Origin of the sequence: Flavobacterium sp. 90, from assembly GCF_004339525.1 — a bacterium.
GTDB lineage: Bacteria > Bacteroidota > Bacteroidia > Flavobacteriales > Flavobacteriaceae > Flavobacterium.
Genome location: NZ_SMGE01000001.1, coordinates 4,324,972 through 4,382,642 on the forward strand (window position 1 = coordinate 4,324,972; position 57,671 = coordinate 4,382,642).

The window sequence follows — 57,671 nt, forward strand, 5'->3', positions numbered from 1 at the left end:
CCGGGATGACTATTACCATCGTGTTTCTCCTGAGTTTTCTCTTAAAAATATTACTACTCCGGTTTTAATTATCAATTCGCTTGATGATCCTTTTTTAGGAGAAAGATGTTATCCAAGAGCGATTGCTCAAGACAGTTCTTATGTTTATCTGGAAACCCCAAAATACGGAGGACATTGTGCTTTTCCATTGCGGGACTCGACATATTCTTATGTAGAAAAAAGAGCTTACGAGTTTTTTGAATCTTGCAAAGAACCGGTATAACATTGTATCTTTTTTAAGGAAAATAAAAAGATAAAAAAAACAGCCCCATTCAGAGCTGTTCTTAGTCAACTCAAAAATGAGTTGTTCTTAATTGTGGGGGCAAAAAATTAGCGCTGTAAAGAAGGGCACTGTTTTATAGTTTTGTTTTTGACTTTTTTAGCTTCAACATTGATTCGGTGTATTGTAGCTTTGTCATTTTCTATTATCTCCAAAAAATAAATTCCAGAGGAATAGCCTTCTAAACTAATTGTTGATGATATTTCTAAATTGGTTATTTCAGATTCCCTTGCGTAAACTAAATCGTAATTTTGATCAAAAATATTGAAAGATGAATTTTCGGCACTAGCCAGATTAAAGTCTGTTACTTTCCCGTTTCCGGTTGCTATAGTCAAAATATAATCCCGTGGGCCTTCATCAGCATAAGTATAAATTGATGATAATAGTAAGTCACCAATTAAGACTGTTTTGCTAAATTTTGTCATTCTTTAAATGTTTGATTGTCAGTTATAAACGAGGGTGCAAAATTAGAAAAGTATTTCAATTTTTCGCAAAAAATAATGTTTTTTATGGGTGTAAATTGTTGAATTGTAAATATTTAGGTATTTGTATTAAAATATGTGCAGATAGTTCAGGTATATTTGTTTTTTTGTATTGTTTATGTAAAAAAAACCTGCTAAAAATAGAAACAAAAAAAATACTAAATTCATTGCTTTTCAGTTGTATTGCAATAAGATTTGTTTTTAGTGTAAAATATCGATCAAAAACTGTCTGGAACTATAGACAAGAGAAGTTTGTCGCTCGAGTATTTAATTGAAGAAGTTTCTCTATATTTAATAATGAATAACAATAATAGGAAATAATTTTAGAATGAATAACGAAAAAAATCTTAAGGCGGTGGCTTATGGAGAAGTACTTTGGGATGTTTTTGATGGCGAAAAAAAAATTGGCGGAGCACCTTTAAATGTTGCGTTGAGAATGAAAACATTTGGCTGCGATACAACCATGATTAGCTGCGTAGGAAATGATGAAGATGGTAAAGCAATTAAGGAACAAGTGAAAAGTTTGGGACTTGAAACAAATACAATTGGAACTTCAGAGGATTTTCCGACAGGTTTGGTGAATGTTACTTTAAATAATAGTGGATCGGCAAGTTATGAAATCAAATATCCATCGGCCTGGGATAAAATTGTATGGAACGATTTGGCTAAAAAATCAGTACAAGAAGCAGATCTGTTAATTTATGGCAGTTTGGTTTGTCGTGATAAAGTTTCGAGAGACACTTTAAAAGAGTTGCTGAAGACAAAAGCGTATAAAGTTTTTGATGTCAATTTAAGAAAGCCTCATTATACATATGAAATTCTGGAGGAATTAATGAGTTCAGCTAATTTTATTAAGTTTAATGACGAGGAATTGTTAGAAATTGCAAAGGCAATGCAATCACCATTTGATAGTCTGGAAGAAAATATGCACTTCATTGCAGAGAAAACCAAAATAAATGACATATGTGTCACCAAAGGAAAACATGGAGCATTGTTAATGTGGAAAGGAAAACTTTATAATAATGGTGGTTATCCCGTTAAAGTAGCTGATAGCGTAGGAGCAGGTGATTCATTTTTGGCAGCATTAATCACATCTTTGCTTACTAATAAACCACCACAAAAGTCAATTGATTTTGCATGCGCGATCGGAGCGTTAGTTGCTGAAGCACCAGGAGCAAATCCGGAAATTTCGCCTTCTAGAATCGAGAGCTTGATGGGGAATTAAAATAAAAGCGGATTTCAAGTCAGATTTTATATTTCTTAAAGAGTATTATTTAAAGAACAGTTATATAAACTGCTCTTTGTTTTTATTCATTTCCATATTTTGGAGATGTACTCTGTTGGAAAGATCAACAGGTGAGAATTTTAATTTTTTTAAAAACTCCCTTATAGAGTTTCTGGAATCTTTATGATCTGCTATAAAAAATATCTCTTCTCTATCTTTTTGTTGTACACATGTATTGTTCGTCTTAAAATTAACCGGATTAAATAGCTTTACAACATGAGCCTCAGGAAACAAAGAAGCAGTTGTTTTATAAGTCATAGCATTAGTAATGCTTGATAAAAGCAACTGAGGATCAAATATCAAACCACTGGTATGAACGATTAATTTCCCTGTCATATCTGGTAGGTTCTCTTTTAGCTTCTCCAGATCATCTTTAGGAATAAACAATACTATTATTTCTGTAGTAACGGCTTCCTGAAGAGAACCAAGTTGAATATGTGGTCCCATTTTTTCAACAATATCCCTCACAAGACTATTTCCTTTAGGATTATATATTATAACATCATATCCCTCGTTCGCCGATCTGACAGCTAATTCCATCGTAAGACTGCTGATTCCTATAATTCCAATTTTCATAATCTTTGGGGTTTAATTACTATCTCTTTACTTGCACTAAAGAACGCTTCTTATATACTGGAATGCCATTTAGTTTCTTTTTTTGAAATACAGTTAAATTTAGTATAATTACTTGGTTTGATATCAGGTGTTTATACTTGTTTTTGAATCTTTTTTTGTGTTTTAATTGGTTTCAGAAGCTTTATAAATCATCATTAATAATTAGTTTAACAATAATTAAGATTTTATAGAGGGATACATATATATAAGTATAAAACCACACTCCTAATATATAAGGAAGAATCTCGATCCACAACCCGACGGGTTTCAAAAACCTGTCGGGGTTATTATTTGTACATATATATAAGAGTAGTCTTTGTCCAGCTGAGCGAAGTCGAAGCTTTTACGATAAGTATAAGGAGCTATTTCCCGCTATCCACTTCAATCTTTTGTGCCGAACCCCGGCACAAAAGGATTTCCGCTATTATCGGGGCTAGTGCAGAGGTTTTCAAAAGAAAGATCAGTCATGAAAATAAAAACTTAGCGCCTTTGCGTCTTTGCGAGATTAAAAAAGCCAAAGAAATCAAGTATAACGTCTTTGTGAGATTAAGAAAACGCCAATAAACCCCGGCTTAGCGATCTTCTTAAAACGCATCCAAACAAAAAGAATCTTTGCATCTTTGCGTTAAAAACGCCCCAAAAGCATAAAATCCCAAAAACAGAGAAAAAACTTTGAGTTGTAAAAAACTCCAAACCAGCTACTTATAAAATATATTAAAAATAGTTTAAAAAAAGGCTTGTAAATGTAAATAAACTACCTACTTTTGCACCCGCAACAGCGATAGACGTTCACAGAAATACTGACAAGCAAACGAATTAAAACGAAAAATTTATTTTCAAAAAAAGATTCCAAAAAGCTTGTGAGATTCGAAAAGGGATATTACATTTGCACCCCGAAAAACAGGGAAAGTTCATTGAAAGATTGGTAAGTTGAGAAGTTAAAAAGAAACGAAAATTTTCTTTAAAAAAACTTCAAAAAACATTTGCCAGTTAGAAATAAGTTTTCTACTTTTGCACCCGCTTTGAGAAACAAGCGAAACAAAAAAGAAACACGTTCGTAGACATATTGAATTGACAGCCGTTTTAACAGAGATGTTAAAACAAAAGAATAAGAGTAATAGAATCGAGAGATTCGAAAAGAACCGATAGAGAAAACATCGCAATATAATATTAAAATATACGATGAAGAGTTTGATCCTGGCTCAGGATGAACGCTAGCGGCAGGCTTAACACATGCAAGTCGAGGGGTATAGTTCTTCGGAGCTAGAGACCGGCGCACGGGTGCGTAACGCGTATGCAATCTACCTTTTACAGAGGGATAGCCCAGAGAAATTTGGATTAATACCTCATAGTATAGCTGAATCGCATGATTCTACTATTAAAGTCACAACGGTAAAAGATGAGCATGCGTCCCATTAGCTAGTTGGTAAGGTAACGGCTTACCAAGGCTACGATGGGTAGGGGTCCTGAGAGGGAGATCCCCCACACTGGTACTGAGACACGGACCAGACTCCTACGGGAGGCAGCAGTGAGGAATATTGGACAATGGGCGCAAGCCTGATCCAGCCATGCCGCGTGCAGGATGACGGTCCTATGGATTGTAAACTGCTTTTATACGAGAAGAAACACTCCAACGTGTTGGAGCTTGACGGTATCGTAAGAATAAGGATCGGCTAACTCCGTGCCAGCAGCCGCGGTAATACGGAGGATCCAAGCGTTATCCGGAATCATTGGGTTTAAAGGGTCCGTAGGCGGTTTAATAAGTCAGTGGTGAAAGCCCATCGCTCAACGGTGGAACGGCCATTGATACTGTTAAACTTGAATTATTAGGAAGTAACTAGAATATGTAGTGTAGCGGTGAAATGCTTAGAGATTACATGGAATACCAATTGCGAAGGCAGGTTACTACTAATGGATTGACGCTCATGGACGAAAGCGTGGGTAGCGAACAGGATTAGATACCCTGGTAGTCCACGCCGTAAACGATGGATACTAGCTGTTGGAAGCAATTTCAGTGGCTAAGCGAAAGTGATAAGTATCCCACCTGGGGAGTACGTTCGCAAGAATGAAACTCAAAGGAATTGACGGGGGCCCGCACAAGCGGTGGAGCATGTGGTTTAATTCGATGATACGCGAGGAACCTTACCAAGGCTTAAATGTAGTTTGACCGATTTGGAAACAGATTTTTCGCAAGACAAATTACAAGGTGCTGCATGGTTGTCGTCAGCTCGTGCCGTGAGGTGTCAGGTTAAGTCCTATAACGAGCGCAACCCCTGTTGTTAGTTGCCAGCGAGTCATGTCGGGAACTCTAACAAGACTGCCAGTGCAAACTGTGAGGAAGGTGGGGATGACGTCAAATCATCACGGCCCTTACGCCTTGGGCTACACACGTGCTACAATGGCCGGTACAGAGAGCAGCCACTGGGCGACCAGGAGCGAATCTATAAAACCGGTCACAGTTCGGATCGGAGTCTGCAACTCGACTCCGTGAAGCTGGAATCGCTAGTAATCGGATATCAGCCATGATCCGGTGAATACGTTCCCGGGCCTTGTACACACCGCCCGTCAAGCCATGGAAGCTGGGGGTGCCTGAAGTCGGTGACCGCAAGGAGCTGCCTAGGGTAAAACTGGTAACTAGGGCTAAGTCGTAACAAGGTAGCCGTACCGGAAGGTGCGGCTGGAACACCTCCTTTCTAGAGCCTCGAATGTTAGTTGACTTGTCAACACGTTGAGGAAAAAAGATGTCTATTTATAGGTTCTGAATATTAAGATTCAATTACTCTTGCTGTTAATTTAAAAAAATAATGAAAAACTTAAGAAAAACAGAGTCTCGTAGCTCAGCTGGTTAGAGTACTACACTGATAATGTAGGGGTCGGCAGTTCGAGTCTGCCCGGGACTACTATTTAACTTGAGAAAAAAAGGAAATTTTAGAAGTTGAGCGTTTATGAGTGAATTCATAACTCATAATTCATAACTCATCATTTAAAAATGGGGGATTAGCTCAGCTGGCTAGAGCGCCTGCCTTGCACGCAGGAGGTCAACGGTTCGACTCCGTTATTCTCCACTGATTTAGTTGTCAGTTGATAGTTTAAAGTTGATAGGTTTACCTAATAACTAAAAACAAACAACCAAATAAAAGTTCATTGACATATTGAGATAAGAAAATAATAAAAAGTAGAAAGCGTTTTTTACAATTTATTGTAAAAGACAAAAAAAAACGGTCTTGTTTTAAATAACAAGATTGGTACAATAAGCAAAATAAGGGCGTATGGGGGATGCCTAGGCTCTCAGAGGCGATGAAAGGCGTGATAAGCTGCGAAAAGCTACGGGGACGGGCACACACCGATTGATCCGTAGATACCTGAATGGGGCAACCCACTATGTTGAAGACATAGTACACCGATAGGTGGGCAAACCCGCTGAACTGAAACATCTAAGTAGGCGGAGGAGAAGAAAACAAAAGTGATTCCGTAAGTAGTGGCGAGCGAACGCGGATTAGCCCAAACCAATGATGTTACGGCATTGTTGGGGTTGTAGGACCACGACATTTTATGTACAAGGAACCGGAAGTTACTGGAAAGTGACGCCATAGAGGGTGATAGCCCCGTATGGGTAACAAGTATAATAGATAGTGGTATCCTGAGTAGGGCGGGGCACGTGAAACCCTGTCTGAATTTGGCGGGACCATCCGCTAAGGCTAAATACTCCTGAGAGACCGATAGTGAACCAGTACCGTGAGGGAAAGGTGAAAAGAACCGTGAATAACGGAGTGAAATAGATCCTGAAACCATACGCTTACAAGCGGTCGGAGCCCTTTCGTGGGGTGACGGCGTGCCTTTTGCATAATGAGCCTACGAGTTAACGTTGCTGGCAAGGTTAAGTGGTTAAGCCACGGATCCGTAGCGAAAGCGAGTCTGAATAGGGCGCTTTAGTCAGTAGTGTTAGACGCGAAACCGTGTGATCTACCCATGGGCAGGATGAAGCTGTGGTAACACACAGTGGAGGTCCGAACCGGTTGACGTTGAAAAGTCTTCGGATGACCTGTGGGTAGGGGTGAAAGGCCAATCAAACTCGGAAATAGCTCGTACTCCCCGAAATGCATTTAGGTGCAGCGTTATGTTTAAAGTTATATAGAGGTAGAGCTACTGATTGGATGCGGGGGCTTCACCGCCTACCAATTCCTGACAAACTCCGAATGCTATATAATGTTTCATAACAGTGAGGGCTTGGGTGCTAAGGTCCAAGTCCGAGAGGGAAAGAACCCAGACCATCAGCTAAGGTCCCCAAATATACGCTAAGTTGAAAGAACGAGGTTTGTCTGCCCAGACAGCTAGGATGTTGGCTTGGAAGCAGCCATTCATTTAAAGAGTGCGTAACAGCTCACTAGTCGAGCGGACGAGCATGGATAATAATCGGGCATAAGCGTATTACCGAAGCTATGGATTTACAAGCAATTGTAAGTGGTAGGGGAGCATTCTAACAGGGTTGAAGGTGTATCGTAAGGTATGCTGGACTGGTTAGAAAAGAAAATGTAGGCATAAGTAACGATAATGCGGGCGAGAAACCCGCACACCGAAAAACTAAGGTTTCCACAGCTATGCTAATCAGCTGTGGGTTAGTCTGGTCCTAAGGCGAACCCGAAAGGGACAGTCGATGGCTAACGGGTTAATATTCCCGTACTACTAATTACTGTGATGGGGTGACGGAGTGATGAAAGCGCCGCGAACTGACGGAATAGTTCGTTGAAGTACCTACCTATAAGATCTGCAGGCAAATCCACAGATCTTGGGGAAATACGATAGTACTCGGAGTCTTCGGACAAAGAGATAGTGCGCCTAAGGGCTTCCAAGAAAAACCTCTAAACTTCAGGTAATTAGTACCAGTACCGTAAACCGACACAGGTAGTTGAGGAGAGAATCCTAAGGTGCTCGAGAGATTCATGGCTAAGGAATTAGGCAAAATAGACCTGTAACTTCGGGAGAAAGGTCGCCAGCGCAAGCTGGCCGCAGTGAAGAGGTCCAGGCGACTGTTTATCAAAAACACAGGGCTCTGCAAAATCGTAAGATGAAGTATAGGGCCTGACACCTGCCCGGTGCTGGAAGGTTAAGAGGAGATGTTATCTTCGGAGAAGCATTGAATTGAAGCCCCAGTAAACGGCGGCCGTAACTATAACGGTCCTAAGGTAGCGAAATTCCTTGTCGGGTAAGTTCCGACCTGCACGAATGGTGTAACGATCTGGACACTGTCTCAGCCATGAGCTCGGTGAAATTGTAGTAACGGTGAAGATGCCGTTTACCCGCAGTGGGACGAAAAGACCCTGTGCACCTTTACTATAGCTTAGTATTGACCTTGGATAAATGATGTGTAGGATAGGTTGGAGACTGTGAAGTGGCGTCGCCAGGCGTTGTGGAGTCATTGTTGAAATACAACCCTTTGTTTATCTGAGGCCTAACCCCATATTGTGGGGGACATTGCTTGGTGGGTAGTTTGACTGGGGTGGTCGCCTCCAAAAGAGTAACGGAGGCTTCTAAAGGTTCCCTCAGTACGCTTGGTAACCGTGCGTAGAGTGCAATGGCATAAGGGAGCTTGACTGAGAGACATACAGGTCGATCAGGTACGAAAGTAGAGCATAGTGATCCGGTGGTTCCGCATGGAAGGGCCATCGCTCAAAGGATAAAAGGTACGCCGGGGATAACAGGCTGATCTCCCCCAAGAGCTCATATCGACGGGGGGGTTTGGCACCTCGATGTCGGCTCGTCACATCCTGGGGCTGGAGAAGGTCCCAAGGGTTGGGCTGTTCGCCCATTAAAGTGGCACGCGAGCTGGGTTCAGAACGTCGTGAGACAGTTCGGTCTCTATCTACTGTGGGCGTTAGAAATTTGAGTGGATCTGATTCTAGTACGAGAGGACCGAATTGGACAAACCTCTAGTGTATCTGTTGTCCCGCCAGGGGCACCGCAGAGTAGCTACGTTTGGAAGGGATAAGCGCTGAAAGCATATAAGCGCGAAACCCACCACAAGATGAGATTTCTTTTAAGGATCGTGGAAGATGACCACGTTGATAGGCTATAGATGTAAAGGCAGTAATGTCATAGTCGAGTAGTACTAATAATCCGTAAGCTTATGTACACCTTTTCCCGCACCGCAAGGTGCGGGGAGAAACTTTCTAAAATAGTAAATAAAAGTACTTTTCTTTATCTCAGTATGTTAAAATATTTGCTCGACGCAAGAGCAGTTGATGGTTAATAGTTGATAGTTGTTGGAGAAATCCATCAACCGACAACCAGAAACCAACAACTAACAACCTTAAGGTGGTTATTGCGGCGGGGCTCACCTCTTCCCATCCCGAACAGAGTAGTTAAGCCCGCCTGCGCAGATGGTACTGCAGTTATGTGGGAGAGTATGTCGTCGCCTTTCTTTAAAGAATCCTCATCATTTATTTGATGAGGATTTTTTGTTTTATATAAATTTCTTAAGTAAAATAGCTGGTTTACCGCAAAGGACGCAAAGTTTTTTTGTTATAGATTATGCTCATTAAACGCAAAGTTCGCAAAGCTTTATCAATATAGCTTGGCGAACTTTGCGTTTATATAAAACCTTACTAATAAAAAAAAATTACGCCCTTTGGGGTTAAAATAATTAGTAAATACAAAATATTTTATGTTTCTGCGCAGGTTTTTGTGTTGATCCAAAATACGCTAAGAGGTATTTTCTGTATTTAAATGGGTCTGGATATTTAAAGTTCGGTTTAGTAGCGCATACAACAAAAAAAGGAATGAAAAGTCTTTTTAAGGGTTGAAATTTGGAATTTTATCTTGAAGTTTTAGAATTGGAATTTCTGATAAAAAAGTAAATCTCTTTTTTAAACCAGAGCGCGTTAGGGATGGAAGCGGTATCCTTTTGTGATAAACTACACTTCTTCTGTTTTTCTAAAGCCCTATCACAAAAGATTTAGCGGACAGCCCGACCCGCCGGGAAACGCCATAAAGAAAATTTGTAATCAAAGCTGTGATAAAATACTAATATTATTCTAGATTTTATATTTTTGTGACGCTATCAATAGTCTAAAATAAGTGTATAAGTAGGAATGGTAAAATTAAAGAGAATCAAACGAAGTTAAACGAATCTAAGTAGGACATGTTTCAATTAGATATTGTTTTATGTGTGGTTTTAATAATCCTGTTACTTAATGCGAATTTTCTTTTTCGAATCTGTGAATTTTTCCATTTCCCTAAGAAATTCAGAATCAAATTCGGAATAAGGTCTTAAGAGATATTTTTCATCTCTTTGCTGCATTACAAAACGAATTTTTTGAACCATTAACCAAATTGGCTCGTAACGTTTATGACCTAAGAGGTATTGTAGTTGTAGTATAGAAAATCTTCTTTTGGATAGTGTCATTAATTCTATGCAGATCATCCAATATTTAAAAGGCAAGTTTGAATTCTCCATAACTGTGCCAGATCGAAGGCCAATTCTTTTTCCGCACTTAGTGCATTGAAATTTTAAGTCAACTCTTCTGAAAGAATGTATATTATTTGAACATTTCTTGCAAACTAAGCCATTTTTTAGACGCTTATTTTTGAAATCTTCGATGCAGGTTTCTTCATTGTGATATTTTTCGAAATATCCCTGTAATTCCATTATTGAAATATTTGTTTTATGGATTAAATATAAGAAACCTATATCTAAAAAAAAAACATCATAAATTAAAAAGAGAATATTTAAGTAAATATTCTCTTTTAATTTAACAACAACAATTATAGTTTACTTACTATTTCTTTTTTATATTTATTAAGTATAGACTTTGTCAAACCAAGATTTGCTTTAGTAGAATCAACAGCTAAATAAATAAAATATTCTCCATTATCAGAAACGTCAATAATATGAATTTGAGAAGTAAGAGTAATCATAATACTGTCAATTACCTGATTTTTTAGATCTAAAGCTTTTATTGCATTCATTTTTGCTTTAACGACTTCGAGATTATATGCAGAAGCTAATTCAGGGTCAAAATCACTCACAACAGATTGAGTATAATATGACATTCCGTTTTTGATTTCGGTTACGGCAACTGCGATAAAGCCGTCTACATTTTTTTTGAGATCTTCTCCGAATTGTTTTAAAAAATCAGACATATTCTTAGTTTAATTTAAAATTTTAAAATTCTTTTTTCCAAGGGTAAAATTATAGATCCAAATTTGTTTAATTATCCGCAATGCGTACCTAAATTTGATTTTTATCAAGGTTAATTGTAAATCCTTAATAATTTATAATTGAATGATTAATATAGCCTTTAATACTCATTAGTAGTTGAAGTAGCTTCTAATGAAGAAAAATGAAAAAAGGACTTTTCGCTTCTTTTATCTTTCGACAAATAGCATTAAATACTCGAACCGAAATTCGGTATAAAGGATCAAATAAGAGTTTTTAATTTTGTGTAGAAAAAACAAGTTTTTGATGGAATTTTGCGCAACCGAGAATTTTTTATTTTTTTTTGATAGGCAATTATTACAAATAATTTTGCTACTTGAATTTGATTTTATAAAACAAGGAAATAATTAATAATCTAAATTTGATGAAATTGCCGAAGAGTAAGTTTTTAATGGTAAATTTTGAATAAATAGATAAAATGCTATGTTATTTTTATCTTTTTGGTAATTTTTTTAAAAGATTAAAATATTTTTTAAAAATAAATTAGGAGTGTTTGAAATTATTTAGTTTTGTGAAAGTAACTCATAAAACGGGTTTATCTTGAATGGAGAATGTTAAGAAAGATATAGATCTGTGGAGTCAAATCAAAAAAGGAGATGTCGATGCATATCATAAATTATATGATCGGTACGTAGATCTCTTATATACTTTTGGGATAAATTATACCAATGACGAAGCTTTAGTACAAGATGCAATTCATGATATTTTTGTAGATCTTTATCGTTACCGTAAAAATCTTGCAGATGAAGTTATTGTTAAATCGTATTTGTTTAAATCGATTCAGCGTGATATTTTCAAAAAATTAAAATCTCAAACCAAAGTGGTACGTTTGGATTCTGTTGCCGAAGGTATTTATAAAACCGACTCAGCAGAAGATGAACTTATATCCAGTGAAACCACATTCACAAAACACGCAAATCTGGCATTGGCTTTAACTTCTTTAAGCAAAAAACAGCGTCAGGCTTTGCATCTTAGATTTACTGAAGATCAATCTTATGAAGAAATTTCTTCTACTTTAGAAATTACCTTAGAATCCTGCAGAACCTTAATTTACAGGGCTTTGAAGGAACTTAGAAAGAAACTTTAAAAAAACTTTAAAAAAAGATTAAATTTTTTGTCTATGTTTTTGCTTTTTGTTTCTCTTACTAATATAGAGAATCTAAAAAGAAAAATATTTTGTACCCAAATTTCAAAATTTTATCAAAAGAAACCAATGCTGATTTAAAATCAAAAATCGCAGAAAGTATTGCATTTGAAAAACAGCGCGCCAGAAGAAAAAGACTTCGAACAATTTCGTGGAGTGCGGCTGCCGTATTGTTAATTTTCTTTGGACTTTTTGCAGGTTTGATTACCAGCAAACAAGAACCACAATTTGTGTCAATTAGTTCAATCGAGCAATTTGCAAAAAGCACAGAAAAAGCTTCTTTTGAAAAAAGTAAAGATATAAAACTGGTTTTGGCAAATCAGGAAGCTATTACCGTTGGAGACAGTACGACAATTGCCTACGATGCGTCAGGAAATAAAGTAAATGTTAACAACAAACAAATCGATCAGAAGAATTCTGCAGAAGCGCAATTCAACACGGTTTTAGTTCCCTACGGAAAACGAGCTCATTTGAGTTTGGCAGACGGAACTTTAGTCTGGCTGAATTCAGGCTCAAAGTTAATTTATCCAACGGCATTTAATACCAAAAACAGAGAAGTGTTTTTGGAAGGCGAAGGAATTTTTGATGTAGCGCACAATGCCGAAAAACCATTTTTTGTGAGAGCAGCCAATAATTATAGTGTTCGAGTTTTAGGAACATTATTTAATGTGAGTTGTTATCCTACTGATGCAAAAGTTTCGACAGCATTATTACGTGGAAAAGTAAAAGTAGCTTACGCGAAAAAAGGATTTTTTAGCAGCGATACTTTGCAAACTATTCTTAAACCGGGAATGATTGCTTCTTTAGACAAAAGGAATCAAAGCATTAAAACGACAGTTCAAAATGTGGAACCATTATTTTCATGGAGAAAAGGATATTATGAGTTTTCGCAGGAAAAACTTCCATTGGTTTTAGACAAATTAACGCGCTATTACAATGTTTCTTTTGTAATGAAAGCAAAAGATCAAAACGAAACATATTCAGGTGCATTTAAACTGAATGACGATTTAGATAAAGTGGTTAAAACATTAGAAGCAACAACAGGTCTTGAGTTTGTTTATGATGAAACAACCCGAAAAATTACTATTAATTAAAAAATGCTAATGACTAAAATTATGAAGTGCCTATGATATAAAAAAGAAGAAAAAAAACATAGCTAATTTAACCAGACCAAAAAAAAACCAAAAGATGCTCGAACATCTCTTGGCTTATGTAAATTTTAATTGCGAATGCAATTATTGAAATAACTAAAACAAAATTATGAATAAAAATCATGATATAGGCTTTCTATTGCCTAAAAAAATCATCAACCTTACTTTTATTTTAATTATGAGAGTATTCATTTTAGTTCTGTATTTAGGATTAACCAGTATTTATGCTAATAGTGCCAAAGCACAAAATGAAATCTCAGTAAAGGTTCAGGGAGCTTCGCTGCAAACCCTCTTTTCTACTATTCAACAAAAAAGCGATTACGTATTTTTTTATAATGATGACTTAATTTCATCTACCAAAAAAGTTAATTTAAATCAATACGGAACAGTTGAGCAAATCTTAAAAACTGCTTTAGCCAATACAGGATTAACGTACAGTATTATAGATAAGCAGATTGTAATTAGAAAAGTCAAAAAAGTACAAGAAGAAGAATATGAACTTAGCGGTATTGTTACCGATAAAAACGGAAATCCGTTAATAGGCGTAAACGTAGTGTTATTGCGTAATAAAAACTGGGATATTACACGTGAAAAAGGAGAATTCAGAATGACAGTTGTTGCAAGTGATTCACTCCGATTTGATTATTTAGGATACAAATCACAAAAGATTGCCGTAAACAATAGAAAATTCGTAAAAGCAGTATTGTCTCAAGATGTAATGGAATTGACAGGAGTTGAAGTTGTAGCATCAAACGGATATACTGATATTCCTAAAGAACGAGTAACAGGATCTTTTGAAGTAATGGGAGCCAAAGAACTTGCGCAAGTACCAACTGTAGATCTTGCATCAAGACTGGAAGGAAAAATGGCAGGCGTAAATGTTGATCCAAGAACCGGTAATATTACCATTAGAGGAACCAATAGTTATAGTGTAACTTCTCCGTTGATCGTTATCGATGGTTTTCCACAACCTATAAATGATTTTAGTTTTAGCAGAAGAGGAGTTTCAGGTTCGTCAATCTTAAGTTACCTTAATCCTGATGATGTAGAAAGTGTTACCGTATTAAAAGATGCTGCGGCGGCTTCTATTTGGGGTTCTCGTGCGGCAAATGGAGTTGTTGTTGTTGTAACCAAAAAAGGTAAAAAAGGAGAGCCGGTAATCAATTTTAGCACCACTACAACAATGGGTGATAAAATGAATTTGGGCAAATTGCGTGTCATGGATACAAAGCAATACATTGATTACGAAAAAGACCTGGTTGCAGGCGGATTTGTATCAGATGATATCAGCAACTGGCAGGCTAAAAACCCAAGTGCAGCTCAGGAAATTATGTTTCAGCAACAAAGAGGAACCATTTCTATGGCACAAAGAGATCAATTGTTAGACAAATTAGCTCAAAATGATAATTTAGGTCAAATAAGTAAATATTTATTACGAAGCTCCATAACTACACAATATGATTTATCTCTTAACGGAGGAACAGAGAAAAGCTCGTATTACTTGTCTTTAGGATATAATAAAGATGAGGCTGCAATGAGAGGAAACGAATCTAAATCGTACAATATAACTTTAAACAACTCTTTTCAAATTAAAAGTTTTTTAAAATTAAATACCGGTTTCAATTATGTTTCGTCTAGTTTTCAGGCAAATAATACAGTTAATGAAGCCTTGTCAAATGTATCTTCTTCGGCATTGCGTCCTTATGATATGATTGCTGATGAAAACGGAAAAGGAATTGACCGCTACATTATTTTCAGACCAGAAGTAGCAAAAGGATTTGAAGCACAAGGATATTTGCCTTGGAGTTATAATTATCTTGATGAGTTAAATTATTCTAACGTAATTACAAAAGGAGCCAACATTAGATTAAATGCAAGTTTAACGGCTACAGTTACAAACTGGTTAAATTTTGAAGCAGCAGGAATGTTTACTTCTATTCAAAATAAAACCAGATCATTAAGTGAATTAGACAGTTATTATTCCAGAAATGCAATCAATGAAGCAACTTCTGTAGATACGTCTGGTAAATTGGTTTATGGAATTCCGGTTGGATCTTACTTATACAACACACTTTCTGACAATGAATCTCAAAGTATGCGTATTCAAATGAATATCAATAAGAATTTTAATGAAAACAATGGTTTACACTTTTTAGCTGGTTCAGAAATCAGAGAAGAACGCAGAGAAGGATCAAGCCAAAGATTTTACGGTTACAATACCGATACAAATTCCGGACAATCTGTAAATCCAACAGAATATTATACGACTATTTACGGATGGCAGACTATTATAGGAACTTCGGATAATAGTATTTCTAAATACAGAGACCGTTATTTATCTTATTATGGTTTAGGTTCTTATGATTTCATGAACAGATATCACGTTTCAGGAAGTGTACGTTTTGATGATTACAATTTATTAGGAGCTTCAAGAAAAAACAGAGCATTACCATTATGGTCCGTAGGAGGAAAGTGGGATGTTAATAAAGAATTCTTTCTAAGAGAGGTAAACTGGTTGAATAATTTATCTGCAAGAATAACCTATGGTAAATCAGGAAGTGCTCCAGGTGGTGGTTTTGGAAGTCAAAGTGCTATAATTGGCGTTGGATCAATTGATTATAATACACAATTGCCAACAGCTTATATTTCATTGCCGGAGAATCCAAATATCAGATGGGAAACTACATCAACACTTAATTTTGGTTTAGATTATGCAGTTTTAAATAATCGCTTACGCGGAAGTGTCGATTTATACTATAAAAAGTCAAAAGATATTCTAACAAATTTACCGTTTAACCCAACTTATGGCTGGCCTTATTTGAACTATAATACCGCTTCATTAGACGGACATGGAGTAGATGTAAACCTTGGCGGACTTATTGTGAACTCCGCTTTCAAATGGAACAGTACTCTTACTTTTGCTTACAACACAAATAAAGTAACAGATTCTCGTTTTATTGCCACAAGTACCAATCAATATTTTGGATCAGCTCCAATAGTAGGTACTACTTTAACCACACTTTATGCTTATAAATGGGCAGGTCTGGATGCAACAGGACAGTCTACAGTTTATAAAAACGACGGTACAATTGTAAATGCATCACAAGGAATATCTGCAATTGACAAAAGCGATTTGAAAAAAATGGGAACTACCGTTGCACCATATTTCGGTGGATTCATGAATGATTTCTCATTTAAAAATTTCACAATGGCAGTTCAGATTACTTATTATGCAGGTAACGTTTTTAGAAATACAGTATTACAAAACTATCCATCTTATTCAGGAGTTCAGTATGGTGCTGTTGCAAAAGACGAATTGATTGCCAACAGATGGAGACAAGCCGGAGACGAAGCTAATACAAATGTTCCTGGTTTAGCAAACATTAGTTATAACAGTTTAAACAGATATCAAAACGCTGATATTAATGTTTTGCCTGGAGATAATATCAGATTACAACAAGTTTCAGTGGGTTATAATGTTCCGTCAAAATATTTAGATAGAACTTTTATAAAGTCATTAAGTTTCAATTTTGCTGCGAGAAATTTAGGTTTATTATGGGTTAAAAATGATTTAGGTATTGATCCTCAATACTTATCAAATGGTAACTACAATACACTGGCGCCTCAACGTAATTATACTTTACAATTTAATTGTAGTTTTTAATTTTAAAAAATAGACTTATGAAATTTCTAAAATTCACACTATATATATTCTTGCCAATATTTCTATTCAACTCTTGTAGAGATTATGTTGAAGTAGAACCGGTAGGAAACAACAGAATCTTAAAATATACTTCTGATTACAGAGGTTTGGCAAACAACTACAACGACCTGAGTGGCTCAGGAGGAATTTATCTTTTGGCTGATGCCGATGTAGAATTCCCGACAAGCTATGAAAGTAAGGTTTCAAACATTTGGGGAAACAGTTACAGCTGGCAGGAAAGAATATTTGATCCTTCACAAGGCGATTCAGGTTGGGATGGTTTATACAAAACAGTTTATTACAGCAATGTGATCATAAACGGTGTAATGTCAAGCCAAAACGGAACTGAAGCACAGAAAAAAGAAATTTATGCTGAAGCTTTTGTTCACAGAGCATTTGCTTATTTGCAATTGGTAAATACATACGGACCACAATTTGATCCAACTTCTGCCAATTCAGAAAAAGCAGTTCCACTATTATTAAAACCGGAATTATTCTCTTCTCTTGAAAGAAGCACTGTTGGACAAGTTTACGATCAGATTCTTTCTGACTTAAAAGATGCATTAGCAAATAACATTCAGGATAATCCGGATTTTAATGTACTTCCTTCAAAAAAAGCCGTTTATGCTTTATTGGCGAGAACGTATCTTTATATGGGATCGTATCAGTTGAGTTTGGATAATGCGCAAAAAGCATTGGCGATGCAAAATACTTTAAACGATTTAAAAACATTTGCCTCAGGATATAGTTATCCGGTTTTGATCCAGAATCCAGAAGTTATATTTTCAAAAACGCTATTACCAACTTACAATGGAGCGCCTTTGTCTACAGAGTTGTTAAACAGTTTTGAAAGCAATGATTTACGCTACAATTATTACACGATTCCAGGAACTAATTTGTTTCCATCATTCACTGGACGAGGATTTGGAATCGCAGCATATAGTTACACAAACGGAGTAAATGTTGGAGTATCTGTTCCTGAAATGTATTTAATTTCGGCCGAATGTTATGCAAGATTAGGACAAACACAACTGGCAGTTGACAATTTGAATATCTTAAGAGCAAAACGTTACAAAACAGGTACAACTTATCAGTTAAGTGCTTCTACAAAGGCAGAAGCTTTGAATCTGGCATTAACAGAAAGACAAAAAGAACTTATTGGAAGAGGATTCCGTTGGTTTGATCAACGCAGATTAAACTTAGATCCTGCTTTTCAAAAAACATATACCAGAGTTTTTAAAACAGTGACTTATACACTTGAGCCAAATAGTCGCGGATATGTATTTCCAATTAATCAAAACTATATTGATTTAAATCCTGAATTGGGTAAATAAAAAAAACAACAAAATGTTAAAAAAAATAACAAATATCAAATTTTTGGTACTGGCAATGTGCGCCTTTACCTTACAAGTTACAAGTCAGGAAACGAAGTTGAGATTAACCGGAATGCCAGATATTCCCATTCCGGGTTCAACACTAAATATGACGTATGATGCTAAAGGCGGACCACTTGAAAACATCAATGAAATCAATGGTTATGCTTATGTATTTAATGACTACAATTGGGAAATTGAAGATCTTAAAATGAAGAAAAACGGCGCTGTTTGGAGTGCAGATTTTACGGTTCCAAAAAGTTGTGCCTTCATGGCTTTCAAATTTTATGCAAATACGGAGAATGGTTTAGTGACAGATACAGGTCAAGATACTGGATATATGCTGGTTGTTTTTAAAGAACCTAAAGTAAAAATGCCCGGAGCAGATTTAGCTTGGGCAACTTTTAGAAACAAAGATTTTAATGGACAATTTTCAGGATATTTTAAAGATTTTACAATTGAAGGAGATGCTTCAGAATATTGGTTAAAAAAAGAAGTAGCAGATAACGGAAACAATTTTCCGAAATTTATTGACACTTACATTAAAATATTAAAGGTTCAGAAACCGGAAAAATTTAATGAATTAGGACACCGATTTTTAGGAGATTTTACAAAAAAAATGAACGGTTTACCGGAAGAAGTTTTTGTAAAAGTTCAAAATTTATACGCGTATGATCTGAATGATAAAGTTAAAGGAGATTCTCTTGAAACCGTAATTATAAAACAATTTCCTAAAGGAGCTTTTATGCGTTTGAAAGCGTTCCAGAAAATTGCTCCAATCGCTGATGCTGCTGAAAGAAATAAAGCTGCTCTTCAATTTTTAGCTGATTTTCCGTATAGTTCAGAAGTTCCTGAATCACAGAATTATTTGTATGATAATGTTTCTAAAATGGTGTTTGGTTACTATTTTGATGCCAAAGATTATGCAGCAGTTTTAAAGCTTATTCCAACAATGAATTTTGCCTCAATAAACGATTGTTATCATCAATATATCTCTAGAGCATTGTATGTAAAATCTGTTGAACCAACAGTAATTGAGACTATGGCAGTGCCAATGATCAAAGAAATGCAGGCAAAAATCAATGATTTGTCATACATGCAGGGAATTTACTGGTCGCCAAATCAAGCCACTGAAAATGCAAAAAATCAGTTGAATGATGAGATGGTTATTCAGATTCGTATGTATAACATTTTAAAGAAATACAAAGAAGTTTTGGATTGTTTTGAATTGCTTCCAACTCAAAAACGTTATGAAAAAGCAAGTATCAACGACATTCATGTTACTGCTTTAGAAGCCTTAAATAAACCAACTTTAGAAGTTTTGAAAAGTGCGGCAAGAGCCAATGCATTATCAGAAGGAGCAACGGAAAAATTAAAAGAGCAGTATTTAAAAGAAGGAAAAAAAGAAAGTGATTTCCTGGCTTATTTAGAGAAACTAAAAAAAGAAAATAATCCCGAAGAAAAAATTGCTTTGATGGCGCCTGTAAAAGCTCCGGCAATTAATGTGTTGACTGCCGACGGAAAACCAAAACAATTGAATTTAAACAGCGGAAAAATTATTGTAATCGACTTTTGGGCAACTTGGTGTGGACCTTGCAAAAAAGCGTTTCCTGCTATGCAGCAATTGGTAAATAATTTTAAAGAAGACAAACAAGTTGAAGTTTACTTTATCAGTACACAAGAAAACAAAGAAGGATACAAAAAAGAAGCTTTGGCATATCTAAAAGAAAAAGGTTTAACAATAACGACACTTTTTGATCTTGTAAAAAAAGGCGGCGGAACTAATAATGCATCGTTTTCAAATTATGCAGCAATCTTTAAATCAAGCGGAATTCCGAGAAAAGTAGTGATCAAAAACGGACAAATTCGTTTTACATCTGAAGGATATTCAGGAAATCCTGGGCAGCTTGTAGATGAACTTACCAATGTAATTAATGTTTTGAAAAAAGAATAATTTCCTTTTGAAAATTTAATCAATATGAAAAAAATACTTTTACTGTGTGCACTCGTTTTGAGTGTACATAGTTTATCGGCACAAAAAAAAGCTCTTGACGAAGCCACTTACGATCAATGGAAGAGAGTAGGAAACAAAGCCTTATCTTATAATGGTAAATGGATCTCGTACAGCACCGTTTTTCAGGATGAGAATAAAGAAAATACAAATCAGCTTATTATTCAGGAAGCGCCAAAAGGAAAACGTTTGGTCTTGAATAATGTTAATGATTTGAAGTTTATCGGAAAAAAAGACTGGATTCAATATAGTGTAAATGACAGCACTTTTTTGCAAAATCTAAAATCAGGAGTTAAGAAACTCTGGAAAAGCCAACATTATACAAGTGCTCTTGAAGGAACAGATTTTTTATATTACACACGTCCTGAGGCTTCAAAAGGCAATTTTTTTCTACAGCGTTTAGTTTGTTATAATCTTGAAACGAATGACAGTTTATCAATCAAAAACATAAAAGCATCTCGTTTCATCAAAAATAATAAAGCGATTGTTTACGTTCAGATAGAAGATGGAAAAGTATTTCTAAAACACGGAATTCCGGGAGGAAAACAAGAAACAATCTATAGCGGAAAAGCAGAAGATTTTGGCGATTTTCAATTAAATTCAAATGAAAATGGCGGAACTTTTACCTTAAAAGGCAATAATAGCGCTGATTTTAATTTGGTGTATTATTTTAATATGAATACCAATTCAGTAAATTCTTTATTCAATTATGATGATATTACGTTAAACGATCCTGCGTTTTCGATTTCAAAATCAGCTTACGGATTAGACGAGAACAGCAGTATTATTCAGTTGCAGGTAAACTCTAATCAGCGTCCTGAAAATACACAGATTCCAAGATCAGAAATTGAAGTTTGGAAATCAATGCAAGGAACAATGGAGCGCAGACAAGAATTGCTGAGAAATACCAAAACGTTGCCAAGCGAACAAAAATTTCTTTATGATATTAAAAATAAAAAAGTCATTAAAGCAGCTTCAACAGGAGAATTTGATCAGTTAGCGATTCCTGAATCAGGCAATTTTAAAGGCTTTTTCGGAATGGATAAAAAGCCATACACAGTAGAAGTAGACTGGACATTTAATGAGCGAAATGATATTTACTGGATTGATGCTCAAACAGGAAAATCGACTAAAGTGCTTACAGGAGTTTTTGGAAGTGTATCATGGAATCCTCAGGGAACTTTTGCAGTTATGTACGACGAAAAACAAAAAGCATGGACCATTTTTGATCCTAATACATTGCAATTTAAAAATATTAGTTCACAGATTAATTTTCCAATATTTGATGAAAATGTTGATATGACATCACTTGTAACTGCTTATGGAATTGCAGGTTGGTTAAACAACGGAAACACGATTGTAATTTACGATCAGTTTGATATGTGGGCAATTGACCTTACCAATAAAAAAGCACCATATTCTCTAACTCAGGGTTACGGCAGAAAAAACAATGTAGAATTACGCTATAGCGAAAGTGGCTATATTGGCGATTTAGATCAGAAAAAATCATTTAATTTAATTGGTTTTGATAACGTTCATAAATCAAAAGGAGTTTATAAATTTGCCAATAATACAATCACAAAAGTATCTGCTGATGCGAATTATAATACCAAAATAGAAGCAACGTCAGGAGACAATTCAACTGTACTTTTTACCAAAGAAAGCTATACTATTTTTCCTGATTTATGGTGGGCAACTTCAGCTTTTGGATCACAACAGAAAATTACCGATGTGAATCCGCAACAAAAAGAATATGCTTGGGGAACTTCCAAATTAATTACCTGGAAAGATTTTAACGGAAAAGAAAATCAAGGAAATCTATACCTTCCTGAAAACTATGATAGCAAAAAAACATATCCGGTAATTGTTCATTTTTATGAAAAACATACTGAAGAATTTAATGTGCATCACTTACCGGAAGTTAGTACTTCAAACATCAATATTCCAACTTATGTAAGTAAAGGTTATATTGTTTTTCAGCCAGACGTACATTACGTTTATGGTGCGCCGGGAAATAGCGTTTACAATGATGTAGTTAGCGGAGTAGAATATTTAATCGCAAGCGGCATTACAGAAAAAGGAAAAATTGGGATTCAGGGACATAGTTTTGGTGGTTATGAAACTTCTTTCTTAACGACAAAAACAGATGTTTTCAGTTGTGCGATTGTAGGTTCAGGCGTAAGTAATTTTACGGCAAATTATCCTGTTATGCGATCAAATGGTATTTCAACAATGTTCAAATACGAAGCCGATCAATACCGTATGGGAAGTTCTTTGCATGATAATTTGGAGGGATATATTAAGAATTCGCCACTTTTCTCAGCTAAGAATATAAAAACACCAATTCTTATTTTCCACAATGACAATGATCGCGCAGTTCCTTATCAGGAAGGACAATCTTTGTTTTTTGCACTTCGTCGTTTAGGAAAACCGGCATGGTTGGTAAACTACAAAAAAGAAGGACATACTCTCGAAGATGCCGGAAACAAAAAAGACTGGACAAACAAAATGCAACAGTATTTTGATTATTACTTAAAAGGCGCAGATCGCCCGAGCTGGATGTAAATCATAGGATTATATTATACGCGGATTAAAACGGATTTTTAATTAATTGTCTTAAAAAAAATCTGCGTGTATCAGCGTTTTCGCGATAGCGAATCTGTGTCATCCGCGTTCAATTAAGCTGCTTTTAAACTGTTGTTTGAAGAGACCTTCAATTCACCAGCAAGAACTTCGCATACCATTTTCAAATGATAATTTGAAAAAAAACAATCAAAAAAAGAACATTAAAATAGCAATCAAATGAAAGTAAGAATATTTTTAGCGCATTTTATGATCTTGGGTTTAACTCAGGTTTCAGCGCAGTTTAAAACTACAATTCCACTACGGAAAGACGTTGTACACGGAACATTAAGCAACGGAATGCAGTATTTTATTTTGCATAACGAATGGCCAAAAGAAAGAGCTGATTTTTATTTTGTTCAGAATGTAGGCGCTATTTTAGAAGATGACAATCAAAACGGACTGGCGCATTTTCTGGAACATATGGCTTTTAATGGTACAGAACATTTTAAAGGAAAAGGCATAATTAATATGCTGGCAAAACACGGAGTAACTTTTGGTCGTGACATTAATGCTTACACAGCGCATGACGAAACGGTTTATAATCTAAGTAATGTACCGGTAAAAAATCCGGTTTTATTAGATTCCTGTTTGTATGTTTTGCACGATTGGTCGGGATTTCTATCCTTAAAAGATGCCGAAATTGATGCTGAAAGAGGCGTGATTCATGAAGAATGGCGTACCAGAAGAAATGCCGATTTAAGAATAGGATCGCAACTTGAACCTGTATTATACAACGGTTCAAAATACGGAAAAAGAGATGTTTTAGGCGATATGGATTTGATCGAACATTTTAAATACAAGCAACTTAGAGATTATTATAAAAAATGGTATTTGCCAAATCATCAGGCCGTAATTGTTGTTGGAGATATTGATCCTGTAAAAATAGAACAGCAGATTAAGAAAATAATGGGCTCAATTCCTATGCCTTCAAATCCTGCAGAACGTACTTACGAATCGATTCCTGATAATGATAAATTGTTGTATAAACTGGCTGTAGATAAAGAAGCGCAGCAAACTTCAATTTCATTAAACTTTAAAAAGAACAAACCTGCTGTTCAGGATATTGCTACGTTTGAAAATAGTATTGCAGAGCAATTGGCTTTGCAAATGATGAATAATCGTTTTAGAGAATATACTGTAAACAATGAAACCGCTTTGCTTGGAGCAGGTTTAAGTCTTTCGGGTTTAACACGATTAACGACTTTATTTACCTTAAGCGTTAATCCGAAAAACGGAAGATTATTAGAAGCTTTTCAACAAGCATATACGGAATATGAGCGTGCAATTCAAAATGGTTTTACAAAAGAAGAACTTGATCGTGTAAAAGAAAATATGCGTACCAGTTATGAAAATCAATTAAAAAATAAAGATAAAATTGGTAACGAAAACTGGGCTTCGCAATTGCAGAGTTACTTTCTTGAAGCTTCTCCGGTTATGAGTTTAGAAGATGAGGTTGCATTTGTGAACGCGACTTTGGCTAAACTTGATGTAAATCAGATTAATACAGTATTTCGTGCACTTCCAACAGAAAAAAATCAGATTTTGACGGTTTCAGGTCCTGAAAAAGATAATGTTACTTATCCAACAGAAGCTGATTATACAACGGCAATTCAAAAAATAAAAGCGCAAAAACTAGAACCTTACACAGAAACAGTTGCAAACGCGGATTTAGTAACAGATAAACTTACAGTAAAACCAATTGCTAAAAAGTTTGAAATAAAAGGAATTAAGGAAGCAAAAGGGTATGTTTTAGAAAACGGAGCCAAAGTAATTATTTACCCAACAACGTTGTCTCAGGATCAAATTCTTTTCTCTGCTTTCAGTCAGGGCGGAACTTCTTTATTGTCTGAGAAAGATTTAGCATCGTCACAAATCGCAACCGTTTTGGCTAAAAATTCAGGATTAGGGGAATTTAAAGTTACCGATTTACAAAAACAGCTTTCCGGAAAAACAGTAAAAGTGAGTCCGTTTATTGGGGAACATTACGAAGGTTTTAGCGGAAGCGCCGTTAAAAAAGATCTGGAAACACTTTTAGAATTAACGTATTTATATTTTAAAAATCCAAGATTTGAAACTCAGGCATACAAACGAATCATTGATTATTATAGCAATGCGCTTGAAAATGTAAATGAGAACAATAACAAGATATTTGGCGATACGATTGCTTTATTAGACAGTAATCACAGCAAACGAACGTTTCTTTTGAGCAAAGAAAATCTTGCCGAATTAAAATTTGATGATGCTTCTAAAATCTATAAAGAACGTTTCTCAAATGCTTCTGATTTTACGTTTGTTTTTGTTGGAAACATTGCAGAAAGCGACTTGGAAATCCTTAATAAATTTATTGGAAACTTAGCAGGAAATCAAACTCAGGAAAAATTTACAGATCATAAAATCGGAATGGCAAAAGGATTTGCAAAAGAAAAACTGATTAGAGAAATGAGCGTTCCTAAAACTAGTATTTATGTACATCTTGAGAACAGAAATATTGCGTTTTCTGATAAAAACCAAATTATGGCCTATATGCTTTCTCAATTATTAGACAAAAGATATTTAGATAAAATCAGAGAAGACGAAGGCGGAAGTTATGGTGTACAAACGCAGAGTTCTTTGTCTAAAAATCCAACTCCGGTTTTTTCTCTTAGTGTAAGCTTTGACTGTAATCCAGAGAAAGACAATAAACTGCTTCAAATTGTGTATGATGAATTGGATAACATTGTGAAAAATGATGTTTCAGAAAAAGATTTATCAGACATAAAAGAAGATTTAATAAAAAGCAATCAGCAAAATATTAAGTCAAATTCGTATTGGATGAGCAATATTGTCGATCAGCTAAAAACAAATGACAAGTTTGTAAGCAGTAGTGAATATGAGAAATTAATAAAAAGTATTTCGGTAAAAGACATTAAAAAATATGCAGGCGAAGTATTGCCAAAAGCTGATAAAGTAGAAGTAGTGATGCAGCCTAAAACCGATAAAAAAGCATAACGTTTGTTTTTAATCTTTTAAGAACGGCAATTCTTTATTTTAATTTTAATAGTCTCGGGGGAATAAAAAAACATTCTTTTTTGAAATTTGAATTAGTAATAAAATTTGTAGACTAAAAGAGCTATTTTGCCGGATAGCTCTTTAAATTTTTTTGATTAACCTTAATTTCAAAATACTTAATTTCAAAATAAAAGAAGAGATTAATTTAAAAGAATTTTATTATTTATTTTTAGCAGACCTTTTATAGTTATACAACTTTCGTCTGTAATAGGATTTAAAAATACATTACCCTCAAATTCCAGTTGTATTAGGACCTCTAATATTTTTGCTTCATTTATCCTTTGAAGAGAGATTTGTTCCCCGTAAATCTCTGCTATGTTTGAATCTGATATGATATAATCAGTCAGTTCTGCCAAGGTCCAGAAATGACAGAAAGTGCTGGCAAGTTTGTTTAGTATCATATTAGAAAAAGTTGCTGATGTTTCCATGATTACTGTTTTTATTTTATGTACGATTATTAGCTCACGATGGATTATTTTTTCTTTTATTTTAACGAATATTTATAATTAAATTTTCTGTTTCATAGGTTGTTGATTTGATTCACTGATCTCGGATTCATTCTAAATCTCAAATTTTAGGGTATAAAAAAGTCCTAATTTTCATTAGGACCTTTAGTGTGGAAAAGAGAATTCAAAATTTAGCCAGAACTTGTGTATATTCTGTGTTTTTATTATTATTTAAAAAGTAATGATAACATAAATTAAATAGGTCTTTTGTAAACCGTTACATCATCAACCCACATCATTACGGTTGAAAATAAGTTGATTTTATTAGGATCAATAAAATTAGAATCTTTTGATCCAACATTCAGATTAAAGATGATCGAGTGTGGTCCAAAATTATTTAAGTTAAGATTGCTTGCACTACTATTTGTGTAGGTTGCAACTGTTGTATTATCCACCATTATAGTAACTGTTACAACATTGTTTTTCATTTTCCAATACGACTCATATAAATGCCATCCGCTATTTCCGTTAATATTAAAATTACCAGGATAGTTTCTTTCGGCAGCGTTTCCTATTTGGTTTGTTCCCGAAGAAGTTCCATAAAAAAGATTTGATGTATAACGGCTTGCATTTGGAGCAAAAGAATAACCTTCCATAATATCTATTTCTCCTTTGGTTGGCCACGCATTTTGCTGAACAGACCAGAAAGCAGGCCATGCACCATACGTTTCTGTAAAAGACTTGTAAGTTCCGCCATCCATCGCTACTAATTTAATATTGGCAGAAAGTATATACTCCGTATTGTTTTCAGGCTTATATTGGTAATTAGAAGAAATAAACCCGGATTGATATTTGTACGTGCTCAATTTTGTAGTCTTGATTTCCAAACATTGTTTTCCGTCTCTCCATTGTGTCGTAGGCACTGAACTGGCATAGTCACAATACCATGAATTATAATCTGCACGTTGCTCTTTTGTCCATTGTGACAAACTTGAGCCTACATCAAATGTATCTTCAAATTGTTTGATCCATGGCGCTCCGGCTACTTTGCCTGTACTGGTTTTTGTACTTGCTGATTGTTCTTTTGTCGCTGGATTTGCATCTTCTGCACAAGATGCAAACCCTAAACCTAATACACATGTCACTGTTAATGCTAGCAAATTTAATTTTTTCATAATTTAATTTTTTGGTTTATTAATAGTTGAAGTAAAGTATTATAGTTTTAAAAAATTTAATCTAAGCCTTCCAGAAATCCAGTATGAGAGCTTTTGATAGCAAAATTTGAATCATACAATAAAGGCCAGTCATTCCCTGGGTGGTTAAGTTCCGTGCTAAACGGAATCCAGGATTCGTTGTCTTTCATTCCCCAAATGGTTAAGGCGTATTTATTTGCCGCCGGAAGTGCATTGTATATTTTAACGATCTCTTTATATTTTTCTTTTTGAGCCAGTCTTCTTTCATTTGTAAAAGTTGAAATATCATTAGCCTGATTTACTTGTATATCCAATTCCGAAACGTGAATTTTCAGCCCTTTTGCTACAGCTTTGTTAAGATCGGTTTCGATTTGAGCTTTTGTTGGGTTTAAATAGTTATTATGCATTTGAAAACCAACACCATCAATAAGATTGCTTGCTTTTAAATCATCTATAATGCTATAAACTTTATTTTGTTTTGCAAGATTTGTTGAGGTTGCATAATCATTATAAAACAATAATAAAGAGTTGTCACCAGCTGCGATTGCTGCATCTTTTGCCCATTGAAAACAATCTTTTACATAATTAGCGCCCATTCTTTGCAGAAAAATTGTATTTCTCATAGAAGTGCCGTTATCATCTACAGATTCGTTTACAACATCCCATGATTTTACTTTTCCTGCATAATGCGTAACTACATCTGTGATATATTTTTTTACTTCTGCCTTAAATTCTGCATCAGTACCAGAAAAATCTTTTAACCATTTTGGAACTGAATTATGCCAAACCAAAGCATGACCGTGAACATTGATATTATTAGAGTTTCCATAAGCGACAATTTTATCAGCTACAGTCCAGTTATAAACACCACTTGCAGTAGAAATTTGATCCATTTTCATTTCATATTCGGCAGAAATACTGCTAAATTCATTTTTCAAAATAACATCATAAGGACTTCCGGTTGTTAATTGCGAAGCTTTTATTGCCATACCCACAAAAAATGGATGTGCCAATTTATTTGCTTTTACTTTTAAGAAAGTAGGATCTTCAGGAATGTTACTCGTACCTGTAGTAACAACACTAATAACATTTGAATAACCCGAAATCTCTGTTTCATTTTTTGCTCTAACTCGGTAAAAATATTGCGTTCCTCCAGTTAAACCAACGACAACTTCGTTTAGATCAATAACTTCTTTTGCATTGTAATTTGGGACAAAAGAGGAGAAATTCTCGTTGGTCGAAACATCCAGAAGATAGCTTTTTGCATGGGAAACGTACATCCATTTTGCTCTAAAACCGGTGTCATTCACGTCTTTTGGTGCGTTTGCAACAGGCGTTTCTAAGCCATTAGCCGCTATATTGTCATCTTTTGAACAAGAATTCAAAAAGAAGAAAATACCAGTCAGCATTAGTAAAAATTTAATTTTCATACTGTATTTTATTATAGAATATTCTTTTGTGATTCTGAATATTCTTATTTATAATTTCTGTTTTAAAAAGAGACTGCTTTTTATCACAACCTCTTTTTTATGTTTAAAGAATGAAATTCAAAAACCTTTATTATTGGTAGCGAATTTTAATATTATCGTATTTTATTGCACTTGGATTTGGGGAATCTCCCTGAGCAACTCCAACCTTAATTTCATTGATTTTAGAAGGATCTACTGTTGCAGCTGTATTCGAACCAAAACCGTAATTATCTTTAAAATCACTTAATAATATGGTCTTTGTAGCCCAGTTTACATCAGTTACTTTAAAATTGTAACCATAATTTACGCCATCAATAGTATTCAATTGAATTGCAAATTGAGCACCTACAACATTCGCACTTACATCAATATCTATAAATGTTTTTGAAGCATCATTATTTGAAGCATTTAGGAAACTAGCTCCACCGCCGGCGCTGCTTCCGTTATAACCATTAGCAGTAGAACCTGCCCAAACTAATGTTGCATAACTGCCTGATGGTCCGCCTGTAGTATTGGCGTTAAAACTATCAATATCGCCATAAGCAGTCCAATCGCGTCTGCTGCCGTTTCCGTCAAAATCAGACACAAGAACTACAGTTGCAAAATTGATCGTTTTTTTTGCAGAACCGCCCGGAGTAGTAACCACAAGCTCTGATCCTGTAACTGCATCTGAAGGTAAACCGATGATAATTGAAGTCGACGATTTTAGCGTGTAACTCAATGTTTTTCCTCCTAAAGTGATCGAAGAAATATTATAAAACCAAGTTCCTTCAATCTCTAACGGAAATCCCGGAGTTGCAACAGCCGGAGTTGTCTTTGTAATAGTTGGAACTGGCTGTAAAATTTCAATATTTTTAGTTACAGATCCACTACCTGTTATAAACGTAATTGGCTGCACGCCAAATCTGCTTCCTAGTTTTTCATCAAACGGAATAGTAAAAATAAACGCCTTATCTGAATTATAATTTGGATTGAAACTGATATCAATTTTGTTATCCAGCGTAATTTTCTTTAATCCTTTTAAACCTTCACCTTCAACTCTGACTTTGTTTAATGGAAAAGCCTGATTCAATAGATCTCCGGGTTCAGCAACCATTGCATCTACATTTGCAGTAGGCGCATCATCATTTTGGCAAGCTGTAAAAGAAACCAATGCCAAAAGAATTATAATTCTATATGTTATTTTCTTAATCATAGTAAAAGTTAGTTAAAGTTAAAAGGAACAGGAGGCTCTAATAACGATGGATTAGTATCGATAGCAGTTTGCGGTAATGGCAATTCAAAATAGTTGCTTCCCGGAGTTATTTTTCTTGAAACTAAATCCGTTCTCGCATCATCAGAATAAAAACCTACTTCCTGCTGCGAAATAATCGCTGTTGCTTCAGCCAATCCACGGCGTTTTAAATCAAAGAAATATTGTCCTTCGAGTGCAAATTCGACTCTTCTTTCGTTAAATAAATCATTTCTTGTCAATACTGTTTTGGCTGGTAATCCGGCTCTGGCTCTCACTTCATTAAAAGAACTTAAAGCTGCTGCAGAAGTTGTTGATCCAGCTCCAGCTAAAATTGCTTCAGAATTCATTAATAAAACATCAGAATATCTAAGAATAATTGTGTTTTGTGAAGTTCTCATAAAAAACACATCGTTTCTTTCGGCAGCAGAACCTACAATGTATTTTCTGAAATTTGCTGCAGTCGATGAGTATATTTTTTTATATCTGAAACCACCTTGGTTTTTTAATAATTCAGGATAAAAATCACCATCTGTCATGATTGTATTCTTTTTTCTGGTGTCATTTGGCTCAAAGCCACTTTGCAATGAAATAGAAGGCAGATAAACTCCCCAACCGTCGCCACCGCCAGTAATTCCTGTACCTCCCGGAACGATATAAGCCTGATTTGTATTTTGAGTTCCCCATTCTGTAGCAATTGCTTTCCATTGCAGGGCAAACATACTTTCGGCACTATTGTTATTCTCCGGACTGCTAAATAAGTTTCCGTAATCCTGAATCAAGATATATTGATTTCCGATAATTTTCTGTGTTAAAGCAGCACATTCTCCATATTCGTTCAACGTTAAATGCACTTTTGCAAGAATTCCCATTGCTGCAAATTTGGTTACATATCCTTTTTTTACTGAAGTTGCAGGCAAATTTTCTATAGCATATTCCAAATCTTGTTTTATGAATTTGTAAACATCAGTAACAAGATTTCTTTTAGGTTGTGCAGCCGATCCTGCTTTGCTGATAATAGGCACAGCTCCAAAAGTTCTTACCAGATAGAAATAAGCATTTGCTCTCATAAATCTTGAAATTGCTATGGCATTTTTATAAGACGCTTCAGGCAATTCGCTTTTTCTTGCTTCGACTAAACTCATTAAATTATTCGATTGATCGATAACCGAAAACAAAGAAGTATATCCTTCTGTCAGAATTGGATTTTGTGACGTTACCTGAGCATCTTTAAATTGCGCATAAGCACCATCAAATGTAAAAGCGTTTCCGGCATACATATCTCCAACGGCAATCAGGAATTTATCATTAAAAGTAAACCACGGTTTAAAGTACAAACTCTCAGCAATTCCGTCAAAAGCGGTAACTCCTTCCGGTAAATCAGCCGGCGTTAATTGATTTTCAGATGGTGCATCCAAAAAATCATCAGAACAGGAAAACAAAGACAGCAATGGTATTAACATTCCCATCATAAAAAGTTTAAAAAGTTTTTTCATGACTATTATTTTTTATTTTAATGACTATGAATCATTAAGTTGTTTGTGTTTTTATCAATTTTAGAATTCTAAATTTAAACCCATAGAAGTAGTTCTTGGCACAGGATAACGTCCCAAATCAATACCGCTAAGTGTTATATTTTGATCTAAATTTCCTAAAGCAGGATCAAAACCGGAGTATTTTGTCCAGGTATATAAGTTTTGAACATTGACATACAATCTAACTTTAGATATAAAAGAATTTTTGAATATCTGGCTTGGTAAATCGTAGCTCAAAGAAACATTCTGAATTCTTAAATAAGAACCATCTTCAACAAATCTATTTGAGATTCTACCGTTTCCATTTGGATCATTAAGCGTAATTCTTGGTTCATTTGTGTTTTCGTTTACGCCCGGTTCAAAAGCATTTATAGCTCTTGTACTTACGTTTGCAAATCGATCTCCAAACCCGGGATAAATTCCATCTGTATAATGACGTGTAAAGTTGTAGATTTCGTTGCCTTCGCTTCCGGTTAGCATAATAGATAAACTAAGGTTTTTGTATTTAAAGTTGTTGATAAATGAATACGTGAAATCCGGAATGGCGCTTCCTATCGCTTTTTGATCTTTAGCATCAATTTTTCCGTCGCCATTAAGATCTTTAAAACGAATATCACCAATTCCTGTTCCTGCTTCCTGAATTGGTCCTGCAGCTAATTCTGCAGCATTTTTAAATAATCCGTCCGTAACATATCCGTAGAATTGTCCAACTGGCTGACCTTCTGTAGTTCTGGTAACATTATACAAGTCAAATTGTACTTTTCCTAATAAAGATTTACCTGCACCTTGAAAACTAGTTAGTTCATTATTGTATTTTGAAAAAATAACGGTACTATCCCAAGTAAAATTTTCGGTAACAATATTTCTGGTATTTAAGGTAAGTTCGATTCCTTTCGTTTCAATTTCACCCGTATTCAAATAATAATTAAGCGCACTTTGATTCGACTCGTCATTAATTTGTTTCGTAAGGAAATTAGAAGAATGTTTAACATAATAATCAAAGTCTAATTTTACTCTGTTATTAAGCATTCCTAATTCAAAACCAACATCAAAAGACTTAAGAGATTCCCATTTAATATTTGGATTACCCAAGTTGTCAATTGTTGGAGATACGCCTCCAAATGGAGAAGCCGTCAACGAAAGAATCGTTTGGTATCTGTTTGCCGGAATATTTTGATTTCCAACAGAACCATAACCTGCTTTAAATTTCAAATAATTTACTGTAGAAGATAAAGGCTCAAAAAACTTTTCGTTACTAACCGTCCAACCTGCGGCAAATGATGGAAAATAACCCCATTTATTATTAGGTCCAAAGTTTGAAGAAGCATCTGCTCTTAAAGACGCCGAAAAAGAGTAACGATCAGTAAAACTATAGTTTAATCTCGAAATATAAGACGTCATCGACCATCTTCCAGAACCGTTTCCGTTAACCGCTGTATCAATATCACCAATGTTTAAGTTCGTAAAATCTCTACTTAAGAATTCACCAGATCTGTAACCACTCAAATATTCGTATTGACTTTCTTGCGCTTCCTGACCTAGTAAAAACGTAAAATTGTGTTTCTCGTTGAAAGTTTTATTATAAGTCAAATAATTTTTTAAACTCCAATAAAAACTTTGATCCTGCTGTTTGTATGATTTGTTTAAAAGCTCAGAAACATTTCCTAAAGTATATTTAGGCGCAAAAGAGCTGCTTTTTGCAAAATTTAAATCATATCCCAATTCTGTTCTAAAAACCAAACCTTTAGTAAGCGTGAAATCAGCAAATACATTTCCGTTGATTTTATATCGGTCCGTTTTTGCATTATTGTATTCTGACAAAGCAATTGGATTCGTCGCCTCATTTGCCGAAGAACCTAAACCACTTGTTGGACCGGCAAAAGAACCGTCAGCATATCTTACAGGTAATTCCGGAGATTGTCTCAACGTATTCATTACTAAACCACCTCTGTCATCATTTCGAACAACTTGTTGAGATGATTTACTGATCGACATATTGTTACCAATTTTCAACCATGATTTTACAGTTGAATCGATGTTTAATCGCATAGACATTCTGTTGAAATCTGAATTTAGAACAATACCTTCCTGATCAAAATAGTTCAAAGAAGTATAATATCTTGTTCCTTCTTTTTCGCCAGAAAATGATATTTGATGATTGTACATCGTTGCAGTTCTAAAAAGTTCGTCCTGCCAGTTTGTTCCATTGCCTAATAAATCAGGTTTTTGATATTGATACGGAACTGGCTCACCATTCATTTTGAAAATTTTTGCCTGATAAGCTGCATATTGTGGCAAGTTTAAAACATCAACTGAATTTGCCACTTGTTGCGTTCCTAAATAGGTTTCATATGAAAAAGTCGATTTTCCTTTTTTTCCTTTTTTAGTGGTAATCAAAACGACACCATTTGCACCATTTGCACCATATATTGCCGTTGATGAAGCGTCTTTTAGGATATCAATAGTTTCAATATCCGAAATATTCAATCCTGATAAAGCCGAGTTTTTAGTTTGTCCGTTTCCTCCGCCTAAAGCGCTAAACGAAAATGAATCGTTGTTTTTATCTGCAAAAACCGGAGTTCCGTCAATTACATATAAAGGTTCATTTCCGTTAATAGAAGTAATTCCACGAATTTGAACCGAAATTCCTCCTCCCGGTGTACCTGAATTTTGAGTCACATTTACCCCGGCAGCTTTACCCACAAGAGCCTGATCGATAGAAGTAAAAGGCTTGTCCTGAATTTCAGAAGCTTTAATCGAAGAAATTGCTCCGTTTACATCTTTTCTTTTTGAAGTTCCGTAACCAATCACGACAACTTCATTTAATTTTTCAAGGTCATTGACCATGTTGACCTTCATCACTGATTTTGTGTCCGCTGGCAAAGACACATTTTTGTAACCGATATAACTAAAGATTAATGTACTTTTTGGATCTACATTGTTTAAGATAAAACCTCCGTCAAAATCGGTGGTAGTTGCATTTTTTGTTCCTTGTACTATTACACCAACACCGGGTAAGCCGAGTCCTTCTGATGTTACTTTTCCTTTAACAGTTTGGGCAAAGAAAAAATTTCCCCACATTAACACTGCTAAGCACAATAGTTTTTTTAATGTTCTTTTCTGCATAAAAATTGGTTGATTAAGTTAGTTTAGTTTTTATTGTAAAATCTTTAATAGAAGCCTCTTTTTGCACGCTCAAAACAAGAGTCATCAGACGAAAACTTTTTCTTAAATATTTCTTAACGAAAGTAAAATCTAGAGGTATCCTATTGTAGAACAGATGAAGCATATTGTGCAACAAATGATGCAAAAAAAAGAGCTTAAACGCTATTATTACTAAAAAGAGAGAATTGAGACACAAAAACAGATACTGAAGTATTGCTATAAAAATGGCGCAAAAAGTATTGTTTGTATAAAAAAATAAGATAATATTTTAGAAATGTCAATTTTTGTTTCAAATCAGTAAGAATGCTTTTTGAGGAAATTGACTTACAAAAAAAAGAGCCTCGATTTTAGTACCGAAGCTCTTTTTCTAATTATATTTTGTATTTAATGGACATTTTTAACGCTTATTTCCTTGATCTTTTTCTTGTGTAGGCAAATATCCGTATTTAATTTTGTAGCATTTAGAAAAATAGGAGGGAGAAGTAAAACCTACTTTATAGCTAATTTCGTTGATATTATTATTGCCTTTTTCGATCAGTTGTTTTGCTTTTTCTAATCGAACATTTCTAATAAATTCATTAACAGAAACGCCAGTTAATGTTTTTATCTTTCGATACAACTGACTTCTGCTCAGGAAAATTTTAGAAGACAAAAGTTCTACAGTCAATTCAGGTTCGCTAATGTTTTCGTTGATAAAATGCAGAATCTTTTGAATAAATTCATTATCGAGCGACGTTGTTTTTTCTTTGCCATCTTTTGTGATTCCGCTGTAAAACTTCTTAAACATAATTTGTCTGCTTGTAATAAGTTGCGCCAGACTCGATTTTAAAATATCCAATTCAAATGGTTTGCTCAAATACATATCAGCGCCCGAATCGATACCTTCTAATCGGTCTTTTACCATCGCTTTTGCCGAAAGCATTAACAAAGGAATATGACTTGTTTTTAAATCACCTTTTATGTTTTTACACAATTGTAATCCGTCCATTACAGGCATAATAACGTCTGTAATTATTAAATCAGGTAATTTCTGAACAGCAAGTTCATAACCTTTCTGACCATTTTCGGCAGCAATAACTTTATACAATTTGCTTAATTCATTTTTCAGATAATTTCTTAATTCAGGATTGTCTTCAACAATTAAAACAGTATATGGTTTTGCCGTTTCGACAACATCATTTTCGACAGTTTGATCCGTTTCATCATCGTTATCAAGCGAATGATTAACAGATTCAGTCAGAAATTTAGTTTTAGTTTTTTCGGTTTTAAAAACCTCGTCGATGATTTCACTTTTCTTGTACAAAGATTTACCCAAAGGAAAAGTTACCGTAAATTTTGTGCCTTCTCCAACCTGACTTTCAACATCAATTCGTCCTTTATGAAGCTCAACAAATTCTTTCACAACCTCTAAACCAATTCCTGTACTTCCATAATAATCTTTATTGACATTATTAACCTGATAAAATCTGTCAAAGATTCTTTTCAGATCTTTTTTGTGAATTCCGGAACCTGTGTCTGTAATGGTTATCGAAAAAGAAGGAACTTTATTTCCATTAACCAATAGCAAATTATCAGCATCTGATTTTGCTATAGAAATGGTAATAGAACCGTTATCCGGAGTAAATTTAAAGGCATTTGAAATAATATTGAACAGTATTTTTTCAAGCATTTTAGAATCCAGCCAGTCTTCAAGTTCATCAAATGCAGATTCAAAATTGATAGTAATATTTCGCGCTGCAGCTTCTTCATCAAAATAACCTATAATTCCTTGTGTAAATGCTACAACTTCAATTTTTTTAGCCTGAAGCGAAATTTTGTTAAACTCTAATTTATTAAAATCCATAAGCTCGTTGATTAGTCTCGAAAGCCTGTCTGAACTTTTGTGTACAATTTTTAATTTATTATGAATTTCAGGAGATACATTTTTACTTTTTAGAATGTCTTCCAATGGATTAATAATCAGCGTTAATGGCGTTCTGAATTCATGCGAAATATTCGTGAAAAATTGTAATTTCTTATTGTTTAATTTCTCTGATTGAATATTTTTTTCCTTTTCTAAAAGTATCGCTTGTTTGGCCTTAAAGCGATTTTGATAAATTTTATTTAGATATATAATCAGGAAAACTAAAATAGAAGTATATAATAAATACGCCCAGAAAGTTTTCCACCACGGCGGCAGAACTTTTATTTTTAATTCTAACGGATTATTGCTCCACGAACCATCTGCATTTGCCGATTTTACTTTAAAAACATAATTTCCCGGCGCCAGATTGGTATAAGTTGCCGTTCTGTTATTTCCCACATAATTCCAATCTTTTTCAAAACCTTGCAGATAATAGGCATATTGGTTTTTCTTCGAATAATTATAGTTGATTCCCACATATTCAATAGTAAAAACAGATTGCGTATAGTTGAGAATAATTTCCTTTGTCTCAGCAATTACTTTGGTTAACGGCGAAGCATCTTCATTGGGTTTTACAGATTTATTGAATAATTTGAAATCGCTGAAATACAATTTTGGCGCTTTCTCTGTCTTTTTAATTTCGTTTGGATTAAAATAATTTAGGCCTTCGTAGCTTCCAAAATACAATTCTCCATTTCCATCTTTAAAGACAGCATTATTGTTGAAATCATTATCAACAAGACCGTCATCTTTAGTAAAATTGGTGCTTTTTTTATTTTTGAAATCGAGTTTTGTTAATCCCGATCCGCCGCTTATCCATAAAGATCCACTGTTATCAGCAATTATAGCGCGAACAGATTTTTCTTTAAAACCCGGAAAGTCATTATAGTTTGAAAACGTTTTGTCTTTTTTATTATAACTAAACAATCCTTCGCCATCTGTTCCTATCCAAATTGTTTTATCATTAGATTCGTAAATCGATAAAATAGTCTGAATGCTATTGTACTTCGTTTTGTCGTTGAACATCGCATCGCGCATTTTGGTCACTTTAAAATCAGAATCGCCTTTTAAACTTACCTGATATAAACCTAAAATGGTTCCAACCCACAAAACATTATCAGAATCTACAAAAACTTTACGAATAAAAGCATTGTCTAAAGCGTTGTCTGTAAATGATTTCGATTCACAATGAATAAAAGTATTGGTCTTATTATCAAAATAATGCAATCCTTTTATGAAAGTTCCAATCCAGATTCGACCTTTTGAATCTTCCGAAAAACTAAAAATTCGATTCGATTTTAATCCCGAAGTATTTGCCGTATTGTAGTTGATGAATCGGGTAGTGCCATTTTTCAAAAAGTAGATTCCGCGATCCCAGCTTCCAATCCAGATATTTTGTTTACTGTCTAAAAATATGGTTTGAATATCAGCAGCATCTAAACCGGAATAATAGCTTTGATTGTTTTTGTTTACGTGAATATAACTTTTAGTAGCAAGATTATAAATGTCAAGTCCTCCGCCTTCATTACTAATTAACAGATTTCCTTTTTTATCTTTTACAACAGATGTAACATAACTTGTTTGTAGCGAATTATCATTGTTAACTTGTGATTCAAGCGAATTGAATTTGTTATTGGGTTTATCAAATACACCAAGTCCTTTATTAAAATAGCCTAACCAAAGACGCTTTTCTTTATCTTCAAATAAAGACCAGACAGAATTAGATTTTAAACTAAAATCATTGTACTTACTGTGCAAATATTTTTGAAGTACTTGACCTTTATAGTTTACAACCAATAATCCGTCATTTTCAGTACCGCAAATGATATAATCGTGACTGCTTTCTATAATCGATAAGATTTTGTTTTTGGTAATCGAATAATTTTCAAATTGGTAATTATCTGTTTCCGGTTTAATTTTGATCAGACCGTTTTCTGTTGTTCCCAGCCATATATAGCCAAATTTATCTATAACAAGATTTTCGATATCGTCTAATAAAGGTTCTCTTTTGAATTTGTCTTTATAAACCTGTTTGAGTTTTCCGTTTAAATCAAGTTCTAAAAGTCCATAACTCGTTCCTAAATAAATAATTCCGTGTTTATTTTTTACCGAAGATTTTATTAGAAAATTAAATTTATCCAACACTTTTGACGGAATCAGAGAAGCTTTTAAAGTCTTTATATTAAGTTTGAATAATCCAAAACCATAAGTGCCCAGAATTAAATTACCTTTGTTATCCTGAATAATGGTTTTTACGGTAATGGGTTCGTCGTAACCTTTTGTGATTACATCCTCAATATTGATTTTGGTAAAATTGTCTAAATCCCTGTTGTACAAACATAAACCATCGTCCGTACCAACCCATAAATTATTATCAGAATCAATAAAAGTGGCATAAACAAAGTTACTGTTTATGGAGCCGGGCTTTTTATTGTATCCATATCCAAAATAATTTACGCCATCATATCGATACAAACCCGTGCCGTTTGTGCCAATCCAGATAAAGCCATTTTTATCCTGAATAATCGAAGAAATAGCCCTTTTGGAAGTAGTTTCCTGTATACTTCTAAATTGGTAGTTGTCAAATTTTTCTTGAGAAAACAGGCAATTCAGACCTATAAAGTAGGATATAAGTATATATGTAATGTTTTTCATTTACATTTTGATGTTATTATTTATCAACTTTGATTGGAAATAAAAGAGACAATTGATTCTTTTTTTTAAATATATGCCAATTAAAAGTTGAAGTGTGCCGTTAGGTACTAAATATTGGTAGAAAAAATGGATCGGAATAAATTTAGCGTGCCGTAGGTACGCAACAAAATGATAACTATTGCGTACCTACGGCACGCCAATATATTTCAAATCTATAATGACTACCAATATTTAGTGCCTAACGGCACTCTAAATTTTTCAACTCTTGATTCGTAAAAGATATACAATAATATGAAACAATATAAATAAAAGTAAATATGACATTTAATTTTTTTATTTAAATTTTTCCTATTGCCAAAAACCTGAGCCCGATATTAATTAATCGTACTCAGGTTTTTGGATTGTTTACTTAAGAATGAATCCCAATGCTTCGGACAATGTCATTTGATTAGGCTTAAGAAAAATATTATAAGTAAAATCCGTTTTTATCAGCGTTTTCGCTTTAACGAATCAGTAAAATCAGCGTCTAATTTTGACGCGGATAAAACAGATTTACTTCGTAAAGACGCGGATAAAAACGGATTTTTTCAATTACTTTTTAGAAAGACTTTATTTTAGTTCAAATTTGCTGGTAAGACCTTCATTAGAATTCCAGCCCACCATGATATTGAATAAACCTGGTTCTACTAAATATTTGCCTTCGTTATCATAAAAACCAAGTTCCTTTTCTGTCAATGTAAATTGAATTGTTTTGGTTTCTCCCTTTTTTAAGGGAACAAGTTCGAAACCTTTTAATTCTTTAAGAGGTCTTACAATACTTGCAACAGGATCATTCATATACAATTGAACGACTTCTTTTCCGTCATAATTCCCTGTGTTTGTTACGTCAACGCTTACTTGAATTTTTTCTCCTTTTGCAAAAGCAGTTTTATTTAGTTTAAGATTTTTATAATCGAAAGTAGTATAACTCAATCCAAAACCAAACGGAAACTGAGGCGTTTTTTCTACATCCATATAATGTGACCAAAACACATTTTTGTCACTATCAATTGGTCTTCCAGTACTGTATTTGTTATAATAAATTGGAACCTGACCTACATTTCTCGGGAAAGACATTGTTAGTTTTCCACTTGGGTTATAATCGCCATATAAAACCTGTGCAACTGCATTTCCAGTCTGAGTTCCTAAATGCCAGGCTTCTACAATTGAAGGAATATGTTCTGCAGCCCACGGAATACTCAACGGACGACCATTATTTAAAACCAAAACGATATTAGGATTTACCTTGTAGATTTCTTCTAATAATTCTTGTTGAACTCCAGGTAAATTCAGATCAGTTCGGCTTCTTGCTTCTCCACTTTGAAAACCATATTCGCCTAAAACCATTACTACAACATCAGCATTTTTTGCAGCTGTTTTTGCTGCTTCAAAACCACTTTTATCTGTTGTATTGAAAACTGTTTCGGTTAGGAAAGTAGCTTTTTGCGAAAGCAAATCTGCACCTTTTTCAAAAGTCAGCTGATTGTCTTTGTATTGTTGCATTCCTTCTAAAACCGAAACCGCAGAATTATCATCGGCTGCAATTCTCCAACTTCCAAGCGGACTATTTTTATCATTTGCCAAAGCGCCAATCAAAGCAATTTTTTGTCCGGATTTCTTTAGCGGAAGCAAATTCTTTTCGTTTTTCAATAATACAATTGACTTTTTTGCCATATCAAGAACACCGTCATTATTGGCTTTGCTTCCCACAACTTCCTTTTCGCGTTTTTCATCACAATATCTGTATGGATCATCAAATAATCCTAATTCAAATTTTACACGCAAAATTCTGCGAACGGCGTCATCAACCAATGATTCTTTTACTTTTCCTGATTTAACTAAAGCAACCAATTTTGCCACATATAAGTATGATTCCATATCCATGTCAGAACCTGCAATTGCTGCTTTTGCAGCTGCATCATCTTCATCTTTTGCATAACCATGCGCAATCATTTCGCGAATCGAAGCATAATCTGAAACTACAAAACCGTCAAACTTCCATTTTCCTTTCAAGATATCTCTTTGCAAAAATACATTTCCTGTCGCGGGAATACCATTTAAGGTATTAAACGAATTCATAAACGTGCGAATTCCTGCTTGTACGGTAGCTTCAAAAGGAGGGAAAACCGTATTGTATAATTTAGAATTGCTTATATCTACACTATTATATTCTAATCCTGCTTCAACAAAACCGTATGCTGCAAAGTGTTTTGCACAGGCTGCAATCGTATTTACTTTAGCCAAATCTGCAACAGTTTCTCCCTGAAAACCTTTTACTCTTGCGTAACCTATTTTACTTCCTAAATAAGGATCTTCACCGGCACCTTCCATAACGCGTCCCCAACGTGCATCATTAGAAACATCAACATTTGGCGCAAAAGTCCAGTTAATTCCCGATGCCGAAGCTTCGTCTGCCGCAATTGCCGCCGACTTTTTAATCGCTTCCAAATCCCAACTTGCAGCTTCTGCCAACGGAATTGGACTCAACGTTTTATAACCATGAATTACATCAAAACCAATTATCAGCGGAATTCCCAAACGAGTTTCTTCAACCGCGATTTTCTGTACGGCACGAACTTCTTTTACACCACGAACCGTAAGCATTGATCCAACAAGACCTTTTCGCAAATGTTCGTATTTTAATTCAGCGCTTCCGCCTTTTGGAGCTGGTCCTGTTACATCCCAAAATCCGTTATATTGATTCATTTGTCCCACTTTTTCTTCTAATGTCATTTCTTTCATTAAAAGTGAAATTCGTTCTTCAATTGGTTTTTTGGGATCCAGATACTTTTTTGTTTGAGCATATCCGTTTCCAAAAACGATTAGGATTATAAAGGCATACCTTTTAATTTGTTTTTTCATCATTGTGGTTTTTAGGTTTATTATAGAAGTTATTAAAGTCAGATGTTTAAAGTATTACTTTTTTTGCAGAATTTTAGGATTGTAAATGTAGTTTTAGAGTAGTAACGATCGTAGAACATTTGAAGCATTATGTATTACAAATGATGCATAAAACAGCTTTGCTATCCAACAGACAAATAAATTTCTGCTAAATATTTTGGTTTCTATGCTGTAAAAAACTTGTTTTAAAGTTCTTTTATTCAGTAATATTTTGTTACCAATACTTAAAGTGTAATTGTAAAACACGTAGAACTACGTGTACAACTTTGATTATAATTGTCGTAATTTACTTATATATTGAAACGTAAAAATAGTTGAAAATGGAAAACCAAAACCAATTTGACGGTCTGGAAACTTTCGATCATATCGTAGTTCTTATGCTTGAAAACCGTTCTTTCGATAATTTATTAGGCTATCTCTACAAGAATGATGAGATAACGCCGGAAAAGTCTTTTGATGGACTTTATAATCCGGAAGTTGATTATGCAAATCCTATTCCTAAAAGAGCTGGCAAAGATCCCGGTAAAACGAGTATATCTCCTTCACGTGCAGTCAATTATTCAATGCCGTATCCAGACCCAGGTGAAGAATATCCGCATGTTAATACACAACTTTTTAATACTATAATCCCAGACTCCAATATTGGTGAGTCTGATTATAAAATGATAAAACCTTACAATTTGTCTCCTTCTGCAGGTACGCCTGTTATGAATGGTTTTGTCAATGATTATGAAAATAATCTAAGATCAACTTATAATATTGTTCAACCAACATACGAACAATATGAGGTAATCATGCAGTGTTTTGAGCCAGATCAGATTCCTGCAATGGCAACTTTAGCAAAAGAATTTGCAGTTTTTGATCATTGGTATTGTTCAGTACCAAGTCAAACTTATTGCAATCGCGCGTTCTGGCATGCCGCAAGTTCCGGAGGCAAAGTGATTAATCCGCTTGGTGAAGATGGAACCGGTTTTTCGGGCATTGATGGTGATTTGAGTGGTATGGATTCCTGGATAAAAGAAGTTTGGTCACTGCCAACTATTTTTGATCGAATGAACGATAATAATGTTTCCTGGAAAGTCTATTCGCCTATTGCACCTCTGAGTCTCACTTATATTGTAAACGGGACTGGAGAAGGAGAAGACAATACGCATGGACATCTTGATTTTTTCTTCGATTTAGAATTTGGAACATTGCCAAAATACTCATTTGTAGAACCTCAGTTTCTTCATAAACACAACGATCAACATCCGTCAGCAGTGCATCATGAATTAGCTACTGGTACAGTAAAATTAGGAGATGAACTAATCCGGGAAGTTTATAATGCCATAAAAAACAGCCCCAAAAGAGACAAAATACTTTTTATAATCACTCATGATGAACATGGTGGTTGTTACGATCATGTAGCTCCGCCAAGTACAGTTCCGCCGGTTGCCGGGATGAAAGGACAGTGTGATTTTACCTTTGATCGTCTTGGTGTTCGTGTTCCTATGATAATGGTGTCTTCTTATATTCAGCCAAATACGATAATCAACGGACAGTTTGAGCATACTTCTTTCGTAAAAACAGTTTGCCAAAAATGGGGTTTGGATCCGCTAACCGAGAGAGATGAAGATCCTGCTGTTTTACCATTTACGGAAGTTTTTTCCAATCAGAAAAGAACAGATTGGCCTGATATTCCATCAGAAATGAGCTTAAAGGAATTACTTCCCGAACCCGATACAAGCGGTGATCCCTTAAACGGGTTACAGAAGGCTATGTTAACCAGTCTGTTGCACATTGAAAAGAGGAAAGCTCTTGGTAATACCCAAAAAGAAGACATACAAACCATTGGAGACATGATGGAATTTATAAAAAGATTTCAATGAAACTAATTGAGTTATGATTTTGCTATAAAATTTTCGAATATTAGAAAGATTGAAAACTGCAACAAAAATAAAATGCGAGTCCTTGACATTTGCGGGTTCGATATATTTTTTGAATTTACTTTTTTGTCTATCCAATTCTACTTGTATTCTATCTCGAAATAATTGAGAACAGATTTGTAATTATCTTGTGCAGTTAGACAGGTATCCATCAAATATTCCTTAATATGACTCCATTCTTGCAAACCTCTGTAATAAAAAAGCTTTAGTTGTTCGTCAATTATAAAAGGTACAATATTGTTTGCAAGACATTCTTTGAAAATAATTAATCTCCCTACGCGGCCATTTCCATCTTGAAAAGGATGCATGATTTCGAATTTATGATGAAAATCGATAATGTCTTCGATGGTTTTATTTTTAATATTATGGTAATTTTTTAGCAGTTCTCTCATTTCTATGGCGATTAGTGCAGGGGGACAAGTCTCATTACCGCCAACTTCATTAGGTAGTTTTTTATATTCACCAACATTGAACCAGTTTTTACCGCTGTCAGAGGTACCAGACTTCAGTAAAAAATGTAGTTCTTTAATAAGGGATTCAGTTAGTTTGGCATTTGCTTTTTCAATAATAAAATCTATGCAGCGAAAGTGATTAGAAGTTTCAATAATGTCATCTACATTTATGCTTTCTTTAGAAATACCAATTGTATTGGTTTCAAAAATATATCGCGTCTGATCATGTGTTAGTTTACTTCCTTCAATCTTGTTTGAATTATAGGTTAAATCGATCTGAGTACGGTGGTAGATACCTCCTTTGAGTTTCATATCCTTTTGTTCTTTCAGATTATTAAGTAAAATATTTTTACCTGCTTTTGTTTTATTTCCTTTTTGAGGAAGAACAGCATCTTCTGGAATATTCCAGGTTTTACCAGTTAGGAAAACTCCTTTTAGTTTTCCCGAAGCACAATAATTCCGAACCGTCCTTTCGGATAATTCCATTTTTTTTGCAAATTCTACTACTGAAAGATATTTCATAATGATATATAAAGTTCCGTTATCGGCAAATATATTCTAAAATATAACATAAAAAATATTTATTTTTTGCCGATAACGGAAATATGTATAAACGTAATATAATTAAAACTTAGCTTTTTGTAATAAATAATAAGAAAGAAACTCGAGGAACTATTTTGCCACAATAATGTTTGGAAAAAAGATTAATTTTTTGCGGCAAAATAGGCGGAAGCTCCAAGATCTAATGTTACCACTTTTTCAAACCTGCCGTGATGACTAATAGATACATCCTGAAATGTATTAGATAAAAAACTACATAAGTACGGAATACCATTATTGTCTTTAATAATGTCCTTGTTTTCGATCTCAATTACATTTTCTAAGTTGTCTAAAGAGTTAACGGCTAAAGTATGGATACTTTCGTGTGAGAGAATTGTTTTTGTATAATAGACATTTTGGACACAATTCACTTTTCCAATAATGCAATTGTTCTTTTGTGATATTAGAGAGCAAACGAGCTTTTTAGGAATATATTCTCTTTGTTTTGTTTGCCGATTATAAATTTTATAAGCCGCTTCTTTCATGCTCCAAAATAACCAGACCATGATTTCAGGATCTGTTGCATTTGAGATCATTAATTGCTCGTTAACAGTAAAGAGTTTTTGTATGAAACCTTTGCGCTGCCAATTGCTTTCACGACGTGATTGTATGAGGTCTATGACGTCATTACCAATCATTTTTCAGCCAGTTTAGTTGCTATAATTTCTACAGCGGTTTTAACGTCAAGCATGCGTTCCATGTCTGTATTGTCAATTATGATATTAAAAGTTTCTTCAATATCAAGTACAATATCTACGAGATTAGCCGAATTGATACTCAGATCCTTAATAAAATCGGTGTTTTCTGTAAGGTTATCATAAGCTTCGCTATTTGTTGTGTATGGCTTTATAATTACTTTTAATTGAGCAATAAGTTCTTCTTTGTTCATAGGATTATTTTTGAAATTTTTTAAAGATAATACAGGCATTTACATCACCAAATCCAAAACTTGCTTTGGCAATTATAGTAGGATTAATGTTTATTGTTTTTAAAGGAACTTTTGACGAATCAATAAGTACATTAATTTCCGGATGAAGATCCTCGCAATTGATATTTCCAAATACAAAACCTTCATGAAGTTGTAGAACCGCAGCAATACTTTCTACACTTCCGGCAGCACTAAGGCAATGTCCCGTCATGCTTTTTAAAGAGTTGATATACGGAAAATTAGTACCGTTTCTTCCTAATGCTTTCGTCCAGTTTTCAATTTCAAGACTATCTTTTGTAGTCGCCGTAAGATGACCGTTTATGGCATCAATATCATTTGATGAAATACCGGAATTATGAATAGCATTGGTGATACATCTTTGTACAGCAATACTATTTGGTGCCGTCATACTTCCGTTTCCCCGTTGTCCGCCGGAGTTTACATTTCCGCCTAATATTTCGGCATAAATGGTAGCACCTCTTTCCAGGGCACTTTCTAAATCTTCTATAACCAGTGCTCCGGCACCACTACCGGGTACAAATCCTCCGGCAGAGGCACTCATTGGGCGGGATCCACGTTCGGGATTATCATTATAGTTAGAACTGCAAACACGCAAAGCATCAAATCCGCCCCAAATATAAGGGCCGCTATCGCCAGTACTTCCAGCCAGTACTCGTTTTACTTGCCCGGATTGTATGCGATCATAAGCCATTAAAATACCTTCTGTACCAGTTGCACAGGCTGATGAATTTGTGGTAACCTGATTCCCGAGTCCTAGTTTTCCACCAAGATAAGCACTCACACCACTGTTCATTGTTTGTGCAACGACAGTGCTGCCAAGTCTTCGGACTTGTAATTCATCGATTTTATAAATGCTTTCACGAAATTTATCGATTCCTGATGTGCCTGATCCAAAAATAGTTCCGCTGTCCCAATCAGGATTATCACTATTTTCTATCGACAATCCTGCATTTTTCCATGCTTCTATACCCGCCATAACGCCATATAAAATACCAGTACTATTAAAACCTCTTAGTTCAAGCTCTGTAAAGTATTCCGATTTAAGTTCGTCTGATATTTGTGGCTGACCGGCGATCTGACATGAAAATTGTAATTCCTGCAATTGTGCATCATGTCGAATACCGGAGATTCCGTTTTTTATCGAATGGGTAAATGCAGTAATTCCAACTCCGTTGGGAGCCACTACGCCTAATCCTGTTATTACAACTCTTTTATTCATAGTTTCTTAGTAATCATACCAGCCAAAATACCTTTACAGACTTCCTGTCCGGCTTCGTTTTTCATAATTACATCGCATTTCAATTTTCCAAATCTAAAAAATGATTTCTGAGAAGTTACTGTTACTTTTTCATTTGGATATACGGGCTTTAAAAATTGCATATCTGCTGAGGTAAATGCAATTACAGTCTCTTTGTTAAAATCATCTCCCAGTAAATAGATGCCCAGGCAAACCATTCCAATCTGAGCCATTGTTTCAGTTAAAATCACACCCGGAGTTACAGGATTATCTTTAAAATGACCTTTATAAAAATCAAGATCTTCATTAAAAGTATAGGTTCCGGTAACACTATTTTCATCAACATGCAATAATTCGTCTACAAACAAAAAGGGCTTGCTGTATGGTAACTTTGCTATAATATTTTTTAAAGACATAATTTGTTTCGTTTAATAAGTTGATGCCTAATTTGAACGCGGATAAAACGGATTTACTTCGTAAAGACGCTGATAAAACCGGATATTTTTTTTAAAATATGAGCAAAAAAATCAATTCGTTAAAATCTGTTTTTACCCGCTTTTTCGCCTGCGAATCAGTAAAATCAGCGTCTAATTTTTAGATACAATAATAAAATCCAATCGTTTTATCTAAATAATTAATAATCAAATTATAATGTCGTATTTTAAAATTATATAAAACGAGCAATATATTGATTTTGAGTGTTTTTAATTAATGTGGATGCTTTTGACTTTACGACTTTATAACTTTCGACTTACTTACCATTGTAATAAAACCCTTTGTGCCGAAAATCCCGGACCAAAACTTAGCATTAATCCTTTTTCTCCCGACTTTGGGTTTCCGTCCATAATTCTTTCTAGAACATACAAAACTGTAGCGCTCGACATATTACCATATTGTTTGAGAACTTCCTTAGTGTCTTCAATATTTTTTCCTAATCCGGCGAAAAGTGATTCTACTGTTGTAACTATTTTTTTTCCGCCAGGATGAAAAATCATATGATCTATATCCTTAATCTCTAAATTGTTTTTTTGTAAAAAAGGATGAATAATATCTTCAAAATGTGATGCAATAGTTTCCGGAACTTCAATATCCAATACCATTTGTAAACCGGTATTGGTTAGTTTAAATCCCATCATATGTTCAGCATCATAAAAATGATACATTTGTTCGTCTAGTATTTCAGGTCCATTATCGTCTTCGTACGATGATAAGAGACAACAGGCAGCGCCATCGCCAAAAATAGCTGCGCTTACAATGTTTGGCATCGAAAAATCATTCAGCTGAAATGTTGCTGTAGGCGATTCAATTGCGATTACTGCAGCACGTTTTCCGGGATTTGCTTTAAGAAAGTTTTTAGCATAAATAATGCCCGATATTCCGGCAGCACAACCCATTTCGGTTACGGGAAGTCGTACGATATCTTGTCTTAATTTCATTTTATTGATAAGATAAGCGTCCAATGATGGTATCATAATCCCAGTACAACTTACTGTAATAATATAATCGAGCGTTTGCGGATCCCAGTTTGTCTTGGTCAGTGCTTTCTCTAATACTTGTTCGCCCAAAATGATTACTTCCCGACTATAAATATCGTTTTTCTCTTCAAATGAAGTTGCTGTAAAAACTTCGGCAGGATCCATGATAGAATACCGTTTGTCTACAGCTGCGCCTTCGAATATTTTTTTTACTTTTTTGATAAAGCGTTCGTCTTGTCCGTGTAGCCATCCTTCCAACATAGGAATGATATCTGCCGTTGTACGCGAATATTGTGGTAGTTGCTTGGCAACAGTTATAATTTTTACACTCATGTTTTAGCAATTATCCATTGATAACGAAAAGCCCATTTCCAGTTTATGGTATAGTTTTTAAAATTTACTTTATTTGAAAAGTTTTCTAATTCTTTTTTCTTAAATCCTCTCAAAATAGAAACAAGCCCATCTTGGCGTGACATTCTATTTAGATTAAAAATAATACCAATCATTTTAAAAAGACGATAGGCTAATTTACTTCGATGCAAATCGTTAACAATAATGCCAACTTCGGCATTGTTATTAAAGATAGTGATTATATTTAATATTTGCTCATTGGTAAAATGGTGTAGAGTAAGAGTGCATAAAACGATATCATATTTTAGAGCGATAAACGCATCGCTAAAAATATCCACACATACATATTCGATATTTGGATATTTTACGGAGAGTGTTTTAGCATAATTTATCGTAAAAGCATTTGCATCTATACCTATAAGTTTAAAATTAAGATTGTTTTTTTGGCCGTATTTCGCCAACATACGCAACATATCTCCATTACCACAACCTATATCTGCAATTACTATTGTTTTATGAGTATCAGATTTCTTTAATAATGTTTTTATGCCATGAAGTGTAAGTTTGTTGCCACCTAATAATTGATTAATACTGGCGATTTTATCTAATGCATTTTTGAGCTCTTTCCCCTGAAGGGAAAAATCATCCATTATCTCGGTTTCTTCTGTTCTGAATTTGGTGCTTATTCCCATTTAATTGATTGCTATAGGTTTGCCGTGAGTCTGTTTAATTATTGCGGGCATTAATCCCGGAAAAGATGCTACGATTGCAAAGAGTACATTAGTAATGGTTTTATTGGTTAAGATTTTTGCAAGGATTCTGCCCATAAATAATCTTTTACCAAAATGTTTATTCCATTGATTCGTATAAGTTCTTTCTAGTAATTCGCGTGAGATTATTTTGCCTGAATAATAATCGATTATTAATTCTGATGCTATTTTTGCACTATGAATTGCCATAGCCATTCCGTTGCCACAAAGCGGATGAATAAGTCCGGCCGTATCACCAATCATTAACAAATGGTTTTCTACTGGTTGTTTTTTATCAAAAGAGATTTGGCTTATGGTGATTGGTTTGTCAAAAAGAAGTTTACTGTTTTCAAAAACAGATTTTAAATGTTTGTTTTTATAGAGGATATTCTGTTGATAATCTTCTATGTTTTTATATTGTTTAAAAGTGGCATAATCGGCCAGATAACAAATGTTTATAATGTTGTTCTCTACTTTAGAGACACCACAATAACCTCCTTTAAAGTTGTGTAAAGCAACGAGATCATTATCTATATCACCAGAATAATGCGCCTTAACAGCCAGCCAAGGTGATTTTTTATGGATAAAATCCCGGGCCAAAACCTGATCAATATTGGATCGCTTGCCAAAAGCACCCAATACTATTTTAGCCGATAAAATTTGGCTTGGAGTTGTAATTGTAAAGATATCATTGCTAAAAGAAACATCAGTAACGTTCTCCTTAATAATGGTACAATTGTTTGCCAGTGCCTTTTGGTATAAAAAATTGTCAAGCGCATATCGGCTAATGCCAAAGCCTCCTAACGGAAGTTTTGCAACTGCAGCTTTTCCATTGCTAGATGTAAATTCGAACTTAGAGATCTGAGTAGGATGCAGTTCCGAAACATCTGCGCCAAGCCATTGCAAATAGGGTAGAATCTCGTTAGAAATATACTCTCCACAGACTTTATGCTTTGGATACTGTGATTTCTCGATTAGAATTACTTTTAATCCTTTTTGAGATAGATGTATAGCTGCTGCCAATCCGGCAAGTCCTCCACCAATAACTACTACATCCGGATTTGTTTCCATTTTAGGAAGTTAGATATAAAATTTTGGATATGCAAACAAAAATATATTCTTAGCTTTTGTAATAAAAAATATAGTAACTCCAGTTATACAAAGTCCAGTATTTTCTGTAGACTGTATTTTAAACTTTAATTTTAAAAATTAGCATCATGATAATTTTATAATTTATTTATATGGATTATCTTAATAAAAATTTGTCATTATGTTATTTTTTACATAATTTGGTAGAGACTTTGTCAGTGATTTTTCTTAAAATCTAAATTTTCATTAAACTTAAAGCCAAAGTTTTTGCAATACCTCAATTACCAATATGAGGTTATGTTTCTGATGACCTACAATTAAAAGAAAAATAAAATAACAATCCCAAATTGAAAAAAAATGAACCCAGAAATTGAAGAGTACGAGCAATCTAAGCATATTCAGGATTTCCTTTTTACAATTAAACAAAAATCGGATCAGTTAATTAACTATTTCCTGATCAGTTTTTTTATTATTGGTTTGCTTCTTGCTTTTTATTATGATACATGGCAAATCGGAATAGGAGTTGGAGGTTTATTACTGATTGCATATTACTCCACAAAATTGAGCATGCCTAAATCAAATTTGTATCAATATGTACTTAGTGTTGTATTGGGGATTTTTATGGCACAATTTATTTATCAGATGCATGGCATGTTTGAGATGCATTTTATGGCATTCATTGCAAGTGCAATACTTATTACTTATCAGAACTGGAAATTGCAAATACCGCTTATGCTGGTGGTTACAATTCATCATGCATTGTTTGGTTATTTTCAATACATTGGTTTTAATCATATTTATTTTTCCCAGTTAGATTATATGTCCCTTCAGACATTTATTATTCATATGATACTTGCAGGTGTTATTTTTTCTATTTGCGGATTATGGGCTTATCAATTTAAAAAATATAGCGAGGCACATATAGAACTCATTTTTAATAAACGCGAAACTGAAAATAAGGAATTAAGAACTGCCAATTACGAACTGGATCGTTTTGTTTATAGTACATCTCATGATTTACGTGCACCACTGAATTCAATGCTTGGTCTTATTGAAATTGCCAAAGATGATACTAACGAAGAATTGACACTTGAGCATCTTAAAATGCTAAATACGAGTGCAAAAAAACTCGATAGTTTTATTTGTGATATTCTTGATTACTCGAGAAATTCTCGCATGGAGGTCGAGATGACACAGATTAATTTTGCTGAACTTTTGAAGGATGTGACGCAGAATTTAAAATTCATAGGCAACAATAACAGAACAGTTGAATTTAAAATTGAAATCACTGGCGAAACTTCCATTTACTCTGATAAAAATCGTCTTATTACCATTTTTAGTAATCTGATTTCAAATGCTATTCGATATCAAAATCCCAAGATTCCAAATCCTTTTGTCAGTATAAAAGTAGATACATCTCAAACTGAAATTAATATTGAGATTGAAGACAATGGTATAGGCATCGATAAAGAATCGCAGACAAAAATATTCAATATGTTTTATCGTGTATCGCACGAATCTGTTGGTTCAGGACTCGGTTTATATATTGTAAAAGAAGCCATTAATAAACTCAATGGAGAAATAAAAGTTCAATCTGAAAAAGGTACAGGTACTACCTTTTTAATTAAAATCCCAAATTAATCATGAATCAGGAAAATATACACCCAACATTTAAAAAAATTCTGGTGATAGACGATAATCCTACAGATCGTTATATTGCAAAACGAATGGCTGAAAAATATCATTTTGCCGAAGAAATAATTCTGCAGGAATCTGCTATTGAAGCTCTCGATTATATTCGATCATTAGAGAACACACCCGATTTACTTCCGCAGTTCATTTTTTTAGATATCAATATGCCTGGAATGAATGGATATGAATTTCTGGAAGAATACAAAAAACTTTCAGAGGTTGTCAGAACAAAATGCATCATTTTAATGATTACGACATCTATACATCCTGATGATTTTTTGCGTGCGGAAAATAATCCTTTTGTATTTCGATTTCTTAACAAACCGCTTGATAAAGAAAAATTTCGATTCATTGAGGATGAATTTTCATTGAAAAAATAATACATCTGTAATTGTATTTATTCATCAGATGATAAAGATTCCGGTGATGAAACTTTAAAAGATCTTTTTTAATTTGAAGAATTTAAAATTCTTTGTTTTACATGATCCATATACGATCTTCCAATTACGTATTTAAGACCTTCAATTTCAATACTATTTCCTTCAATAGCGTCAATCTTATCAATCGCTACAGTGTAGGATCTATGGATTCTTAAAAAATTTCTTTCGGGTAATAAATCCGTAAAGTCTGATAACGTGCTATATATAATGTATTTGCCGGATAAAGTGCTTATTTTTAAATAGTCTTTTAGACTTTCTAAGACCAGAATTTCATTTAAGAAAATCTTCTTCATTCTTTTCTTGTCAATTTTTATAAAAATAAAAGGATTTTCTGTACTGCTTTCCTGATAAGGTGCATTACTTTTATTTTCAAGCCTTTTACTTGCTTTATTTAGCGCTTTTATCAGTCTCGGAAATTCGATAGGTTTTACCAGATAATCTAAAACATCTAATTCGTAAGTTTCTAATGCAAATTCGCTATTTGCGCTGGTAATAATAAATAATGGCGGGTTTTCGAGACTTTTTATAAAATTGATGCCGTTAAGAACAGGCATATTTATGTCTAGAAAAACGACATCGACTTTGTTGTTTTTTAAAAAATTTAATCCTTCTACTGGATTCGTAAAAGTGTTTATTACCTCAAAATTTTCAATTGACTCTAAATAATTTTTAATAACATTGATTGCCAGTGGCTCATCATCTATAATCAAACAATTTATTTTCATTTTGTAATTATTATTTTTTGAGCGAAATAAATCTGTAGTAAACTTAAAAAAAGATAAGTCGTATTAAGAGACTTTAATCACAAGCTTAACCACAAAAATATTCTTTTTATTCTTAAAAGAAAGATTGTAGTCTTTTTTATTATAATCTAATTCAAGTCTTTTTTTTACATTTTCTATACCAATACCACTTGATTTGTTAAAATTGTCTTTGTGGTGAGTAATTTCCGGTGTTGGGTTTGAAACCGTAAAATGAAGAAAATTATCTATTACTTTAAAGTTAATATTAACAATTACTTTTCCGGTGTTTTTGTTTACGCCATGTTTAAATGCATTTTCAATAAACGTCAGTAATATTATAGGAGATATTTCCTTATCATGAATGTCTCCGGAGATAGACATGTTTATTTCTAGTCGATCATCATTTCTGATTCTCTCCAGATCAAGATAATTCTCAATGCAGAGTATTTCGTTTTCTAAAGTTTGTTTTTTGTTTTTTGTTTCATAAAGCATGTAACGTATTAATTCAGATAGTTTTAGTACAACTTTTGGAGTTTTGTTCGATTTTTCTACAGATAAAGAATAAATATTATTAAGCGTATTAAAGAGGAAATGAGGAGAAATTTGAGATTTTAAGAATAGTAATTCGGTTTCTAATTGAGATTTTTCAAGATCGGCTACTCGTTTTTGCTCTTTCAGGAAATCTAAAGTTATCTTAATTGCAGTAACAAAAGTGATAACATAAAGCTCACCAATCATCATATCTATGGTGTAGTTTAATGTTAGATTATTGATGATTTTAGGTCCTTCAGGCCAAACGTCATGACTTATCAATAAGTAAGTAAGGTTAAATTTAACGACCACCATTATAAATATTGAGGACAAAACGGCAAGTATGTATAGAAGGTATTTTTTTCGATAAACCAGATAAGGCATAAATACTAAAATATTCAAATAACATGATGTCATATGAATTGGAAAACCCAGTAAATTAGTTTTCAATGAATAGCTATAATTATTAAAATAAATTCCCCAGCGAAGTGTGTTGAATAAAAAGTAAGTAAGCCAAAAATAGATATGATAATGCAATGGAATGCGATAAAGTTTGCCAGAATTGAAATTCATAATAATTGTGTTTTTTGTGACTTTTTTTGGTGTTTATCTTAGTTTATGTGTCGTCTGTCTAAATTAGTTTCAATAAAAATCAAATTTGTTTATGTTTAGAACTAAATTAAGATTGTTTTATGGCTAGAATTTCAGCTTTTTTATTTCACTGGCAATTCTGATTGCAAGTTGTAAAATAAAAAGATATGAAAATAATAGTCAACAAGATTTTTTAAGACCAAAAAAACAACTTTTTTAAATTAATTTTTAAACAAATTAAGTTATGCTAACAAAAAAACAATATCAGATCATTAATAAGTTTTTCTTGAAAATTCTAAAATCAATGTAGAATTTATTCATCATAAACCAACAGCTTTTCATAAATATGCATTTGTAAAAAAGATGAAAAACAGTTCGTTTTTATCGATTTTGACTTTGTTACTGACCAAAACAAAGCGCTGAAAAACAGAAATTACAATTTAACTAACTCAAAACAAATATTAAAATTAATGGATATCATTGACGTATCGATCATCGTAGCTTATATTCTGCTCTCAGTAGGAATAGGAATTTGGATTTCAAGAAAAGCATCAAAAGGATTAGATGATTATTTCCTTGGTGGAAAAACAATCAAATGGTATTTTTTAGGTTTGAGCAACGGATCAGGAATGTTTGATGTTTCAGGAACTTCCTGGATGATTGGAGTGTTGTTTTTGTATGGAGTAAAAAGTTTCATGTTTATGTGGCTTTGGCCTATTTGGAACCAAATTTTTGTAATGATGTTCCTGGCCGTCTGGATAAGAAGATCAAAAGTAATGACAGGTTCTGAATGGATTTTGACCCGCTTTGGAAACGACAGAGCCGGAAAAGCATCGCACATTATCGTCGCTATTTTTGCCATTATTTCTACAATTGGTTTTATTGCCTATTTTTTTGAAGGAATCGGGAAATTTATAACTATCATTCTTCCTTGGGATTTAACGCTTCAGTACGGAGATTTAATTTTATTGACATCAGAGCGATCTTATGCTTTGATAATCATATTCTTAACAACAATCTATACCGTCAAAGGAGGTATGTTTTCTGTTGTTGCTACAGAAGTTGTACAATATTTAATCATGATTATTGCCAGTGTTCTGATTGCCGGTTATGCATTTATAAATTATACCGATATTCAGATCAATTCTGTAATTACCGAAGAATGGAAAAATGTTTTCTTCGGATGGCAGTTTGAAACGCAATGGAGCGAAAAGTTTCAGACATTCAATAATTTAATTGATTCCGAAGGTTATAAAATGTTTGGCGCTTTTATCGGAATGACATTGTTCAAAGGTTTCTTTGCCAGTGTCGCAGGTCCAACGCCCAGCTATGATTTACAAAGAATTCTCTCTACAAAATCAGTAAAAGAAGCCGCGTACATGAGTGGTTTTACCAACTTGATTTTGTTCATTCCAAGATATTTATTAATTACAGGAATTGTTGTAATTGCTTTGGTGAATATAGCACCGGAGCTGAATGCGCATACAGGTTTAACGGGAGCAGATTTAGAATTACTAATGCCAAAAGTGGTTAATTTATATCTTCCTGTTGGAATAAAAGGGCTTTTACTTGCGGGTTTATTGGCGGCATTTATGTCCGGATTTTCAGCTTTTGTAAATGCAGGCCCGGCTTATATCGTAAATGATATTTATAAAAAATACTTCAAACCGGTTGCAACAAATGCACATTATATAAAAGTAAGTCAGATTTCATCTTTCATAGTTGTTGGTTTAGGTGTTTTTATGGGATTCTTTGCAGACTCAATTAATTCCTTAACCTTATGGATTACAAGCGCTTTGTATGGAGGTTATGTGGCAGCCAATTTTCTAAAATGGATTTGGTGGCGATTTAACGGTTGGGGTTATTTCTGGGGAATGTTTGCCGGATTAATTGTAGCTTCATTACAATTTATTTTAGGACAGAATAAAGGTAATTTAACCGAAGGATCATTTTTATATGAGTTATCGCAAGTACAGGCAATTTATCTGTTTCCGGTAATATTTGGTTTCTCGATTTTAGGATGTCTTTTAGGAACTTTCCTAAGTAAACCAACAGATATAGAAGTTTTAAAATCTTTTTATGCAAATGTAAGACCTTGGGGATGGTGGAAACCAGTTTGCAAATTATTAAAAGCAGAAGATCAGACTTTCGAAAAAAATAATGATTTCTGGAAAGATATGCTTAATTGTGTGATTGGGATTGTATGGCAATCAAGTATGATTTTACTTCCGATATTCTTTGTAATCAGAGATTATCCAAAGGCAATAATAGCTTTAATCGTCTTTTTAGTGACAACAACAATATTGAAATTCACTTGGTTGGATAAAGTTAGAAGAATA

Annotated in this window: 34 protein-coding genes, 2 tRNA genes, 3 rRNA genes and 1 pseudogene (2 of these 40 only partly in view); 18 read left to right on the forward strand and 22 right to left on the reverse strand. The window is 34.1% G+C overall.

All coding sequences use genetic code 11. The features are described 5' to 3' along the window. Positions 1-262, forward strand: partial view of an alpha/beta fold hydrolase gene (locus C8C83_RS18110; RefSeq protein WP_121329782.1) — the end only. The gene continues 707 nt to the left of window position 1, outside the view; the window shows 262 of its 969 coding nt (coding positions 708-969); its start codon lies beyond the left edge, outside the window; its stop codon occupies positions 260-262. Positions 263-369: 107 nt separating this feature from the next. Here the strand turns inward: C8C83_RS18110 and C8C83_RS18115 are convergent, their stop codons facing one another. Next, positions 370-744: a secretion protein gene (locus C8C83_RS18115; protein ID WP_121329783.1), complete on the reverse strand. Its 375-nt coding sequence runs from the start codon at positions 742-744 to the stop codon at positions 370-372. 385 nt (positions 745-1,129) lie between these two features. On the opposite strand from C8C83_RS18115, the gene C8C83_RS18120 reads away from it, so the two are divergent. After that, entirely contained in the window at positions 1,130-2,026 is an 897-nt protein-coding gene (locus C8C83_RS18120; protein ID WP_121329784.1) for a carbohydrate kinase, read from the forward strand. Between the two features lie 60 nt (positions 2,027-2,086). Here the strand turns inward: C8C83_RS18120 and C8C83_RS18125 are convergent, their stop codons facing one another. Next, complete coding sequence (locus tag C8C83_RS18125) at positions 2,087-2,662, reverse strand: NAD(P)-binding domain-containing protein (RefSeq protein ID WP_121329785.1); 576 nt, start codon at positions 2,660-2,662, stop codon at positions 2,087-2,089. A 1,218-nt stretch (positions 2,663-3,880) separates the two neighbouring features. Between C8C83_RS18125 and C8C83_RS18130 the strand changes: the two genes are divergently transcribed. The 5 genes from C8C83_RS18130 (at position 3,881) to rrf (ending at position 9,119) form a co-directional block, all read left to right on the forward strand. Next, positions 3,881-5,394 (forward strand): 16S ribosomal RNA (locus C8C83_RS18130). Between the two features lie 133 nt (positions 5,395-5,527). Continuing rightward, positions 5,528-5,601: transfer RNA gene (locus tag C8C83_RS18135), tRNA-Ile, on the forward strand. A 91-nt stretch (positions 5,602-5,692) separates the two neighbouring features. Continuing rightward, positions 5,693-5,766, forward strand: a tRNA-Ala gene (locus tag C8C83_RS18140). A gap of 183 nt (positions 5,767-5,949) precedes the next feature. After that, positions 5,950-8,831: ribosomal RNA gene (locus C8C83_RS18145) — 23S ribosomal RNA — on the forward strand. Between the two features lie 178 nt (positions 8,832-9,009). Continuing rightward, a 5S ribosomal RNA gene (gene rrf / locus C8C83_RS18150) occupies positions 9,010-9,119 on the forward strand. Together the 16S, 23S and 5S rRNA genes with 2 tRNA genes alongside form the textbook arrangement of a ribosomal RNA operon. 828 nt (positions 9,120-9,947) lie before the next feature. On the opposite strand, the pseudogene C8C83_RS27415 reads toward rrf, so the two are convergent. Further along, a pseudogene (locus C8C83_RS27415) lies at positions 9,948-10,346 on the reverse strand (IS1595 family transposase); the annotation flags it as partial. Between the two features lie 116 nt (positions 10,347-10,462). Then, complete coding sequence (locus C8C83_RS18160) at positions 10,463-10,840, reverse strand: hypothetical protein (protein WP_121329787.1); 378 nt, start codon at positions 10,838-10,840, stop codon at positions 10,463-10,465. Between the two features lie 620 nt (positions 10,841-11,460). Here C8C83_RS18160 and C8C83_RS18165 point away from each other — a divergent pair. From C8C83_RS18165 to C8C83_RS18195, 7 genes are all read left to right on the forward strand, one after another. After that, positions 11,461-12,003, forward strand: coding sequence for a sigma-70 family RNA polymerase sigma factor (locus tag C8C83_RS18165; RefSeq protein ID WP_121329788.1), 543 nt, complete (start codon positions 11,461-11,463; stop codon positions 12,001-12,003). Positions 12,004-12,092: 89 nt separating this feature from the next. After that, positions 12,093-13,154, forward strand: a complete 1,062-nt coding sequence (locus C8C83_RS18170) for a FecR domain-containing protein (protein WP_121329789.1) — start codon at positions 12,093-12,095, stop codon at positions 13,152-13,154. A gap of 166 nt (positions 13,155-13,320) precedes the next feature. Continuing rightward, a complete protein-coding gene (locus tag C8C83_RS18175) occupies positions 13,321-16,875 on the forward strand; it encodes a SusC/RagA family TonB-linked outer membrane protein (protein ID WP_121329790.1) in 3,555 nt (1,184 codons plus the stop codon). A gap of 17 nt (positions 16,876-16,892) precedes the next feature. Beyond that, positions 16,893-18,248 carry a RagB/SusD family nutrient uptake outer membrane protein gene (locus C8C83_RS18180; protein WP_121329791.1) on the forward strand — a complete coding sequence of 452 codons (1,356 nt, stop codon included), beginning with the start codon at positions 16,893-16,895 and terminating at the stop codon, positions 18,246-18,248. Positions 18,249-18,261: 13 nt separating this feature from the next. Further along, positions 18,262-20,241: a TlpA disulfide reductase family protein gene (locus C8C83_RS18185; protein ID WP_121329792.1), complete on the forward strand. Its 1,980-nt coding sequence runs from the start codon at positions 18,262-18,264 to the stop codon at positions 20,239-20,241. A 24-nt stretch (positions 20,242-20,265) separates the two neighbouring features. After that, positions 20,266-22,863: a prolyl oligopeptidase family serine peptidase gene (locus tag C8C83_RS18190; RefSeq protein ID WP_121329793.1), complete on the forward strand. Its 2,598-nt coding sequence runs from the start codon at positions 20,266-20,268 to the stop codon at positions 22,861-22,863. Positions 22,864-23,100: 237 nt separating this feature from the next. After that, complete coding sequence (locus C8C83_RS18195) at positions 23,101-25,911, forward strand: insulinase family protein (protein ID WP_121329794.1); 2,811 nt, start codon at positions 23,101-23,103, stop codon at positions 25,909-25,911. A 200-nt stretch (positions 25,912-26,111) separates the two neighbouring features. On the opposite strand, the gene C8C83_RS18200 is transcribed toward C8C83_RS18195, so the two are convergent. From C8C83_RS18200 to bglX, 8 genes are all read right to left on the reverse strand, one after another. Further along, entirely contained in the window at positions 26,112-26,399 is a 288-nt protein-coding gene (locus C8C83_RS18200; protein ID WP_132011834.1) for a hypothetical protein, read from the reverse strand. 272 nt (positions 26,400-26,671) lie between these two features. Then, positions 26,672-27,592: a family 16 glycosylhydrolase gene (locus tag C8C83_RS18205; protein ID WP_121329796.1), complete on the reverse strand. Its 921-nt coding sequence runs from the start codon at positions 27,590-27,592 to the stop codon at positions 26,672-26,674. Between the two features lie 56 nt (positions 27,593-27,648). Continuing rightward, on the reverse strand, positions 27,649-29,040 hold the full coding sequence (locus tag C8C83_RS18210) for an endo-1,4-beta-xylanase (protein WP_121329797.1): 1,392 nt from the start codon (positions 29,038-29,040) through the stop codon (positions 27,649-27,651). Between the two features lie 130 nt (positions 29,041-29,170). Then, positions 29,171-30,274 (reverse strand): hypothetical protein, encoded by a 1,104-nt coding sequence (locus tag C8C83_RS18215; RefSeq protein WP_121329798.1) that lies wholly within the window; start codon positions 30,272-30,274, stop codon positions 29,171-29,173. Positions 30,275-30,282: 8 nt separating this feature from the next. Beyond that, entirely contained in the window at positions 30,283-31,806 is a 1,524-nt protein-coding gene (locus C8C83_RS18220; protein ID WP_121329799.1) for a RagB/SusD family nutrient uptake outer membrane protein, read from the reverse strand. Positions 31,807-31,866: 60 nt separating this feature from the next. Beyond that, positions 31,867-34,971 (reverse strand): TonB-dependent receptor, encoded by a 3,105-nt coding sequence (locus tag C8C83_RS18225; protein WP_121329800.1) that lies wholly within the window; start codon positions 34,969-34,971, stop codon positions 31,867-31,869. A 436-nt stretch (positions 34,972-35,407) separates the two neighbouring features. Then, a complete protein-coding gene (locus C8C83_RS18230; protein WP_121329801.1) occupies positions 35,408-39,568 on the reverse strand; it encodes a two-component regulator propeller domain-containing protein in 4,161 nt (1,386 codons plus the stop codon). 609 nt (positions 39,569-40,177) lie between these two features. Further along, complete coding sequence (bglX, locus tag C8C83_RS18235; protein WP_121329802.1) at positions 40,178-42,469, reverse strand: beta-glucosidase BglX; 2,292 nt, start codon at positions 42,467-42,469, stop codon at positions 40,178-40,180. Between the two features lie 359 nt (positions 42,470-42,828). Between bglX and C8C83_RS18240 the strand changes: the two genes are divergently transcribed. After that, a complete protein-coding gene (locus tag C8C83_RS18240) occupies positions 42,829-44,376 on the forward strand; it encodes an alkaline phosphatase family protein (RefSeq protein WP_121329803.1) in 1,548 nt (515 codons plus the stop codon). Between the two features lie 137 nt (positions 44,377-44,513). Here C8C83_RS18240 and C8C83_RS18245 read toward each other — a convergent pair whose 3' ends face one another. The 8 genes from C8C83_RS18245 to C8C83_RS18280 form a co-directional block, all read right to left on the reverse strand. Next, positions 44,514-45,407, reverse strand: coding sequence for a DNA-binding protein (locus tag C8C83_RS18245; RefSeq protein ID WP_121329804.1), 894 nt, complete (start codon positions 45,405-45,407; stop codon positions 44,514-44,516). A 182-nt stretch (positions 45,408-45,589) separates the two neighbouring features. Further along, a complete protein-coding gene (locus C8C83_RS18250; RefSeq protein WP_121329805.1) occupies positions 45,590-46,123 on the reverse strand; it encodes a 4'-phosphopantetheinyl transferase superfamily protein in 534 nt (177 codons plus the stop codon). Beyond that, a complete protein-coding gene (locus C8C83_RS18255) occupies positions 46,120-46,374 on the reverse strand; it encodes a phosphopantetheine-binding protein (RefSeq protein WP_121330091.1) in 255 nt (84 codons plus the stop codon). The genes C8C83_RS18250 and C8C83_RS18255 overlap by 4 nt, the downstream gene beginning before the upstream one ends. Positions 46,375-46,378: 4 nt before the next feature. Continuing rightward, positions 46,379-47,653, reverse strand: a complete 1,275-nt coding sequence (locus C8C83_RS18260) for a beta-ketoacyl-[acyl-carrier-protein] synthase family protein (protein ID WP_121329806.1) — start codon at positions 47,651-47,653, stop codon at positions 46,379-46,381. Next, positions 47,650-48,087 carry a hydroxymyristoyl-ACP dehydratase gene (locus C8C83_RS18265; protein WP_121329807.1) on the reverse strand — a complete coding sequence of 146 codons (438 nt, stop codon included), beginning with the start codon at positions 48,085-48,087 and terminating at the stop codon, positions 47,650-47,652. Before C8C83_RS18265 ends, C8C83_RS18260 begins: the two co-directional genes overlap by 4 nt. A gap of 339 nt (positions 48,088-48,426) precedes the next feature. Then, positions 48,427-49,479: a type III polyketide synthase gene (locus C8C83_RS18270; protein ID WP_121329808.1), complete on the reverse strand. Its 1,053-nt coding sequence runs from the start codon at positions 49,477-49,479 to the stop codon at positions 48,427-48,429. Next, positions 49,476-50,189: a methyltransferase domain-containing protein gene (locus C8C83_RS18275; RefSeq protein ID WP_121329809.1), complete on the reverse strand. Its 714-nt coding sequence runs from the start codon at positions 50,187-50,189 to the stop codon at positions 49,476-49,478. The genes C8C83_RS18270 and C8C83_RS18275 overlap by 4 nt, the downstream gene beginning before the upstream one ends. Beyond that, entirely contained in the window at positions 50,190-51,317 is a 1,128-nt protein-coding gene (locus tag C8C83_RS18280; RefSeq protein WP_121329810.1) for an FAD-dependent oxidoreductase, read from the reverse strand. It abuts the gene before it with no gap. 375 nt (positions 51,318-51,692) lie between these two features. Here C8C83_RS18280 and C8C83_RS18285 point away from each other — a divergent pair, with 375 nt between their 5' ends. Continuing rightward, positions 51,693-52,976: a HAMP domain-containing sensor histidine kinase gene (locus tag C8C83_RS18285; RefSeq protein WP_121329811.1), complete on the forward strand. Its 1,284-nt coding sequence runs from the start codon at positions 51,693-51,695 to the stop codon at positions 52,974-52,976. A 2-nt stretch (positions 52,977-52,978) separates the two neighbouring features. After that, positions 52,979-53,407: a response regulator gene (locus C8C83_RS18290; RefSeq protein ID WP_121329812.1), complete on the forward strand. Its 429-nt coding sequence runs from the start codon at positions 52,979-52,981 to the stop codon at positions 53,405-53,407. 68 nt (positions 53,408-53,475) lie between these two features. On the opposite strand, the gene C8C83_RS18295 is transcribed toward C8C83_RS18290, so the two are convergent. Then, on the reverse strand, positions 53,476-54,192 hold the full coding sequence (locus C8C83_RS18295) for a LytTR family DNA-binding domain-containing protein (protein WP_121329813.1): 717 nt from the start codon (positions 54,190-54,192) through the stop codon (positions 53,476-53,478). Positions 54,193-54,255: 63 nt separating this feature from the next. Continuing rightward, entirely contained in the window at positions 54,256-55,314 is a 1,059-nt protein-coding gene (locus tag C8C83_RS18300; protein WP_121329814.1) for a histidine kinase, read from the reverse strand. Positions 55,315-55,802: 488 nt separating this feature from the next. Between C8C83_RS18300 and C8C83_RS18305 the strand changes: the two genes are divergently transcribed. Next, a protein-coding gene (locus C8C83_RS18305; protein WP_121329815.1) for a sodium:solute symporter family protein crosses the window boundary here: on the forward strand, positions 55,803-57,671 show its 5' portion. It continues 9 nt past the right edge of the window; only the first 1,869 of its 1,878 coding nucleotides appear in the window; the start codon lies at positions 55,803-55,805; its stop codon lies off the right edge, out of view.

Coding starts and splice junctions, on each gene's coding strand:
- C8C83_RS18180 (WP_121329791.1), top strand. CDS start 16,893: ATGAAATTTCTAAAATTCACACTATATATATTCTTGCCAATATTTCTA.
- C8C83_RS18200 (WP_132011834.1), bottom strand. CDS start 26,399: ATGGAAACATCAGCAACTTTTTCTAATATGATACTAAACAAACTTGCC.
- C8C83_RS18190 (WP_121329793.1), top strand. CDS start 20,266: ATGAAAAAAATACTTTTACTGTGTGCACTCGTTTTGAGTGTACATAGT.
- C8C83_RS18225 (WP_121329800.1), bottom strand. CDS start 34,971: ATGCAGAAAAGAACATTAAAAAAACTATTGTGCTTAGCAGTGTTAATG.
- C8C83_RS18260 (WP_121329806.1), bottom strand. CDS start 47,653: ATGAATAAAAGAGTTGTAATAACAGGATTAGGCGTAGTGGCTCCCAAC.
- C8C83_RS18125 (WP_121329785.1), bottom strand. CDS start 2,662: ATGAAAATTGGAATTATAGGAATCAGCAGTCTTACGATGGAATTAGCT.
- C8C83_RS18230 (WP_121329801.1), bottom strand. CDS start 39,568: ATGAAAAACATTACATATATACTTATATCCTACTTTATAGGTCTGAAT.
- C8C83_RS18160 (WP_121329787.1), bottom strand. CDS start 10,840: ATGTCTGATTTTTTAAAACAATTCGGAGAAGATCTCAAAAAAAATGTA.
- C8C83_RS18215 (WP_121329798.1), bottom strand. CDS start 30,274: ATGATTAAGAAAATAACATATAGAATTATAATTCTTTTGGCATTGGTT.
- C8C83_RS18255 (WP_121330091.1), bottom strand. CDS start 46,374: ATGAACAAAGAAGAACTTATTGCTCAATTAAAAGTAATTATAAAGCCA.
- C8C83_RS18210 (WP_121329797.1), bottom strand. CDS start 29,040: ATGAAAATTAAATTTTTACTAATGCTGACTGGTATTTTCTTCTTTTTG.
- C8C83_RS18240 (WP_121329803.1), top strand. CDS start 42,829: ATGGAAAACCAAAACCAATTTGACGGTCTGGAAACTTTCGATCATATC.
- C8C83_RS18220 (WP_121329799.1), bottom strand. CDS start 31,806: ATGAAAAAACTTTTTAAACTTTTTATGATGGGAATGTTAATACCATTG.
- C8C83_RS18295 (WP_121329813.1), bottom strand. CDS start 54,192: ATGAAAATAAATTGTTTGATTATAGATGATGAGCCACTGGCAATCAAT.
- C8C83_RS18300 (WP_121329814.1), bottom strand. CDS start 55,314: ATGAATTTCAATTCTGGCAAACTTTATCGCATTCCATTGCATTATCAT.
- C8C83_RS18245 (WP_121329804.1), bottom strand. CDS start 45,407: ATGAAATATCTTTCAGTAGTAGAATTTGCAAAAAAAATGGAATTATCC.
- C8C83_RS18280 (WP_121329810.1), bottom strand. CDS start 51,317: ATGGAAACAAATCCGGATGTAGTAGTTATTGGTGGAGGACTTGCCGGA.
- C8C83_RS18205 (WP_121329796.1), bottom strand. CDS start 27,592: ATGAAAAAATTAAATTTGCTAGCATTAACAGTGACATGTGTATTAGGT.
- C8C83_RS18270 (WP_121329808.1), bottom strand. CDS start 49,479: ATGAGTGTAAAAATTATAACTGTTGCCAAGCAACTACCACAATATTCG.
- C8C83_RS18285 (WP_121329811.1), top strand. CDS start 51,693: ATGAACCCAGAAATTGAAGAGTACGAGCAATCTAAGCATATTCAGGAT.
- C8C83_RS18115 (WP_121329783.1), bottom strand. CDS start 744: ATGACAAAATTTAGCAAAACAGTCTTAATTGGTGACTTACTATTATCA.
- C8C83_RS18265 (WP_121329807.1), bottom strand. CDS start 48,087: ATGTCTTTAAAAAATATTATAGCAAAGTTACCATACAGCAAGCCCTTT.
- C8C83_RS18120 (WP_121329784.1), top strand. CDS start 1,130: ATGAATAACGAAAAAAATCTTAAGGCGGTGGCTTATGGAGAAGTACTT.
- C8C83_RS18250 (WP_121329805.1), bottom strand. CDS start 46,123: ATGATTGGTAATGACGTCATAGACCTCATACAATCACGTCGTGAAAGC.
- C8C83_RS18275 (WP_121329809.1), bottom strand. CDS start 50,189: ATGGGAATAAGCACCAAATTCAGAACAGAAGAAACCGAGATAATGGAT.
- C8C83_RS18175 (WP_121329790.1), top strand. CDS start 13,321: ATGAATAAAAATCATGATATAGGCTTTCTATTGCCTAAAAAAATCATC.
- C8C83_RS18185 (WP_121329792.1), top strand. CDS start 18,262: ATGTTAAAAAAAATAACAAATATCAAATTTTTGGTACTGGCAATGTGC.
- C8C83_RS18290 (WP_121329812.1), top strand. CDS start 52,979: ATGAATCAGGAAAATATACACCCAACATTTAAAAAAATTCTGGTGATA.
- bglX (WP_121329802.1), bottom strand. CDS start 42,469: ATGAAAAAACAAATTAAAAGGTATGCCTTTATAATCCTAATCGTTTTT.
- C8C83_RS18165 (WP_121329788.1), top strand. CDS start 11,461: ATGGAGAATGTTAAGAAAGATATAGATCTGTGGAGTCAAATCAAAAAA.
- C8C83_RS18195 (WP_121329794.1), top strand. CDS start 23,101: ATGAAAGTAAGAATATTTTTAGCGCATTTTATGATCTTGGGTTTAACT.